Annotated in this window: 45 protein-coding genes; 17 read left to right on the plus strand and 28 right to left on the minus strand. The window is 73.3% G+C overall.

Annotation, left to right across the window (positions count from 1 at the left end):
• Positions 1 to 21: 21 nt before the first annotated feature.
• Complete coding sequence (locus tag E8D34_RS04200; protein ID WP_136593311.1) at positions 22 to 525, plus strand: PPOX class F420-dependent oxidoreductase; 504 nt, start codon at positions 22 to 24, stop codon at positions 523 to 525.
• Between the two features lie 16 nt (positions 526 to 541).
• The gene (locus E8D34_RS04205; RefSeq protein WP_136593312.1) at positions 542 to 1,528 is read left to right on the plus strand and encodes a DUF2332 domain-containing protein; all 987 of its coding nucleotides are present in this window, start codon (positions 542 to 544) and stop codon (positions 1,526 to 1,528) included.
• Positions 1,529 to 1,653: 125 nt separating this feature from the next.
• On the opposite strand, the gene E8D34_RS04210 is transcribed toward E8D34_RS04205, so the two are convergent.
• The 5 genes from E8D34_RS04210 to E8D34_RS04230 are packed head-to-tail and all read right to left on the minus strand — an operon-like array spanning position 1,654 to position 7,700.
• Entirely contained in the window at positions 1,654 to 3,141 is a 1,488-nt protein-coding gene (locus E8D34_RS04210) for a long-chain fatty acid--CoA ligase (RefSeq protein WP_136593313.1), read from the minus strand.
• Positions 3,142 to 3,168: 27 nt separating this feature from the next.
• The gene (locus E8D34_RS04215; protein WP_136593314.1) at positions 3,169 to 4,584 is read right to left on the minus strand and encodes an SRPBCC family protein; all 1,416 of its coding nucleotides are present in this window, start codon (positions 4,582 to 4,584) and stop codon (positions 3,169 to 3,171) included.
• 25 nt (positions 4,585 to 4,609) lie between these two features.
• Positions 4,610 to 5,650 (minus strand): transketolase C-terminal domain-containing protein, encoded by a 1,041-nt coding sequence (locus tag E8D34_RS04220; RefSeq protein ID WP_206056547.1) that lies wholly within the window; start codon positions 5,648 to 5,650, stop codon positions 4,610 to 4,612.
• Positions 5,647 to 6,705 carry a thiamine pyrophosphate-dependent dehydrogenase E1 component subunit alpha gene (locus E8D34_RS04225; RefSeq protein WP_206056548.1) on the minus strand — a complete coding sequence of 353 codons (1,059 nt, stop codon included), beginning with the start codon at positions 6,703 to 6,705 and terminating at the stop codon, positions 5,647 to 5,649. Before E8D34_RS04225 ends, E8D34_RS04220 begins: the two co-directional genes overlap by 4 nt.
• Positions 6,705 to 7,700, minus strand: a complete 996-nt coding sequence (locus E8D34_RS04230; RefSeq protein WP_136593315.1) for an NAD-dependent epimerase/dehydratase family protein — start codon at positions 7,698 to 7,700, stop codon at positions 6,705 to 6,707. The genes E8D34_RS04225 and E8D34_RS04230 overlap by 1 nt, the downstream gene beginning before the upstream one ends.
• Before the next feature lie 166 nt (positions 7,701 to 7,866).
• Between E8D34_RS04230 and E8D34_RS04235 the strand changes: the two genes are divergently transcribed.
• Positions 7,867 to 8,667 carry a helix-turn-helix domain-containing protein gene (locus E8D34_RS04235; RefSeq protein WP_136593316.1) on the plus strand — a complete coding sequence of 267 codons (801 nt, stop codon included), beginning with the start codon at positions 7,867 to 7,869 and terminating at the stop codon, positions 8,665 to 8,667.
• Between the two features lie 89 nt (positions 8,668 to 8,756).
• Here the strand turns inward: E8D34_RS04235 and E8D34_RS04240 are convergent, their stop codons facing one another.
• Both E8D34_RS04240 and E8D34_RS04245 read right to left on the minus strand, forming a co-directional pair.
• On the minus strand, positions 8,757 to 9,575 hold the full coding sequence (locus E8D34_RS04240) for a maleylpyruvate isomerase N-terminal domain-containing protein (protein ID WP_136593317.1): 819 nt from the start codon (positions 9,573 to 9,575) through the stop codon (positions 8,757 to 8,759).
• Positions 9,576 to 9,729: 154 nt separating this feature from the next.
• Positions 9,730 to 11,142: an FAD-binding oxidoreductase gene (locus E8D34_RS04245; RefSeq protein ID WP_136593318.1), complete on the minus strand. Its 1,413-nt coding sequence runs from the start codon at positions 11,140 to 11,142 to the stop codon at positions 9,730 to 9,732.
• A gap of 124 nt (positions 11,143 to 11,266) precedes the next feature.
• Here E8D34_RS04245 and E8D34_RS04250 point away from each other — a divergent pair, with 124 nt between their 5' ends.
• A complete protein-coding gene (locus tag E8D34_RS04250; protein WP_136593319.1) occupies positions 11,267 to 12,157 on the plus strand; it encodes a LysR substrate-binding domain-containing protein in 891 nt (296 codons plus the stop codon).
• Positions 12,158 to 12,235: 78 nt separating this feature from the next.
• Here E8D34_RS04250 and E8D34_RS04255 read toward each other — a convergent pair whose 3' ends face one another.
• Both E8D34_RS04255 and E8D34_RS04260 read right to left on the minus strand, forming a co-directional pair.
• Positions 12,236 to 13,759 carry a catalase gene (locus tag E8D34_RS04255; protein ID WP_136593320.1) on the minus strand — a complete coding sequence of 508 codons (1,524 nt, stop codon included), beginning with the start codon at positions 13,757 to 13,759 and terminating at the stop codon, positions 12,236 to 12,238.
• Positions 13,760 to 13,898: 139 nt separating this feature from the next.
• Positions 13,899 to 15,242, minus strand: coding sequence for an aspartate aminotransferase family protein (locus E8D34_RS04260; protein ID WP_136593321.1), 1,344 nt, complete (start codon positions 15,240 to 15,242; stop codon positions 13,899 to 13,901).
• A 199-nt stretch (positions 15,243 to 15,441) separates the two neighbouring features.
• Here E8D34_RS04260 and E8D34_RS04265 point away from each other — a divergent pair, with 199 nt between their 5' ends.
• From E8D34_RS04265 to E8D34_RS04275, 3 genes are all read left to right on the plus strand, one after another.
• On the plus strand, positions 15,442 to 16,455 hold the full coding sequence (locus E8D34_RS04265; RefSeq protein ID WP_136593322.1) for a phosphotransferase: 1,014 nt from the start codon (positions 15,442 to 15,444) through the stop codon (positions 16,453 to 16,455).
• Between the two features lie 35 nt (positions 16,456 to 16,490).
• Positions 16,491 to 17,276, plus strand: a complete 786-nt coding sequence (gene fabG, locus E8D34_RS04270) for a 3-oxoacyl-ACP reductase FabG (RefSeq protein WP_136593323.1) — start codon at positions 16,491 to 16,493, stop codon at positions 17,274 to 17,276.
• A 126-nt stretch (positions 17,277 to 17,402) separates the two neighbouring features.
• Positions 17,403 to 18,047 carry a fasciclin domain-containing protein gene (locus E8D34_RS04275; RefSeq protein ID WP_136593324.1) on the plus strand — a complete coding sequence of 215 codons (645 nt, stop codon included), beginning with the start codon at positions 17,403 to 17,405 and terminating at the stop codon, positions 18,045 to 18,047.
• 121 nt (positions 18,048 to 18,168) lie between these two features.
• Here E8D34_RS04275 and E8D34_RS04280 read toward each other — a convergent pair whose 3' ends face one another.
• From E8D34_RS04280 to E8D34_RS04300, 5 genes are all read right to left on the minus strand, one after another.
• The gene (locus E8D34_RS04280; RefSeq protein ID WP_136593325.1) at positions 18,169 to 20,928 is read right to left on the minus strand and encodes a branched-chain amino acid ABC transporter permease/ATP-binding protein; all 2,760 of its coding nucleotides are present in this window, start codon (positions 20,926 to 20,928) and stop codon (positions 18,169 to 18,171) included.
• Between the two features lie 2 nt (positions 20,929 to 20,930).
• Positions 20,931 to 22,910 (minus strand): ATP-binding cassette domain-containing protein, encoded by a 1,980-nt coding sequence (locus E8D34_RS04285; RefSeq protein ID WP_136593326.1) that lies wholly within the window; start codon positions 22,908 to 22,910, stop codon positions 20,931 to 20,933.
• Between the two features lies 1 nt (position 22,911).
• Positions 22,912 to 24,258 carry an ABC transporter substrate-binding protein gene (locus tag E8D34_RS04290; protein WP_136593327.1) on the minus strand — a complete coding sequence of 449 codons (1,347 nt, stop codon included), beginning with the start codon at positions 24,256 to 24,258 and terminating at the stop codon, positions 22,912 to 22,914.
• A 154-nt stretch (positions 24,259 to 24,412) separates the two neighbouring features.
• The gene (locus E8D34_RS04295; protein WP_136593328.1) at positions 24,413 to 24,961 is read right to left on the minus strand and encodes a hypothetical protein; all 549 of its coding nucleotides are present in this window, start codon (positions 24,959 to 24,961) and stop codon (positions 24,413 to 24,415) included.
• A 220-nt stretch (positions 24,962 to 25,181) separates the two neighbouring features.
• Entirely contained in the window at positions 25,182 to 25,958 is a 777-nt protein-coding gene (locus tag E8D34_RS04300; protein ID WP_136593329.1) for an IclR family transcriptional regulator, read from the minus strand.
• 179 nt (positions 25,959 to 26,137) lie between these two features.
• Here E8D34_RS04300 and E8D34_RS04305 point away from each other — a divergent pair, with 179 nt between their 5' ends.
• Positions 26,138 to 27,478: an aspartate aminotransferase family protein gene (locus tag E8D34_RS04305; protein WP_240771084.1), complete on the plus strand. Its 1,341-nt coding sequence runs from the start codon at positions 26,138 to 26,140 to the stop codon at positions 27,476 to 27,478.
• A gap of 28 nt (positions 27,479 to 27,506) precedes the next feature.
• Positions 27,507 to 28,274 (plus strand): SDR family NAD(P)-dependent oxidoreductase, encoded by a 768-nt coding sequence (locus E8D34_RS04310; RefSeq protein WP_240771085.1) that lies wholly within the window; start codon positions 27,507 to 27,509, stop codon positions 28,272 to 28,274.
• A 45-nt stretch (positions 28,275 to 28,319) separates the two neighbouring features.
• On the opposite strand, the gene E8D34_RS04315 is transcribed toward E8D34_RS04310, so the two are convergent.
• Together E8D34_RS04315 and E8D34_RS04320 are read right to left on the minus strand one after the other, a co-directional pair.
• A complete protein-coding gene (locus E8D34_RS04315; RefSeq protein ID WP_136593330.1) occupies positions 28,320 to 28,805 on the minus strand; it encodes a hypothetical protein in 486 nt (161 codons plus the stop codon).
• Positions 28,806 to 28,919: 114 nt separating this feature from the next.
• The gene (locus E8D34_RS04320) at positions 28,920 to 29,615 is read right to left on the minus strand and encodes a CPBP family intramembrane glutamic endopeptidase (protein WP_168929320.1); all 696 of its coding nucleotides are present in this window, start codon (positions 29,613 to 29,615) and stop codon (positions 28,920 to 28,922) included.
• A gap of 100 nt (positions 29,616 to 29,715) precedes the next feature.
• Between E8D34_RS04320 and E8D34_RS04325 the strand changes: the two genes are divergently transcribed.
• Entirely contained in the window at positions 29,716 to 32,169 is a 2,454-nt protein-coding gene (locus E8D34_RS04325) for a helix-turn-helix domain-containing protein (protein ID WP_168929321.1), read from the plus strand.
• Here the strand turns inward: E8D34_RS04325 and E8D34_RS04330 are convergent.
• The 4 genes from E8D34_RS04330 to E8D34_RS20675 all read right to left on the minus strand — a co-directional run bounded on the left by E8D34_RS04330 (position 32,147) and on the right by E8D34_RS20675 (position 34,965).
• Positions 32,147 to 32,812, minus strand: coding sequence for a hemerythrin domain-containing protein (locus E8D34_RS04330; protein WP_136593333.1), 666 nt, complete (start codon positions 32,810 to 32,812; stop codon positions 32,147 to 32,149). The genes E8D34_RS04325 and E8D34_RS04330 overlap by 23 nt on opposite strands.
• A 117-nt stretch (positions 32,813 to 32,929) precedes the next feature.
• Positions 32,930 to 33,865: a PfkB family carbohydrate kinase gene (locus E8D34_RS04335; RefSeq protein WP_136593334.1), complete on the minus strand. Its 936-nt coding sequence runs from the start codon at positions 33,863 to 33,865 to the stop codon at positions 32,930 to 32,932.
• Between the two features lie 164 nt (positions 33,866 to 34,029).
• On the minus strand, positions 34,030 to 34,659 hold the full coding sequence (locus tag E8D34_RS04340) for an SRPBCC family protein (RefSeq protein ID WP_136593335.1): 630 nt from the start codon (positions 34,657 to 34,659) through the stop codon (positions 34,030 to 34,032).
• A 144-nt stretch (positions 34,660 to 34,803) separates the two neighbouring features.
• Positions 34,804 to 34,965 (minus strand): hypothetical protein, encoded by a 162-nt coding sequence (locus E8D34_RS20675; protein WP_168929322.1) that lies wholly within the window; start codon positions 34,963 to 34,965, stop codon positions 34,804 to 34,806.
• A 252-nt stretch (positions 34,966 to 35,217) separates the two neighbouring features.
• Between E8D34_RS20675 and E8D34_RS04345 the strand changes: the two genes are divergently transcribed.
• On the plus strand, positions 35,218 to 35,421 hold the full coding sequence (locus E8D34_RS04345; protein ID WP_136593336.1) for a hypothetical protein: 204 nt from the start codon (positions 35,218 to 35,220) through the stop codon (positions 35,419 to 35,421).
• Positions 35,422 to 35,473: 52 nt separating this feature from the next.
• Complete coding sequence (locus E8D34_RS04350; protein WP_136593337.1) at positions 35,474 to 37,081, plus strand: AMP-binding protein; 1,608 nt, start codon at positions 35,474 to 35,476, stop codon at positions 37,079 to 37,081.
• A 38-nt stretch (positions 37,082 to 37,119) separates the two neighbouring features.
• Here the strand turns inward: E8D34_RS04350 and E8D34_RS04355 are convergent, their stop codons facing one another.
• The 7 genes from E8D34_RS04355 to E8D34_RS04385 form a co-directional block, all read right to left on the minus strand.
• Positions 37,120 to 37,443, minus strand: coding sequence for an AzlD domain-containing protein (locus E8D34_RS04355; protein ID WP_136593338.1), 324 nt, complete (start codon positions 37,441 to 37,443; stop codon positions 37,120 to 37,122).
• Positions 37,440 to 38,174 carry an AzlC family ABC transporter permease gene (locus E8D34_RS04360; protein ID WP_136593339.1) on the minus strand — a complete coding sequence of 245 codons (735 nt, stop codon included), beginning with the start codon at positions 38,172 to 38,174 and terminating at the stop codon, positions 37,440 to 37,442. Before E8D34_RS04360 ends, E8D34_RS04355 begins: the two co-directional genes overlap by 4 nt.
• A complete protein-coding gene (locus E8D34_RS04365) occupies positions 38,171 to 38,902 on the minus strand; it encodes a PIG-L family deacetylase (protein WP_136593340.1) in 732 nt (243 codons plus the stop codon). The genes E8D34_RS04360 and E8D34_RS04365 overlap by 4 nt, the downstream gene beginning before the upstream one ends.
• Before the next feature lie 32 nt (positions 38,903 to 38,934).
• Positions 38,935 to 39,528, minus strand: a complete 594-nt coding sequence (locus E8D34_RS04370) for an OsmC family protein (protein ID WP_136593341.1) — start codon at positions 39,526 to 39,528, stop codon at positions 38,935 to 38,937.
• A gap of 95 nt (positions 39,529 to 39,623) precedes the next feature.
• Positions 39,624 to 42,770 carry an AAA family ATPase gene (locus tag E8D34_RS04375; RefSeq protein WP_136593342.1) on the minus strand — a complete coding sequence of 1,049 codons (3,147 nt, stop codon included), beginning with the start codon at positions 42,768 to 42,770 and terminating at the stop codon, positions 39,624 to 39,626.
• A 6-nt stretch (positions 42,771 to 42,776) separates the two neighbouring features.
• On the minus strand, positions 42,777 to 43,022 hold the full coding sequence (locus tag E8D34_RS04380) for a DUF4242 domain-containing protein (protein ID WP_136593343.1): 246 nt from the start codon (positions 43,020 to 43,022) through the stop codon (positions 42,777 to 42,779).
• A 119-nt stretch (positions 43,023 to 43,141) separates the two neighbouring features.
• Entirely contained in the window at positions 43,142 to 43,978 is an 837-nt protein-coding gene (locus tag E8D34_RS04385) for a class I SAM-dependent methyltransferase (RefSeq protein ID WP_136593344.1), read from the minus strand.
• A gap of 170 nt (positions 43,979 to 44,148) precedes the next feature.
• Between E8D34_RS04385 and E8D34_RS04390 the strand changes: the two genes are divergently transcribed.
• The 3 genes from E8D34_RS04390 (at position 44,149) to E8D34_RS04400 (ending at position 46,738) form a co-directional block, all read left to right on the plus strand.
• On the plus strand, positions 44,149 to 44,718 hold the full coding sequence (locus tag E8D34_RS04390; protein WP_136593345.1) for an OsmC family protein: 570 nt from the start codon (positions 44,149 to 44,151) through the stop codon (positions 44,716 to 44,718).
• 68 nt (positions 44,719 to 44,786) lie between these two features.
• Positions 44,787 to 46,070, plus strand: coding sequence for an NAD(P)-binding domain-containing protein (locus tag E8D34_RS04395; RefSeq protein ID WP_136593346.1), 1,284 nt, complete (start codon positions 44,787 to 44,789; stop codon positions 46,068 to 46,070).
• 35 nt (positions 46,071 to 46,105) lie between these two features.
• Positions 46,106 to 46,738 (plus strand): HAD family hydrolase, encoded by a 633-nt coding sequence (locus E8D34_RS04400; RefSeq protein ID WP_136593347.1) that lies wholly within the window; start codon positions 46,106 to 46,108, stop codon positions 46,736 to 46,738.
• 180 nt (positions 46,739 to 46,918) lie between these two features.
• Here E8D34_RS04400 and E8D34_RS04405 read toward each other — a convergent pair whose 3' ends face one another.
• Complete coding sequence (locus E8D34_RS04405) at positions 46,919 to 47,161, minus strand: hypothetical protein (protein ID WP_136593348.1); 243 nt, start codon at positions 47,159 to 47,161, stop codon at positions 46,919 to 46,921.
• 279 nt (positions 47,162 to 47,440) lie between these two features.
• Between E8D34_RS04405 and E8D34_RS04410 the strand changes: the two genes are divergently transcribed.
• Both E8D34_RS04410 and E8D34_RS04415 read left to right on the plus strand, forming a co-directional pair.
• Positions 47,441 to 47,839 carry a VOC family protein gene (locus tag E8D34_RS04410; RefSeq protein ID WP_136593349.1) on the plus strand — a complete coding sequence of 133 codons (399 nt, stop codon included), beginning with the start codon at positions 47,441 to 47,443 and terminating at the stop codon, positions 47,837 to 47,839.
• Positions 47,840 to 48,294: 455 nt separating this feature from the next.
• Positions 48,295 to 49,641: a VCBS repeat-containing protein gene (locus E8D34_RS04415; RefSeq protein WP_136593350.1), complete on the plus strand. Its 1,347-nt coding sequence runs from the start codon at positions 48,295 to 48,297 to the stop codon at positions 49,639 to 49,641.
• The last annotated feature ends 235 nt before the right edge of the window (positions 49,642 to 49,876 follow it).

Below are 49,876 nucleotides of genomic sequence, written 5' to 3' on the forward strand. Positions count from 1 at the left end.
CGTGCGCTAGGTTCGGGCGCCATGGGCACCAACCAGCGCTCCCAGGTCGCGATGACTCCCGACGAGGTGACGGCGTTCGTCGCCGGCAAGCGCACCGCGACCCTGGTCACCGTCGGCCCCACCGGCCAGCCGCACGCGGTGGCGATGTGGTTCGCGCTGATCGACGGCGTGATCTGGTTCGAGACCAAGGCGAAGGCGCAGAAGGCGGTCAACCTGGGCCGGGACCCCCGAGCCACGGTGCTGCTGGAGGACGGCCTCACCTACGACACCCTGCGCGGGGTCTCCTTCGAGGGCACCTGCACCGTGGTCGACGACCCGGACGCCCTGTGGGCCGTCGGGGTCAGCGTGTGGGAGCGCTACACGGGCCCCTACACCGAGGAGGCGCGCCCGCTCGTGGAGATGATGCTGAACAAGCGCGTCGCCGTCCGGTTCGACGCCGAGCGGACCCGGTCGTGGGACCACCGCAAGCTCGGCCTGCCGCCGATGCCGCTGGGCGGCACCACGGCCCCCGCGAGCGAGGCCTGAGGCCGGGGCCCGACCCGTGGAGCCCTACCTCGAGGTCGCCGCCTCCTACCGGGACTTCGCCGCCTACGCGGGTGACTCACCCACCCTCCGGGCGTGGGCGCTGGCGGTGGCCGAGGACGAGGAGCTCATCGCCTGGATCGGCACGCTGCCCCCGATCAAGCAGCAGCCCAACCTGGTCTTCGCCGCCGCGCGGTGGCACGGCGTCCCCGCGCCGGGCCCGTACGACGGCCTGCGGGACGCGCTGCTCAACGACGACGGCCGCGTCCGCACGACGATCCTGACCCGGGCCACGCAGACCAACGAGGTCGGGCGGCTGGCCACCCTGCTCCCGGCCATCGCCGGCTTCCCGGGGCCGCTGGCGCTGGTCGAGGTCGGCGCCTCCGCGGGGCTGTGCCTCTACCCCGACCGGTGGGGCTACGCCTGGGAGCTCGCCGGGAGCGCCGCGGGGCGCACCGTCACGCTGGGCCCGGAGCCCCGCCTGCCGTGCCGGGTCTCGGGCCCGGCACCGTTGCCGACCGGGCTGCCCGAGGTCGCGTTCCGCGGCGGTATCGACCTCAATCCCCTCGACGTCACCGACCACGACGCGATGGCCTGGCTGACCACCCTGGTCTGGCCCGAGCAGGAGGAGCGGCGCCGACGGTTGCGGCACGGCATCGAGCTGGCCCGCGCCGACCCACCGGCGATCCGGGCGGGCAACCTGCTGACCGGACTGCCGGACCTGGTCGAGGAGGCGTCGGCGTACGGGACCGTGGTCGTCTTCCACAGCGCGGTGATCGCCTACCTGGAGCCGGAGGACCGCGTGCGGTTCGACGCGCTGATCCGCGGACTGGTCGCCGACGGGGCCTGCCACTGGGTGAGCAACGAGGGCAAGCAGGTGCTGCCGTCGGTGACCCTGACCGGCCCGCCGATCGCCTCGGACCACCCGACGTTCGTGCTCGGCGTGGACGGCCGGATGGTGGCCCGCACACACGGCCACGGGCGCAGCCTGACCTGGACCGCCTGACCCGCGGTACCGGCGGGCTGTCGGCGGCCGACGCGGCCGACGCGGCCGACGCTCGGGAAGACGAACGAGGGGGCACCTCACGGTGCCCCCTCGCTGCGCGGGTCCGGGATCGCTCCCGGCCGAGGTCAGTCCTCGATCTTGATCTCCCGCTTGAGGATCTTGCCGGTCGGGCCGAGCGGCAGAGCCTCGACGAAGCGGATGATCCGCGGGTACTTGTACGCCGCGACCTTGGTCTTGGCGTACTCGCGGATCTCGTCCTCGGTGACCTCGTGGCCCGGCTTGAGGGTGATCACCGCGGCGACCTCCTCGCCGTGGGTCTCGTGCGGCACGCCGACGACCGCGGCCGAGGCGACGGCCGGGTGCTCGTAGAGCACCTCCTCGATCTCGCGGGGGTACACGTTGTAACCGCCGCGGATGATCATGTCCTTGGCCCGGTCGACGATGTAGTAGTAGCCCTCGTCGTCGCGCTTGGCGAGGTCGCCGGTGCGGAACCAGCCGTCGTGGATCGAGTTCGCGGTGGCGTCGGGGTTGCCGAAGTAGCCCTTCATCACGTTCGGGCCCGAGATCGCGATCTCGCCGATCTCGCCCTCGGGGACCTCGTTCCACTCCGCGTCGATCAGCTTCATCGACACGCCGCTGATCGGCTGGCCGATCGAGCCGGCCTTGCGCTCGCGGTCGCCGTGGTTGAACGAGGCGACCGGGGAGGTCTCGGAGAGGCCGTAGCCCTCGAGGATCGGGGCGTCGTAGACGTCCTCGAACGCCTTGAGCACCTCGACCGGCAGCGCGGCACCGCCGGAGACGCAGCGGCGCAGGCTGGAGGTGTCGAAGTCGGCGTGGTTGGGCGCCTGGGCGAGCGCGACGTACATGGTCGGCACGCCGCCCATCACGGTGACCTTGTCGCGGGCGATGACCTCGAGCGCCTTGGTCGGGTCGAAGCGCGGCAGCAGGGTGAGGGTGGCACCGGTCAGGACCGCGACGTTCATCATGCAGGTCTGGCCGAAGACGTGGAACAGCGGCAGACCGCCGAAGACCACGTCGCCCACGGTGACGCCGATCAGGTCGTCGCGCGAGCAGACCTCGGCGTTGCTGATCATGTTGTGGTGGGTCAGCTCGGCGCCCTTGGGCGAGCCGGTGGTGCCCGAGGTGTAGAGGATCACCGCGGTGTCGTCGGGCTGGCGGCTGACCAGCTCGATCGCCTCGTGGCCCAGCAGCTGCTCGGTGAAGGTGGCCGGGTCGACCTCGACGTACGTCGCGCCCGCCTCGGCGGCACCCTTGCTGGCCTCCTCGCCGACGCCGTTCCAGGCGAAGATCGCCTTGGCGCCGCTGTCGCGCAGCACGTGCGCGAACTCGCGGGACTTGTAGAGCGGGTTGGTCGGCACGACGACGCCGCCGGCCATGAGGATGCCGTAGTAGATGATCGGCATGTGCGGGATGTTCGGCAGCGACACGGCCACCCGGTCGCCCGGCTCCACGCCCAGCTCGCGGACCCACCCGGCGGCCTTGGCGGCCACGCCGGCCAGCTGTGCGTAGGTCAGCTCGACGTCGTCCAGCTTGACGGCGACCACGTCGGGGTGCTTCGCCGCGGTGGCGGTGAGGTTCTCTGCGATGTTCATGCTTGTCTTCCTTGAGTCCGGTTGCCGTCAGTGCTGGGGGCGCTCGGCCGCGCGGGCGAGCGAGTCGGTGAGCTTGCGGAGCATCGCGCCGGTGATCGGCACCGACCCCGGGAGGAGGCTGCGGTACTGCGCCTCCCAGGTGATGGTGCTGCCGCCGGCAGCTCCGGGCTCGACCGTGACGAACCCGTGATACCGGTTCTGGCCCGGCACACCCTTCGCACGGTACTCCAAGCGGTACGGCGCCTCGACGGTGACCACCGTCTCAGTGAGCGCCATGCCCGCCGGTCCGCCGCTGAGGCGGCGGACGACGCCCACGCCACGCTGGTCGCCCGCGTCCAGGATCGACACCTTCTTGAACGGTGCCCAGTCCGCCATGCCCTCGTGGTCGGCGAGCACCGCCCACACCTGCTCGGGAGTCGCCGTGGAGGTGGCGACGGCCTGCGCCCGCTTCACCGGCGGCCTCTTCGCGGTGAAACCGAGCTCCAGGAGGCCGAGCGGGTCGACCGGCCGGCGCTTGCCCTTGCTGCCGTGGAAGAGCAGCTCGATGGAGAAGCCCATCGGGTCGTTGACGTAGGAGGCGTACCACCACTTGGAGACGATGGTCTCCTTGGTCGAGTTCGGGGTGATCCCGAAGTCGCGGCCCTTCTCCACCAGGGCGTCGAGCTCCTCGCGGGTGTCGGTGCCCAGCGCGATGTTGAGGATGCCGATGTCGCTGATGTGGTAGCCCTCGGGCCACGGCTTCCCGGCCGGGTCGAGGTACTGCACGACCTCGATCAACGCGTCGCCGGCGCGGACCACGAACGAGTCGCGCTTGGCGTCCTCCAGGCCCCACAGGGCCTCGTGCTCGGGCTCGTGGATCGGGTCCGCCACCTCGGGCAGGCCCATGACCTCGACCCAGGTCTGGCGGGCGAGCGCCAGGTCCGGGACCGACAGGGTGACGAACCGGGCGACGGCGGGCGTGGCGGGACGCCGCGCCATGCCGGGGCGCACGAGGTCGGCCTCGAGCAGCTCGAGCAGCACGCCGTTGGGGTCCTTCACGCAGACGCGCCGGGCACCGGGCTCACCCACCGGGGCGGTGAGCAGCGGGGTGTGGCGGCGGGCGAGGCGCTCCAGCGTGGCGTCGAAGTCCGCGACGTGGAAGCCGACCGTGGTGTAGCCGATGTCGGCCGGGGTCCAGTCCTCGGGGACCGGCTTCGGCTCGGGCTTGGAGAACTCGAAGAACTCCATCTGGAAGCCCGGCTTGCCGTCCAGCATCCACCAGCAGATGCTGGTGGCGCCGGGGACGCCCTGGACGTCCTCGGAGCCCAGCAGCGGGATGAAGGCGTGGGTACCGCCGGACTCGGTCAGCCCGAACACGTCGGCGTACCAACGCTGGGTGTGCTGGACGTCGTGGACGCTCAGCGCGATCTGGACCAGCGGGTGGCTGGTGTCGGTGGTGGTCATGTCAGTGCTCCACTTCGTGAGCGGTTCAGGAGAGGGACTTGGCCGCAGCGGCGATGCGCTCGGCGTTGGGCAGGGCGGCGTACTCCAGGTGCGGGGCGAACGGGATCGTCTGCTCCACGGCGACCCGGGCGTAACGGGCCTGGGTGTCGGACTCCAACAGCAGCGCGGCGATCTCGCCGGTCAGGCCGCCGCGGACGTAGTCCTCGTCGGCGACGACGACGCGGCCGGTGCGCGCCACGTGCTCGACGATCGCCTCCTTGTCGAGCGGGGCGAGGGTGCGCAGGTCGAGGACGGAGGCCTCGATGCCGTCCGCGGCGAGCCTGTCGGCCGCCTCGAGGCAGCGGTGCACGCCGGTGCCGACCGACACCAGGGTGACGTCGCCGCCGTCGCGGCGCAGCGCGGCCTGGCCGAACGGGATCGGCTCGACCCGGGTGGGGACCTCGCCACGGACGCCGGCGGCCGGCTGGACGTGGCTCAGGTCGAGCGTGTCGCGCTGGTCGCCGGCCAGGTAGTCCAGGATCTGCTGGTCGAGCAGCTTGGGCGTGAGGAAGACGGTGAACTCGTCGCTCTGGACGGCGCTCAGCATCAGGCCGGCGGCGTCGGCCGGGGTCGAGGGGACGACCACCTCGACCGAGGGGTACGACGCCAGCGAGCCCCAGAGGGTCTGCGCGTGCTCGCCGCCGTCGGAGTACCAGCCGCCGACGCCGGCGCGGAGCACCATCGGCACCTTCCACTCACCGGCGGAGAAGTCCTTGAACTTCGAGCCGGCGTTGAGGATCGCGGACCAGCCGACGGTCGCGAAGTCGATCATGTAGAGCTCGACGACCGGGCGCAGGCCCGCCATCGCGGCGCCGACACCGGCGTACATGAAGGCCGACTCCGAGATCGGGGTGTCCTTGACCCGGTCGCCGCCGAAGCGGCTGTGCAGGACCCGACGCAGGATCTGGACGTCCTCGCCGTAGGTGACCACGGTCGGGTCCTCGGCCATGGCCTGGCCGAGCGCGTGGTCGACGGCCTCGTCGTAGCGCATGGCGGTGGTGGCGATGTTGTTCACGAGGGTGCTCATCGGGTTCCTCCCTTGACGCCGAACCCGACGCGCTGGCCGACGCGCTCCCGCGCCTCGTCCATCGCGGCCTGGATCTCGGCTCGCTCCTGGTCTTCGATCTTGGTGGCGACGCTGGCGCTGACCAGCGAGCGCGCGCGGCGCACCGGGTCCTTGCGCAGGGTCAGCGCGACGTCGCGGGTGTAGCGGCCGGCACGGACGCCGACCCCCGCCATCGCCTTGGCCTTGTCGGCGACGCTGCCGCCCTCGGCGGCCAGGCCGCCCTGGAGCTCGGGCACCCACACGCTGAGCTGCTTCTTCGGGTTGCGCAGCAGCCCGACCAGGGGGTCACCCTCGAAGTGGCCGTTGGGCCGGTGGCAGGTCAGGTAGAGGAAGCCCGGCCCCTTGCCGGCCCGGGCGCGCTCGACGAGGCGGCCGGCGGCGGCGTACACGTCCTGGACCTTGTGGCCGGCCGCGGTCTCCACGTGCAGGCCGAAGCCCTTGGCGCGCGAGATCGGGTCACCGCCGGTGACGTCCTTGGAGTAGGTGGTGATCCCCCACTTGTTGTCCTTGCAGACGAAGATGACCGGGAGGTTCCAGGCCACCGCCATGTTGTAGGACTCCATCAGCAGGCCCTGGTTCATGGTCGCCTCACCGTGGAAGGTGATCGCGACGCTGCCGGGGTGCAGCCGGGTGTGGGCGTAGGCCTGACCGACGGCGAGCGGGCCGCCGGAGCCGACGATGCCGTCCGCGCCCGCCTTCACCGACTTGTCGAAGATGTGCATGTGGCCGGACATGCCGCGGTTGATGCCCTCGTCCGAGCCGAGCACCTCCAGCAGCAGCGCCTTGGGGTCGGTGCCGCGCATGATGAACGGGCCGGTGTTGCGGTGGTCCAGCGCCATCGTGTCGTGCTCGGTCAGGTGGGCGATGATGCCGGCGTTGATGCCCTCCTCGCCGATCGCGGCGTGGTACTCGCCGGGCACCAGGCCCTCGGCCCACGCCTCGACGATGGCGTCCTCGACCAGGCGGCTGCGCACCATCATCCGGTACACGCGCGCGGCGTCCATCTTCTTGCCCATCAGATCAGTCCCTCGTTCAGCGCCCACTGCTTGGAGCGGGCGATTCCGTCCTCGTACGAGACGACCGGCGTGAAGCCGAGCACCTCGCGAGCCTTCGCGTTGGAGACCAGCGCGCGGCGGTTGAGCATGTGCATCAGCGCGGGGCCGAGCTCGCTCTTCATGCCGAGGGTGCGCTGGACCTTGCCGACCACCGCGAGCGCGGGGGCGACGATCTTGATCGGGACGGTCTTGACCTTGCCGCCCTTCCAGGAGGCGAGCTCGCCGAAGTACTCACCGGTGGTGATCTTCAGCTCCTCGCCGAAGTTGTAGGTCTGGCCGGCGAACGCCTCGCGGTCGGCGGCGAGCAGCAGCACCATCGCGTCGACGAAGTTGTCGATGTAGATCACGTCGAACGTGCCGCGACCGCCGTCGGGCAGGATCATCTGGTTCGCCTCGATCATCGCCAGCGGCTCACGGACCCAGACCGAGCCGGGGCCGTAGACGTCGGCCGGCCGCACGATGGCGATGTCCATGCCGCGGTGCCCGTTGGCGTGGGCGACCAGCTCGGAGTTGGTCTTCGTGTCGACGTACGTGCTCAGCCCGCCGGTGACCCGGGTCGGGTAGTCCTCGGTGACGTACTCGGGGTAGACCCAGCCGTACGCCGCGATCGAGCTGAGGTGCACGAAGCGCTGCACGCCGGCCTCGACCGCCGCGTCGATGACCTTCTTGGTGCCGAGCACGTTGACGTCCCACGCGGCCTCGGTCGGGGCGACGGTGCTCACGATGGCTGCCGTGTGCACGACCGCCTCGACGCCCTCCAGGGCGTGCGCCCAGGTCGAGGGGTCAGTGGTGGTGCCCTGGACGATCCCGTTCTCGGGGTCGGCCACCAGGTCGACGCCGGTCACGGTCGCGCCGAGCTCGCGGAGACGGGCGGCGAGGGTGCGGCCGATGAAGCCGCCGGCGCCGGTGATGAAGACCGACTTCGGGACGGCCGGTGCGGGACGTGTGGTGGTCATTGCGGATTCCTCCAGAGAAAGGGACCGGGTGGGGGTCGGCCACCGCGTAGTGAAGATCACCAGTGGCCTCGCTCACTAGTGACAGTAGTCACTGTCATGTGACATCGTCAAGTGGCGAATGCAGTGCACGTCACACTTTTTCTGCTTCAACTGATTGGATAGCCCCATGAGCACCAGCGCGGAGCCCGCCGCCGCAGCGGGCCAGGACCTGACCCTCGCCGAGCTCGAGCGCGCCACCGGCGTCGCCGCCCGGACGATCCGCTACTACCAGTCCGAGGGACTGCTCCCCCGGCCCACGCGGCGCGGCGGCAAGGCGATGTACGGCGACCGGCACCTCGAGCGGCTGCGCACCATCGCCTCGCTGCAGTCGCAGGGCCTGCGCCTGCAGACCATCCGGCAGGTGCTGGGCGAGTCCGGGGAGCCCGCCAGCGAGGTGGTCGACCTGCTCGGCCCGGCGCTGACCGGGACCGCGTGGCTGGCGACCTCCGCGCAGACCCTCGACGAGGGCGAGCTGGCGGACCTGCTCGGCGACTGCTACCCCGAGCAGGTCCCGGCGCTGGTGAGCACCGGGTACCTCGAGCGCCGCACCCAGCCCGACGGCAGGAAGGTCTGGTACGCGCCCAGCGTCCCGCAGCTGCGCGGCGCGCTGGAGATGTTCTCGCTCGGCACGGACTTCGCCCTGAGCCGCTGGTCGGCGGACCAGATGCGGGCGCGCCTGCGCGAGCTCTCCGAGCTCTTCGTGGCGCGCTGGATCGCCGAGTCCGGTGCGCTCTACGAGGGCGAGGGCAGCACCGCGGACTTCACCCGCCACCTCGAGCAGTTCCGGGCCGTCGCCTGGCAGTCCGCCGCTCACGTGATGGCCGAGGAGATCGGTGCGGCGATGGGCCGGGCCGACGAGATCCGCGCCCGCCTGGAGGCCGGCGCGATCAGCGACGAGGACCTCGGGCGCGCGCCCGCCCAGGACTGACGCCGGCCTCGGGCGCCCTCAGGTGCCCGGAACGCCCGAGGCCGGCGTCAGCACGGTGCTGACGCCGGCCTCGGCAGGGAGCGGTCCGCTCAGAGGTTGATCGCGTCGAGCACGACGGCGGCGCGCTCGAGGTCGCCACCGACCACCACGTCCCCGTCGCGCCAGTGCTCCCGGCGGGTGCCCCAGACCGGGAAGTCGAGGGCGGCCCCCTCCACGGTCGCGACGGCCCCGGCGGTGGTGCCCTCGGTCACCGTGCCGTCCGGGTCGACGCGCCACGCGCCGCCGCCGGGGCCCTCGAGCACGAAGGCGATCGGGCGGTCGAAGCCGGCCACCGGACGCAGGCCCTGCTCGTTGCCGAGCGTCGCGAACATCCAGGTCAGCACCACCCTCATCCGCAGGTCGTCGGTCCCCGGCACCGGGCGCCCGAGCGCGGGCGCCAGGTCGTGACGCAGGTGGATGTGGTGGTCGAACGTCAACGCCCCGCCGACCAGCAGTCGACCGGGGTACTTCCCGTGCTCGGCGAGCCGCATCGGGACGTTCGCGAGCGGCCGGTGCTGGGTCAGCCCCGAGAGCCACGCCGCCCGAGCACTCCAGGTCTCGTACTCGGCCGCGACCCGCCAGTACGACCAGCCACGCCGCCGGTCGACGAGCTCGTCGTTGGTGCGCTCGATCTTCGCGCTGTTCAGCAGCTTGAAGGAGGTCGGCGTGAAGAGCGCGTGGACACTGGCGCCCAGGTGGGCCACGACGTCCTGGACCCGCCACCCCTCGGCCGCACTGGGAGCCTTCCAGTCGGCGGCGTCGAGTCCACCGAGGAAGCTCAGCATCTCCGCCCGCTCGCGCCGCAGCGCCTCGGTCGGATCGATCGGGGTCGCGGTGCGCGCGACCGGCGCCGTGGCGGTCAGGGTCATGTCGGCCTCCGGGTGACGGGTGTGACCCGGGCGGAGCACCTCGGATCACATGTGACAGTAATCACTGGTATTTCCAGCGTCAAGTGTCTTATGACCGGGGTGGTGGGGGTGGCATCCGGTCGACGCCACCCCACCGCCCCACCGGCCCCGACTCTCACGCCTCGAGCGCGTGCCCGAGCCGGAACACGTTGCGCGGGTCGAGCGATCGCTTCATCGCGAGCAACCGGTGGTGCACGTCCGGACGCCAGGCGGCGGCGACCTCCGCCGCGCTGGCGCTCGCTCCCAGCCAGTTGAGCAGCGCCGTGCCGGTCGCCCACGGCCGCAGGGCCGCGACCACGGCGTCGCACGCGACCGGGACCGCCTCCTCGATGCCCGGCGCGAGCACGCCGAGCGCGAGCAGCGAGTACGCGCCCTCGCGGCCGGCCACGGCGTTCGGGACGCGCGGCGACCGGCCGATCGCACCGCCCATCAGCCGCAGCTCGACCATCGCCAGGGCGGGGTGGCGCCCGGGGCCCGCCACCGCGAGCAGAGCGTCCACCGCCTCGGCGCTCAGCTCGCGCAGCAGGGCGCCCTTCTCCCACACCGGGGCGGGTTCGGTCGGGTCCTGGTGGATCGCGTCGGACTGGGTGTACGGCAGCGCGCCGACCCCCGAGAGCAGCACCTCCCCCGCCTCCAGCATCGGCGCCAGCAGCTCGGCGCCCTCCACGTCGCCGCCGTGGTGGGCGAAGCGCAGCATCACCACGTGCTGGCCCCGCAGGGCCTCCGGCAGCTCCGGCGCCGGCGGCAGGTTGAGCAGCGCCACCGAGGTGCTGGTGCGGTCGGGCAGGGTCGGCGCCCAGGTGCGGAACGAGTGCAGCACGTCGCGCGCGGAGCCGCCCGCGAAGAAGACGGCGCCCGCGTAGATCGTCGCCACCGGGACCAGGCCGATCTCGATCTCGGTGACCACGCCGAAGTTGCCCTTCCCGCCCCGGATCGCCCAGAACAGCTCGGGCTCGGTGTGCTCGTCGACGCGGCGGACCCGGCCATCGGCGGTGACCAGCTCGACGGCCAGCACCTGGTCCGCCCCGAACCCGTACTCCCGGCTCAGCGGACCCAGCCCGCCACCCAGGCTGTAGCCGACCACGCCCACCGAGGACGAGGAGCCGCTGACGCCGGCCAGGCCGTGGCGGGCGGCCGCCTCGTTGACCTGCGCCCACCGGACGCCGGCGCCGACGCGGGCCCGGCGACGTACCGGGTCGATGTGGACATGATCCATCCGCGACGTCGTGACCAGCACGGCGTCGCGGACCGCTCGCACCGGCCCGTGTCCCGTGGCCTGGACCGCGACGGGCAGGCCGTTGGCCACCGCCCAGGTCACCGCGGCGGCCACGTCGGCCGGGCCGGTCGCGCCGACGGTCACCACCGGCTCGTGGGTCACGGCGAGGTTGAAGGTGGCCACCTCGGCGGCGGCCCCGGGGTCGCCGGGGGTCAGGACCGGGCCGTCCACCCGGCGGGCGAGGTCGGCGATCGGTGGGTCGAAGTCACGGGCTCCGCCGCGGGCGGCGTCGGCGACGATGGTGCTGGTCATCTGCGGGTCCTCCTGCTGGGGTGCCCGGCGGTTCCGGGCCTCGCAGCAACGGTGATCCGCGGAGCCGGCGCGATCCACGACTTTGTCCCTCGCGGCCGGGAGGCGGCGCCTACCATCGCAGGTCATGGAGCTGCGCCAGCTGCGCTACTTCGTCGCGGTGGCCGAGGAGCTGCACTTCGGGCGGGCCGCGGCGCGGCTGCTGATCGCCTCGCCGTCGCTGAGCCAGCAGATCAAGGCCCTGGAGCGGAGCCTCGCGGTGACGCTCTTCGAGCGCTCCAGCACCGGGGTCGCGCTGACCCCGGCCGGCGCCCAGCTGCTGCCGCTCGCGCGGTCGGCGCTGGCCGCGGCCGAGGAGGTCCGCAGCACCGCGCAGCGGATCAGCCAGGAACGCGCGGAGGTGCTCCGCCTCGGGTTCCTCCCCTTCTCGCTGACGGGCGCCTCCCGCCGGTTGCTGACGGAGTTCGGCCGCGCCGCGCCGACCGTCACCGTCCAGCTGCGCCAGTACGAGTGGGACGACCCGTCCGCGGGCCTGCTCGCCGGCGACACCGACGCCGCGCTGGTCCGGCCGCCGTTCACGGGCGCCGAGCGGCTCACGCTGCTGGAGCTGGCCACCGACCCGCTGCTCGCCATCGTCGCCGAGGACCACCCGCTGGCGGCCGAGGGCTCGGTGACGCGGACCCGGCTGGCCGCCGAGCCATGGCTGGAGGCGGCCGGCGTGACCGATCCCGTCTTCGCCGCCTTCTGGTACTTCCGCGACGTACGCCGCCACGGCCCCGCCGTCCGCAGCGAGGCCGCGACGCTCGAGGAGTGGCTCTCCGAGATCGCCTTCGGGCGCGGGGTGAACGTGGTGCCGGCCAGCCTCGCGGAGGAGTACCGGCGCCCCGGGCTGGCGTTCGTGCCGCTCGCCGACACGCCCCGCTCCCCGCTCGCACTGGCCTGGCCGCGGGACCGGCCGACGCCGGCGGTGCAGGCACTGGCCCGGGCCGCCGCCGGCGCCGGGCGCCCCGGTGGTTGAGGGGCGAGCGAAGCGAGCCTCGACACCACCGCACCAGAGTGGTCTCGAGGCTCGCTGTCCGCGGCGGGCCGTGGAGGGTCAGGCCTTCTGCTGCGCCGAGGACCGGGCGGGGTTGCCCTGGTCGGCCGCCTTCGGGTCCGTCTCGTCCTGCTTGGCCCGCACACCCGACTCGATCCGGTCGCCGAGGTCCTTGTCGACGTTGCGCCAGTAGTCGAAGGCCCGCGCCAGGATCGGCTCGCTCACCCCGTTGAGCAGGTGCCCCACGATGTTGTCGACCAGCCGGCCGCGGGCGTCGTCGTCGAGCACCTCGCGGACCAGCGTGCCCGCCTGGCTCCAGTCGTCGTCGTCCTCGCGGAGCGTGTACGCCGTGCGGACCATCTGCCCGTCGGCGTACCAGCGTCCGCCGTCGTCGGTGCGCTCCGGGTCGGCCACGGGTCCGCCGTAGGAGTTCGGGGCGTAGACCGGGTCCGAGACGGGCTTGACCCGCATCGCGCCGTCCTTGGAGTAGGAGAAGACCGGGCACTTCGGCTCGTTGACGGGGATCTGCTGGTAGTTGACGCCCAGCCGCGCGCGGTGGGCGTCGGCATAGCTGAAGCCGCGGGCCAGCAGCATCTTGTCCGGGGAGAGGCCGGTGCCGGCGACGAGGTTGTTCGGCTGGAACGCGGCCTGCTCCATCTGCGCGTGGTAGTCGGTGACGTTGCGGTTGAGCGTGAGTCGGCCGACCTCGTGCAGCGGGTAGTCCGAGTGCGGCCAGACCTTGGTCAGGTCGAACGGGTTGTAGCGGTAGGTCTTCGCGTCCTCGAACGGCATCACCTGGACCTGCAGCGTCCAGCTCGGGAACTCCTCGGCCTCGATGTGCTCGAAGAGGTCGCGCTGGTGGTAGTCGGTGTCGATCGAGGCCATCTGGTCGGCCTCGTCCTGGGTGAAGCACTCGATGCCCTGGTCGGTCTTGAAGTGGTACTTCACCCAGAACATCTCGCCGTCGGCGTTGATCCAGGAGTAGGTGTGGCTGGAGTAGCCGTTCATGTGCCGCCACGTGCGCGGGATGCCGCGGTCCCCCATCAGCCAGGTGACCTGGTGGGCCGACTCCGGCGACAGCGTCCAGAAGTCCCACTGCATGTCGTGGTCGCGCAGGTTGTTGGCGGCGCGGCGCTTCTGCGAGCGGATGAAGTGCTGGAACTTCATCGGGTCCCGGATGAAGAAGACGGGGGTGTTGTTGCCGACCAGGTCGAAGTTGCCCTCGTCGGTGTAGAACTTCAGCGCGAAGCCGCGCGGGTCGCGCCAGGTGTCCGGGCTGCCCCGCTCGCCGGCCACGGTGGAGAACCGGGCCAGCACCTCGGTCTTCCGGCCGGGCTGGAACAGGCCGGCTCGCGTCCACTGGCTGACGTCCTGGGTGACCTCGAACTCGCCGAACGCGCCGCCGCCCTTGGCGTGCGGCTGGCGCTCGGGGATCCGCTCCCGGTTGAACTGCGCCATCTGCTCGATCAGGTAGTGGTCCTGCAGCAGCAGCGGCCCGTCGGGGCCGACGGAGAGCGAGTGCTCGTCGCTCGCGACCGGTACGCCGGCGTCCGTGGTGGTCGGGTGGCTGTTCTCGGCGTTCATCGTGCTCCCCTCCGGCCCGGTCGCGGAGCGCCGCCGGGCCGTTATCTGGATCCGTTCCGATGTAGGGCTCCTATCCAGCACGGGAGCACGCAAACGCGATCCGCGGCTCGGGCTTCCCTTTCTCCCGGCTCGGCGGAGGTCAGAGGACCCGGGCCAGCGTCTCCGCGAAGCGGTCCGCATCGGCGTGGCTGAAGACCAGCGGCGGGCGGACCTTGAGGGTGGAGCCGAACGGGCCGCACACCGAGCACAGCACGCCCTCGCGGCGCAGCGCGTTGACCACGTCCCGGGCCAGCGCCGTGCCCGGCTCGGTCGAGCCCGCCTCGGCGACCAGCTCGATGCCGAGGTAGAGGCCGTCGCCGCGCACGTCGGCGATCTCCGGGCGCTCCGTGGCCAGCTCGCGGACGTGCGACCGCAGCCGCGCTCCGACCTCGGCGGCATGGCGCTGCAGACCCTCCTCCGCGATCACCTCCAGCACCGCCCGCGCCGCCGCGATCGAGACCTGGTTGCCCCCGAAGGTGTTGAAGTAGGGCACCGAGCCCGCGAACGGTCCGATCACGCCGGCCGCGCCGACCACCGCGGCGATCGGCATCCCGTTGCCCATCGGCTTGCCGAGCGTGGCCAGCTCCGGCACCAGGCCGTGTCGCTCGAACCCCCAGAACGCCGACCCCGTGCGGGCGAAGCCGGGCTGCACCTCGTCGGCGATCAGCACCCCGCCGGCCGCGCGGACCTCGGCCACCGCCGGCGCCAGGAGGCCCGACGGGCCGGCCGGCGAGGGATGCACGCCGTCGGAGGAGAGCACGGTGTCGACCAGCAGCGCCGCCGGGCGCACACCGACCGCCGCCATCTCGGCCAGCACCCGTCGCACCCCTGCCGCGAGGGTCTCCCCCGGGTCGGCGTCGGGGCGCCGCAGCGGGTCGGGCGCGGCCACCGTCCACACGTCCGGCCCGAGGCCCACGCCGGGCCCCAGCGCCGGCGACATCCCCGTCACCAGGTCGGTGTTGCCGTGGTAGGCCTCCGCGGTCACGATCACGCCGGTGCCGCCGGTGGCGCGGCGGGCCACCCGGACCGCGAGGTCGTTGGCCTCCGAGCCGGTGCAGGCGAACATCACCTGCCAGCCGTCGGGGTCCGCCGTGCCCGGGAACGTGGTGAGCAGCTCCTCGGCGTAGCCGACCAGCTCCTCGTCCAGGTAGCGGGTGTGCGTGGTGAGGGTCGCCGCCTGCGCCGCCACGGCCGCCGCCACCCGCGGGTGGGCATGCCCCACGCAGGCCACGTTGTTGTAGGCGTCCAGGTAGGCACGGCCGTCGGCGTCGTACAGCGTGGTCCCGCTGCCCCGCACGAGCCGTACCGGCTCGTCGTAGAAGAGCCGGTACGCCGGCCCCAGCACCCGCCGCCGGCGCTCGACCAGCCCGTCGACCCGACGGTCGCTCCGGTCGGCATCGGGCGTGTAGGCGTTGGCGTCCAGGATCGTGGACCTGCCAGTCATCGCTCCCTCTCCGCGGCTGGCGCCGCAGGCTCGGCTGGTGCTCGCCGAGCATCCCGTAACGGCCGCATGTCGCCGTCGTCCCCGCGTAACGAGCCTGTGAACAATCACCGGGGACGGGCTGTCGCACCCGCGTCGGGCTGTGTACTGGGCACTCCCCCATGGCGGCGACGCCGCCCCTCTCCCAGGAGGCCGCAGCCCCATGCTCACCGAGCGCGCAGCGACCGCCGCCGCGCGCCAGGCGCTGCAGCACTACGGCATCGACAACCACGCCGACCTCCGGCTGATCAGCCTGTCCGAGAACGGCACCTACCTGGTCCGCCGCTTCGACGGCGCCGAACCGCGCCGGTTGATCCTCCGCGTCCACCGCCCCGGCTACCAGACCCTCGACTCGATCCACTCCGAGCTGACCTGGATGGACCGTCTGCGCGAGGACGCCGGGATCCCCACCCCGCGCGTCGTCTCGACCGCGGCCGGCGCCCGCGTCGCCGATCTCGGCGAGCACCACCGGGCCCGCTTCGTGGTCGCCTTCACGGTCGTCGACGGCGTGACCGGCGAGGAGGCGACCGACCGGGTCTCGATGGCCGAGCTGGGCGCGATCACCGCCGGCATGCACCGGCACGCGACCGCCTGGGCCCGGCCGCCCGGCTTCGAGCGGTTCGCCTGGGACGTCGAGGCGTGCCTGGGCCCGCAGGCCCGATGGGGCAGCGTGTCCGGCTCTCCCGGTGTCCGTGCCGTGGACCTCACCCTGCTCGGCGGCGCCGCCGACGTGGTGCGGGGGCGACTCGCGGCCTACGGCCGCGGCCCGGATCGCTACGGCCTGATCCACGCCGACCTGCGGCTGGCGAACCTGATGCTCGATCCCACCGCCCCGGAGTCGACGCTGACCGTGATCGACTTCGACGACTGCGGCTTCGGCTGGTTCCTCTACGACCTGGCCGCCGCGATCTCCTGGCTCGAGCACGAACCGGCCACCCCCGACGCGATCGCGGAGTGGCTGGCCGGCTACCAGGAGGTGCGGCCGCTCTCCGATGCCGATCTGTCGATGATCCCCACCCTCGTGATGCTGCGCCGGCTGATGCTCACCGCGTGGCTGGGCTCCCACCCCGACTCCCCACCCGCCCAGGAATGGGGCGACAAGTACGCCGCCGGGACCGTCGACCTGGCTCGTCGCTACCTGATGGACCGCACCTGGCTGCGGTTCGCACCCGCCTGAGACCCGTCCCCAGATCACCGTCCCGAAGGAGCACCATGTTCGACCTCGCCGACGTCCGCGTCCTGGTCACCGGCGGCTCGCGCGGCATCGGCCTGGGCATCGCCCGGGTCTTCGCCCGCGCGGGCGCCTCGATCGCCATCACCGCCCGCACCGCCGAGCCCCTGGAGAAGGCCGCCCGGACGCTGGAGGAGCTCGGCGCCTGGAAGGTGTCGATCGTCGCCGGGGAGATCGCCGACCGGACCAGCGCGCACGCCGTGGTCGAGGAGGCGGCGGCCGCGCTCGGCGGCCTGGACGTGCTCTGCGCCAACGCCGGGATCTTCCCCGAGGCGCGGCTGGCGATGATGACCGACGAGGAGCTGGACACCGTGCTCGGCGTCAACGTCAAGGGCACCGTCTACGCGGTCCAGGCGGCGCTGCCGTTCCTGGAGGCCTCCGGCCGCGGCCGGGTGGTGCTCACCTCCTCGATCACCGGCCCGCACACCGGCTTCCCCGGCTGGTCCCACTACGGCGCCTCGAAGGCGGCGCAGCTGGGCTTCATGCGGACCGCGGCGATCGAGCTCGCCCCGTCGGGGATCACCGTCAACGCGGTCCTGCCGGGCAACGTGCTCACCGAGGGCCTGGCCGACCTCGGCGAGGAGTACCTCGCCACGATGTCGGCATCGATCCCGCTCGGCGAGCTCGGCACGCCCGAGGACATCGGCCACGCGGTCGCCTTCCTCGCCTCGCGCGAGGCCCGGTACATCACCGGCCACGCCCTGGTCGTGGACGGCGGGCAGATCCTGCCGGAGTCGGCGGAGGCCGTGGCGCCCAGCACGACCTAGCGTCGACGGTGGGGCTCGGGACGGGCGCGCAGATCCGTCGGGAAAAAGACCCAACCGCCGGGGCATCGGCGACGAACCACCCCCAACGGGGCGGCATCGGGCGGCCCCCGAGGCGAGGACAGATCGATGAAGACTCGAAGCATTCTCACCACCGGCGCGGCGCTCGCGCTCACGGCGACCCTGGGCCTGGCCCCGGGCGCGGCGGAGGCCAGCACCCCCAAGGGCACCACCAGCCTGGCCGAGGTACTCACCTCCGACGGCAACCGGTTCGACAGGAACAGCCGTGACTACGACATCGTCACCGAGGCCGTGCTGGCGGTGGTGGGTGCGAAGACCGACAGCCCGGTGGGCCTGCTGGCCGACGGCACGGTCCCGCTCACCGCGTTCATCCCGAACGACGTCTCGTTCCGCCGGCTCGCCTACGACCTCACCGGCCAGTGGATCCGGTCCGAGCGCCGGATCTTCAACACGCTGGTCGACGCCGTCGGCGTGGACGCGATCGAGCAGGTGCTGCTCTACCACGTCGTCCCGGGCGCGACGATCACCTCGTCGCAGGCGCTCAAGGCTGACGGCGTCGACCTGACCACCGCCCAGGGCGCGACCTTCGAGGTCGACGTTGTCTTCAAGCGGCTGGGCGTCGTTCGGCTGCGGGACCAGGACAAGGACGACGTCGACCCGTTCCTGAACCCCTGGGCCCTCGACATCAACCGGGGCAACCAGCAGATCGCCCACGGCATCGTCTTCGTGCTGCGCCCGATCGACCTGCCCTGACCCCCTGGTCACCGCCCCGGGCGGCCCCCGTCGCGCGCGCAGCTCGACGGTCGCGGCCGCCGGCGGTCCGGCTCCGATGGCGCCGGCGGACGATGAGAGCCGCCGGCGCCACCGGTCGTGATCAGCCGACCGCGGACCCCGCGGCGTCGACCTCGCCGAGGTAGGCGCGCAGGACGTCGGCGTGCGCCAGCACCTCCTGCGGGTCGCCGGCGGCGATCACCGCGCCCTGGTCCATCGCCACCAGCCGGTCGCAGACCGCGCGCAGCAGGCCCAGGTCGTGGTCGATCACGACCACGGTCAGCCCCAGCTCGTCTCGCAGCCCGCGCAGCACGCCGGCGAGCCGCTCCCGCTCGGCGTGGCTCACACCGGCGCCGGGCTCGTCGAGCAGCAGCACCTGCGGGTGGGTGGCGAGTGCCGCGGCGAGCTCCACCATCCGCCGGTTCCCGGTGGTCAGGGAGTCGACGTGCGCCTCGGCGAGGTCGGCGATGCCGACCAGCGAGAGCAGCTCGTCGGCACCCGCCGTCGCGTCGCGGTCGCGCAGTGCGAGGTCCACGACCTCGCGCACGGTCATGCTCGGGAACAGCAGGGCGTTCTGGAACGACCGGACCAGGCCGCGCCGGCACCGGGCCTCCGGCGTACGACGGGTGACGTCCTCCCCGAGGAGCCGCACCGAGCCCGCGTCCGGGACGACGAAGCCGGTGACGATCTCGAACAGGGTGGTCTTGCCGGCCCCGTTGGCGCCGACGATGCCGACCAGCTCGCCGTCGAGCACTCGCAGGTCCACGCCGTTCACGGCCCGCACCCCGCCGAACGAGCGGGACACGCCGTCGACCTCGAGCACCACCCGACCCGGCTCGGGCGTCCTCATCCGAGGGGCGCCACCGGACGTGGCGATCACCGGGACCACCGGTGCCCCGCCGTCGGCTCCGATCGGGTCCGCGGGCTTCCCCGCGGACGCCTCCTGCGCGGGCTCCTGCCACCCGGGCCGGATCCCCCGCAGCCGGCCCAGCTCCTCGACGACCCAGTCCCGCACCGGGACGAGCACGCCGGCCAGGCCCGCCGGCTGGAGCACGATCAGCACCAGCACGAGCAGCGTGAGGCCGGAGATCGCGAGGGAGCCGAGGCCGCCGATCAGCGGCACGCCCTGGACCAGCGTCGCGCCGGCGATCGGGCCACCGATGGTGCCCAGACCACCGGCGACGGTGGAGGTGACCACGGTGATGCTCGCGCCGGGGTCGAAGTCGGCCGCGCTCAGGTAGCTGCGGGAGTGCGCCAGCACCGCCCCGCCCAGGCCCGCGATCGCGCCCGCGGCCAGGAAGCACAGGGCCCGCAGCCGCCGGACGCGCACGCCGAGCGCACGCGCCGCCGGCTCGTTGTCCCGCGCCGCGCGCAGCTCACGGCCGAAACGGGAGGTCCAGACCCAGCGCAGGCCCAGCCCGACCGCGAGCAGCACCACCAGCACCACGTAGAGGTAGGACTTCGGACCGTCGAGCGCCAGCGTGCCGATCATCGGCTGGTCCGGGACCACCCCGATGCCGAAGGCCCACTCCTGCCGGAAGAGCCACGACGCGGAGCAGACCGCGAACGCGAGGCTGGAGATCTCCAGCGCCATCGGTCGGTTGCGCAACGCGGGAAGGCCGAGCACCAGCCCGACCACCGCGCCGGCGGCGGCGCCGCACAGGATGCCGAGCAGGACGTTGCCGCCGGCGGCGCTGGCGACCCGCACGGAGACCACCGCCCCCACGCCGGCGACCGCGACCTGCCCCAGCGACAGCACCCCGGCCATGCCGGTCAGCAGCGCCACCGAGCAGACCACGATGGCCAGCGCCATGGTGGTCAGCACCGCGAAGTTGAACGCGTTGCTGCGCCACAGCGGGAGCGTGGCGACCGTGACCGTGACCAGCAGGCCGACCAGGACCGGGAGGTGCCGGACCTCGGGCAGGTGGCGGTAGCGGGCGTCGACCGCGGGCAGCCGCGTCGCCGACCACGTCGTCTCCACCTGCGTCGAGCGGGCGGGCGGCCGCAGCAGCAGCAGCCAGACCAGGACCACCACGGCGAGCACGATGTCGGCCAGGCCGGCCCGGCTCGGGTCGGTGCGCGCGACCGTGTCCAGCAGGCCGATCACCACACCCGCCACGAAGGCCACGCCGACGTGGGTGAAGCGGGCGATCACCGCGGCCGCCAGGCCGCGCAGCAGCAGCGAGGGCCCCAGCGTGGCGATGCCGGCGATGCCCTGGGTCGGCCACAGCAGGGTGGCGGAGAAGGCGGCGACGGCGCCGGCCAGCGCCCAGGTGGCGGTCGCCGTCGCGCTCGGGGAGACGCCCGAGGTCCACGTCGCGTCGGGGTTGGTCGCCGTCGCGCGGATCGCCAGGCCGAGCGGGGTGCGGGTGAGCACCACCCACACCGCCAGCGCGACCAGCGGACCGAGCACCAGCAGCGCCGTGTACGCCGGGCTCGCGACCACCCCACCGACCTCCATCGACGGCAGGCCCGGCGGCAGCGGGAACGTCGGGCCCGCAGTGGCCTTCGTGTTGATGGTGAACGACAGGGCCAGCAGGAACTGCGCCAGCGCCAGCGTCACCACGACGCCGACCACGTGCGGCGCCGAGGCCACCCGCCGTACGACGAGCACCTGGGCCATGGCGCCCGCCAGCGCCGCGGCGCCGATGCCGAGGGCGAAGGCCAGCCAGTACGGGAGGTGGTAGACGACCACGAGGGTGCCGACCACGGAGGCCCCGAAGACGCCCAGCGCCCCTTGCGCGAAGTTCACGAACCTGCTCACCCGGTAGACCAGGGTGAGGCCGATGGCCAGGAGCCCGATCGGGATCCCGCTGAGCACGCCCAGGAAGAGCGTGGTTCCGGAGAGGTCGAAGCCGGCCATGGTCAGGCTCCCGTCGTGGCGTGGGCGTGCATCAGGACATCGGTGACCGGGCTCGGGTCGGACCGCAGCCCGGCGCAGTCGGCCGACAGGGCGATCCGACCGCGGTCGAGCACGTAGGCGCGGTGCGCCAGGTCGAGTGCGACCGGCACCGACTGCTCGACCACGAGGACCGCGGTGCCTCGGGCGTTGATGGTGCGCACCATCGCCGCCAGCTGATCGACCACCGACGGCGCCAGGCCGAGCGAGAACTCGTCGATCATCAGGACCTCGGGGTCCCCGATCAGCCCCTGGGCGACGGCGAGCATCTGGTGCTGGCCGCCGGACAGGGTGGCGGCGACCTGGCGCCGCCGCTGGGCGATCCACGGGAACTCGGCGTAGATCTCCTCCAGCGCCGCCTCGGCGGCAGCATGCTCGCCGGCGATCCGTCGGGCGAACATCCGCAGGTTCTCCTCGACCGTCATCGCCCCGAACACCGCGTGCCCGCCGACGACCAGGCTGACGCCCAGCCGGGCACGGGCCGCGGCGCTGGCCCGGCTGACCTCGACGCCGTGGAAGTCGATGCGCCCGCGGGCGGGCTGCTGGAGGCCCGCGAGCGTGCGGAGCAGGGTGGTCTTGCCGGCGCCGTTGTTGCCGATCAGTGCCACCACCTCGGCGCGCCGGATCTCCAGGTCGACGTCGGTCAGCACGCCGATGCCGCCGAGCGTCACGCTGGCCCGCCGGGCGGCGAGGATCACGTCGCCGCTGGCGCCCGCCGTCGTGGACGCGAGCTCCTCGCGCACCCGCCCGACCTCGTAGGCGTCCGCGGCCACGACGGCGCGCACGTCCGCGGGGAAGGTGATCGTCGGGGCCGGACGGCTCCGCCGCAGCTTCAGCGCGATCGCCACGTGCACCGCGATCAGCACCAGCGACACGGCGAGCAGGATGGTGTGCGCCGGCTCGACGTCGAACGCGAGCTGGCTGAGCAGGTAGGTGAACAGCAGGGCGTAGGAGATGTAGCCGTTGACGGTGCGCAGGTTCCAGCGCGGGTTGGGGAAGCCGAAGATGGAGAACGAGTACACCGCGTGGCAGATCAGCGCCGCGGTCGAGATCCCCTGGACCAGGACGTCGGCCGTGCCGACCCACGTCTCCGCCGTGCCGGTGGTGTGGTCGTGCCACCAGCCGAGCGCGTACGAGCCGGGGAAGACGATCGCCAACGTCACCCCGAGGTAACGGTTCCACCGGGTCGAGCGCCGCTTGCGCTCGGCCCGCTCGTTGTCGTCGCGGCCGCCGGCCGGTCCGAGCAGCGCGGGACCGCCGGCGTGCTGGCGGGCGCCGCGCTTGCGGGCCGCCTTGCGCTCCTCCTCCACCCGGAGCGACTGGAGTCCGGTGAGGACGATGCCGGCCAGCAGCAGGAGCTCACCGGTGTTGCTGAGCACCGGGTTGCTGGCCCAGAAGGCGGCGATCACGAACATCGCGACGGCGCCGAGGAACATCCAGTGGCTGCGACCGTAGCGGGCGATCGCCCCGCCCAGCAGCAGCAGGCAGACGACGGTGACGATCTCCTTGATCGGCGCGCCGCCGGCACTGGTGTGGCCGTAGGAGAGCAGCCCGTTCTTGTACACCGGCGCCAGGTGCAGCTTCACAACGTCGTCGAGCACGCCGAGCATGATCGCGATGTAGACCACGAAGCCCCACCCGGTCGCCGCCTCGCGGCGGCTGAACCGGGCGATCCCGAACCGGGAGGCGCAGGTGAAGGCGAACATCACCAGCAGTGGCGTGCCGAGCGCGTGCCCGGCGTACCGGGGCATGCTGAGGACGTGCAGCACGTCGCCCTCGCCGATGGTCCTGCCGAGTGCCAGGATCGCGTTGTCGTAGACGAGCGCCGCCGTGACCAGGACGGGGATCGCCCAGTCCCAGGAACGGGTACGGCGCAGCGTGCGCAGCGCGATGACGAAGAGCCCCAGCTGGCAGATCGCGACCAGGGCGAGGGCGACGGCCGTCACGTCAGGAACCCGCGGTGAAGGCGAGCTCGTCGTCGCCGTAGACGAACGAGCTGGACTTCGGGTCCCAGGTGAGCACGTGGTAGACGCTCGCCGGGGCGTAGACGTCGCCGCTCAGGTCCGTACCGAGCGACATGGCGGCCTGCCAGTCGGAGTCGGCGGCGTTCTCGGCGACGTTCGCCGCGTTGAGGACGTCACCGTCCTCGCCACCCGCGGCCTGGAGCAGGGTGAGCGCGTCGCAGTACTGGAACGCGGTCGCCGAGCTCGCACGGTCGGTCAGGTCCACGCCGCCCTCGGCGAGGGCGTCCACGCAGGTCTGCTCGGCGTCGTTGGCCGGGAAGTCGTCGTTGCGGACGTCCTTGGGCGGAAGGAAGCCGATGCCGGAGACGTAGTCCATCGATCCCGGCGGGAAGATCTGCGCGTTGTCGGAGAAGAACCCGGGCAGGTCGAACGAGTTCAGCGCGTACGCCGGCGCGAAGCCGGTCTGGCCGCCGAAGAACATGAACTGCGCCGCGGTGTCGGGGTTGCCGAGCACCAGGACCTTCTCGACCTTGTCGCGCTGCATGGTGCCGATCGCGGACTGGATGGAGGCGCCGGTGGCGTCGGTCGGGTCGAAGGTGGCGACGGTGACGGCGTCGATGCCGCCCGCCTCCAGGGCCGGGACCACCCGGTCCTCGACGACCGCGGCCGCGGCGTCGGTCATCTTCTGCGCGATGCCGACCTTGTCACCCGGGGCCAGCCAGCCGCTGGCGACCAGGCCCTCGACCTGGCCCGCCATGGCGGTGCCCCACTCCGGAAGGCTCGGGGTCCACAGGTACGGCGCGCTCTCCTCCAGGTCCGCCGCGGTGACCGGGGCCAGCGTCTGGTCGATCATCATCGTGTCGGCGCCGGCGTAACAGGCACGGGCGGTGCCCTGGTACTGGCCGCGCATGACCACCGCGAAGACCTCGTCGTCACGGGTGAAGGCCTGGCACAGCGCCTCCTCGGTCTGCGGGGAGTCGGTCGAGGTGTCGAACTCCCGGATCACGGGCTCGACGGTGCGGCCGGCGATCCCGCCGTTGGCGTTGACCCAGTCCACGAGGGCGTTGATGGTCTCCTCGGCCGGCGGCTCCTCGGGGGTGACGAAGCCGGAGTTGCCGGCCGTGTCGTCCTTGAGCGCGATGAACCCGATCTTGACGGTGTCGTCGGAGACGCCGGGGCCGGGCTCGCCGGCGTCGACGGCGCTGGGCTCGGAGTCGGAGGCGGTCGAGGAGCAGGCGGCGAGGGTGGAGCCGGCGACCACGAGGGCCGCGGCGGCCAGGCCGCGTCGTACGACGGCGGACCGGGCAGGCAGGAGCGAGCTGCGAATCATCTGAGGTTCCTTTGCTGAGGAGATCGGCCCCCGCGGGCGCTCCGAGCGACCGGACGGCGCGGCGCACAGGTGGCGCACGGGCACGGCGGGTCGGCCGGACGGCGGGGATGGCTACGCGTTGCGGCGCAGCCGACGGCCCACGGGTCGCGGGGCGTCAGCAGGGCAGGGCGCAGCGGGGCGGGGATCTCATTCCGCAGTGATGGGCGATCTCGGTCGGGACGCGGAGCACGTCCACCAGGGAGATCAGGAGCCGGGCAGGCGTCTCCACCACCGGGCTCGGGGTGACCATCCGGACGATGGCGCGGGCGCACCGGCCCGTCACCCGCGCGCCGACCGCGACCATCGCGACGACGGCGGCGAGGGCGAGGGCGAGGGCGTGCTGGAGGAGGAGCCGGCCGAGGTCGGGGGCGCCTGCGCTGCCGCCGGCGCGGTTGACCCACTCGACGCCGATGCCGCTGTAGAGCTCCTGGGCGGCGAAGAGCACCGCGGTGCTGGCCCCGACCGCCCGGAGCGGGTCGCCGGAGGCGCACCAGCCGGCGCCCAGGACTCGGGCGACGACCACCAGCACCGGCACGGCGGCGAGGGAGAGCACGAGCATCCCGGACACGTCGTGGCCGGCCAGCGGGCCTTGGAGCGCGAGCAGCAGGGCGAACATCGCGAGCCCACGGCGCCGCCCACCAGGGTGGCGTAGCGACTGGCTCATCGAGCACTCCCAACGGGGGACGGCGAAGCGATGAACTGGAAAATATATGCTAGACGATCAGTCGTCCAGTGTTTCCCGACGATTCATCGTCAGCCGTGACCGCGCAACCCGCCAGCACGCACCAGCGCCGCGCTCGGAGACCCGACGCAGGCCCCGCTCACGCGGCCCCACCCGGGCGCCGCGTGAGGGCCGTCGCCGATCGACGCTCTCGCCGAGCGGGTCAGCTGGAGCCCTCGTCCTCGATCGTACGGATCGCTCGGGCCGCGTCCTGCAGTGCGGGCAGGACGGCCCGGGCGCGCTCCTCGGACATCCGCATCGCCGGCGCCTGGACCGCGAGGAACAGGTTCGACCGACCCGGGTGCGGGATCGGGACCGCGGCGCAGACCAGGCCCTCCTGGTACTCCTCGAGGTCCAGCGCCCAGCCGCGCTCGCGGGTGGCCAGGAGCTCCTCCTCCAGCGCGTCGAGGTCGGTGATCGTGCGGGGCGTCGAGGCGGCGAGGCGGGCCGGTTCGAGCAGCCGGCGACGCTGGCCCGGGGACATCTGGGACAGGCCCATCTTCCCGCTCGCCGTGCAGTGGATCGGCGCCCGCGCGCCGGCGTCGAGGACGAAGCGGAGCGGGTACGGGCTGTCGACGACGTCGACGTAGAGCACCTCGTTGCCGGAGATCGTGGAGACCGCGCAGGTCTCCCCCAGGTCCTCGACCAGGTCGCGCAGGACCGCGTGCCGGGCGCCGTGCTGGGTGGCGTTGAGCAGCAGCGACTCGGCGAACCTGCGCAACCGGGGCCCCGTGCCGTAGTGCCGCCCGTCGCCCTGGCGGATCAGCAGCCCGGCCCCCTCGAGCTGCTGCAGCATCCGGTGGAGGGTCGGCTTGGGGATCTGGGTCTCGGCCGTGAGGCTCTGCAGCGAGACGAAGGCGTCCTTGGCGACGATCAGCTCCATCAGTGCGAACAGTCGGATCGCCGGACTATCCTCGCCGACCGGGCCACTCTCGCTCATGTTCCGAAGAATAGACGTTTCCGTTCTGTTAATTGAGACGAGCCGCGTTGACGACGCGTCGAGGGCACCCCTAGCGTTCGCCATATTCCGCTCTTTTGATCTTTCCGTCTCAAGAAGTCGAATACTGCGCGCCTTCGGGACGCGACCCCGATCCCTCCAGCATCACGAGGAGCAGCCCCGTGCCCATCCCCCACGACCCCGCCGGCCGCGCCACCTACGAGCTCGACCGTGCCCACGTCTTCCACTCCTGGTCCGCGCAGAAGCACCTGGACCCGATGGTCGTCACCGGCGCGGAGGGGTCCTACCTCTGGGACGCCGACGGCACCCGCTTCCTCGACTTCTCCGGCCAGCTGATCTATACCAACGTCGGCCACCAGCACCCCCGCGTGGTCGAGGCGATCCAGCGGCAGGCCGCGACGCTGTGCACCATCGCGCCGGCGCACGCCAACGACCAGCGCGCCCGGGCCGCGCAGCTGATCGCCGAGCGTGCTCCCGAGGGGATGAACAAGGTCTTCTTCACCAACGGCGGCGCCGACGCGGTCGAGCACGCGGTCCGGATGGCGCGCCTGCACACCGGCCGACGCAAGGTGCTCTCCCAGTTCCGCGGCTACCACGGCGGCACCTACCTGACCATGAACATGTCCGGCGACCACCGCCGCTGGCGCAACGACGACGGAGCCGCCGGCACCGTCCGGTTCTGGGGCCCGTTCCTCTACCGCTCCGCGTTCAACGCCACCACGCCCGAGGAGGAGTGCGAGCGCGCGCTGGCCCACCTCGAGGAGCTGATCCGGTTCGAGGGCCCCGACGCCTTCGCCGCCCTCGTCCTGGAGTCCGTCGTCGGCACCGCCGGCGTGATCCCGCCGCCGCCGGGCTACCTGGCCGGCGTGCGCGAGATCTGCGACCGCTACGGCATCGTCTACATCGCCGACGAGGTGATGGTCGGCTTCGGCCGCACCGGCTCCTGGTTCGCCTTCGAGCAGCACGGCGTCGCCCCCGACCTGATCACCTTCGCCAAGGGCGTCAACTCCGGCTACGTGCCGCTGGGCGGCGTCGTGATCAGCGACCGGGTCGCGGCCACCTTCGACGACGTCGCCTACCCCGGTGGCCTCACCTACTCCGGCCACCCGCTGGCCTGCGCCGCCGCGGTGGCCACCATCGAGGCGATGACCGAGGAGGGCATGGTCGAGAACGCCGCCGCGCTGGGCGGCCTGCTCGGTCCGGCCCTGCGCGAGCTCGCCGAGCGCCACCCCTCGGTCGGCGACGTGCGCGGCGTCGGCGCGTTCTGGGGCCTGGACCTCGTCGTCGACCGCACCACGAAGGAGCCGCTGGCGCCGTACGGCGGCAGCAGCCCGGCGATGCAGGCGACCCTGGCCGAGGCCACCCGCCGCGGCCTGCTCGCCTTCGCCAACTACAACCGGATCCACCTGGCGCCGCCGCTCAACGCGACGGAGGCTGAGATCAAGGAGGGCGTGGCGGCACTCGACCACGCGCTCGCCGTCGCCGACTCCCACACCCGCTGACCACCGCACGAGACCCGAGGACCCCACCGTGACCAGCACCTACCGCCTGCCCACCAGCCCGGACCAGCGCGTCGCCGTCGTCACCGGCGCCAGCAGCGGCATCGGCGAGGCGACCGCCCGCGCGCTCGCCGCCGCCGGCTACCGCGTCGTGCTCGGCGCCCGCCGCGTCGACCTGCTGGAGAGGATCGCCGCCGAGATCGGCGGCGTCGCGCTGGCCCTCGACGTCACCGACGACGCCTCGGTGGCCGCGTTCGCCGACCAGGTCAGCCGCTGCGACCTGCTGGTCAACAACGCCGGCGGCGCGCTCGGCGCCGACTCGGTGGCCGACGCGAACCTCGACGACTGGCAGTGGATGTACGACGTCAACGTGCTCGGCACCGTGCGGATGATCCGCGCGCTGCTGCCCATCCTCGAGGCCTCCGACGATGCGCAGGTGATCAACATCGGCTCGGTCGCGGCGCGCGAGCCCTACCGCGGCGGGGCCGGCTACAACGCCGCCAAGCACGCCGTCGCCGCGCTGACCCGGGTGCTCCGCATCGAGCTCCTCGGCAAGCCGGTTCGGGTCTGCGAGATCGACCCCGGCATGGTGCAGACCGACTTCAGCCTGGTCCGGTTCAAGGGCGACCAGGACAGGGCCGACGCCGTCTACGCCGGCGTCGACCCGTTGCGCGCCGAGGACGTCGCCGACGCCGTCACCTGGGTGGCCACCCGGCCGGCACGGGTCAACATCGACCAGATCCTGATGCTGGCCCGCGACCAGAGCTCCGCCCAGGTGATCCACCGCAGGGAGGCCTGACGCACCGCGCCCTGCGTGAGCCACACGGCCACGCAGGGCGCGGTGCTACGCGTCCAGGGCCGGGCCGGCGGCGATCCCGACCCCTCGCAGCCGCAGCACCGAGAGGTGGCCCGCGATCATCAGCAGCCCGACGTACACGTCGTTCTCGATCCAGCCGAACGTCGTCTGCTGCTCCGGGCCGAACATCGAGGGGTAGACCAGGATCGAGATCGCCAGCAGCACGCCCAGGAACGCGAGCACCACCGCCTGCGCCCACCGGGCCTCCCGGCGGGCCAGCCAGGCGACGCCGAAGGCGGCGGCGTAGAACGCCCAGACGCCCGGGTCGCTGACCTCGAAGCCGGGATCGGCGATCCCCGCGGCCGAGGAGTAGATCGTGTGCGCGACGGAGAGCACGAACGCCGCGGCCAGCACCATCGACACCTGGCGGGCGTAGGTGGTGCGACGGAGGACGGCCACGGGTCGGCGCGGTGCGGTGCGGGCGGACTGGGTGCGTGCGGACTGGGTGCGTGCGGACTGGGCGCGTGCGGACATGGCGGCCTCCTCGGGCGTGGACGGCGGACGCTCCGCCGGCTCGCATCCAGGCTCACGCCGCGCGTCGGGCCGTCCCACCCACAGCGGGACCACACCTGGCCCACAGTGGCGCGCTCACCACAGACCGCCGACCGGCCCGACCAGGAAGAACGCGACGAAGCCGATCGTGTTGTCGAAGCCGTGGGCCAGCACCGGAGCCCAGACGGTCCCCTTCCACCAGCGCAGCCCGCCGAGGACGGCACCGTCGAATCCGGCCGTCACCACGCCGACCGCGCCCTGCTCGGTGTGGATCGCCGCGAAGAGCACCGCGGTGGCCAGGATCGCCGCGGGCATCGCCCATCGAGCGCCGCCGAGGGCCTCGACCGTCCGGGTCAGGAGGTAGCCGCGGAACGCCGCCTCCTCGGCGAAGGCGGCCAGGGTCCAGCTCAGCACCAGGAGCACGGCGAGCAGCGCCAGGTTGCCCTGGAGCTCCGCGAAGCCGCTGGTGTCCTGACGCTCGCCGGTGACGTGCTCGAGCGCGGGGATCACCAGCCCGACGTCGACCAGGGCGAGCACGGCGGCGGCCACCAGCATCTCTCCGGCCAGGCGCCATGGCCGCCCGGGTCGGACCAGCCCCAGTGACGCCGGGCCGGTGCGCCGCAGCGCCAACGACAGCCCGGCCATCGCCAGCAGCACCAGCGACGGGACGAGAAGGTCCAGCAGCACCAGGACTGCCGCGACGCCGACCTCGATGCCGGCCACCGCCCGCGCCGCCCGATGCGGTCGGGCGCCCCTCGGCCGCCGCGTCTGCTGCACGGGTCCCGCGCTCACGTCCCCAGCGTCCGGCATCGCGGCCGTCGCTCCCAGGGCGGATCGCCCCGCGGGTCCGGGACTTCGGACACGACCCCGCCGGCCCGGCTATCGTCGGCGGGTGGACGACAGGCGGGTCGGCGAGCCGTTCGCCGCCGTGCTGCGCCGCTTCCGCGAGGCCCGGTCGCTGACCCAGGAGGAGCTGGCCGAACGGGCCGGCATCACCGTGAAGGCGGTCGGCGCCCTGGAGCGCGGCGAGCGGCGCCGGCCCTACCCGCACACCGTCCGGTCGTTGGCGGACGCACTGGACCTCGGCGACGACGAGCGGGCCGCGCTGGTCGGGTCACTGCCGGCGCGGCCGGACGCCGCCGCTCCGGCACCACCGGCCGAGCGGCACCCCGCCGGGGTCGACGGACCGCGGCCGTCCGGCACGCCGCTCCTCGGCCGGGAGGACGCGGTGGACGGCCTGGTGGCGGTGCTGACCGGCGGCGGCGCCCGGCTGGTCACGCTGACCGGCCCCGGCGGGGTCGGCAAGACCCGGTTGGCGGCCGAGGTGCTGGCTCGGGCCGCGGAGCAGTTCCCCGGTGGCGCCGCCTTCGTCGACCTGGCGCCGGTCCGGGAGCCCGCCCTGGTGATGCCGCGCGTCGCCGAGGCCCTGGGGGTGACCGAGGGCGTCGCCGGCGTCTCGGCCGCAGGCCTGGCCGCGCACCTGTCGGGGCGGCGCGTGCTGGTGGTCCTGGACAACCTCGAGCAGGTGCTGGGCGCCGCCGTGCCGATCGCCGAGCTGGTCGACCGCACCCCCGGCCTGGCGGTGCTCGCCACGAGCAGGGCCCCGTTGCGGGTGCGCGCCGAGCGGGAGGAGCCGGTGCCTCCGCTGGCGCTGCCCCCGGGCGACGCCCTCGACGACCCCGGCGCCGTCGCCGCCTCGCCCGCGGTGGCGATGTTCCTGGACCGCGCCGCGGCGGCGGGTGCCGCGCTGGAGGTCACCGCGGAGAACGCAGCGGCGCTCGGCGCGATCGCGTCCCGGCTCGAAGGGATCCCGCTGGCCCTGGAGCTGGCGGCCGCCCGCGCGCGGCTGCTGCCGCCCGAGGCCCTGCTCGCGCGGCTTGACTCCCGCGGACTCGAGGCCGGGCCCGGGCCGCGGGACCTGCCGGACCGCCAGCGCACGATGACCGCGGTGCTGGACTGGAGCGCCGACCTGCTGGGGCCCGGCGAGGCGGGGCTGCTGGCGCGGCTCGCGGTCTTCTCCGGCGGTTTCTCCCTCGACGCCGTCGAGGCCCTCGACCCGCCCGGCTCGCCCGGTTCCCACGGCGATCCGTTCGCCGCGCTCGCGACGCTGGTCGAGCAGTCCCTGGTGACGCCGGTGCCACCGCCGGACGGGCAGCCACGGTTCCGGCTGCTGGAACCGGTCCGGCAGTACGCCGCGGCCCGCTTGCACGCCTCCGGCGCCGCGGTGGCCACCGCCGACGCGCACGCCGTGTGGCAGCGGGAGGCCGCGATCACGGCCGGCATCCGGCTCCAGCAGCCCCGGATCGGGTCCGTCCTGGACCGGCTCGAGGGAGACCACGCCAACCTGCGCTCGGCGTACCTGCGACTTCTCGAGCTCGACCGTCCCGGGGACGCGGCCGAGATCGCCGGATCGGTCTGGCTGTACCTCGCGCTGCGCGGCCGGGCACGAGAGGGACTGGCCTGGCTCGACCGCGCCAGCGGCCCGATGTCGGACGTCGCCCGGTGCCGCGCCGCCGTGGGCCGGATGGGGCTGCTGCTGGTGGTCGGGGACGTCGCCGAGATCAGGCGCGTGGCCGACGGCCTGCCGCCGACCGTGGCCCGGGCCGGCGGGCCGCTGCTGGAGCTGGAGTACCGGATGCTCGCCGGGCTCGCCTCGGTCTTCGTGGGCGACCTCGCCGAGGCCCGCCGCCTGCTCGACCTCGTGCTGGGGGCAGATCCCGGCGTGGACGCCGCGTGGGTGGCCGCGCACGCGCTGCTCGGCCACGGCCAGCTGGCGCTGGTGGCCGGCGACCTCGACCTCGCCGAGGCCACGCTGGCCGAGGCCGTGGGTGCGGCGCGCACGCTGGGCAACGAGTTCACGCTGGCCACGGCGCTGAACACGGCGGTGTCGGTGCACGAGGTGCGCGGCGGCGCCGACGACGAGGTGGCCGCGGCCGCCCTGCTCGGTGAGGCGCTCGATCTGTCCCTGCGGCTCCGGATGAGCTGGACGCTGGGCTACGCCGTCCCGGCGATCGCCGGGCTCGCCGCGCGCGCCGGCGATCCCGGGTCGGCCGCCACCCTGTACGGCGCCACCGCCCGGCTGGACGCGTCCGACGCGGTCAACCCGCACTTCCCGCCGTCGCGGGCCACCGCCGCCTCGGGGTTGGTGGCGGCGCGGGACGCCCTCGGCGAGGCGGAGTTCCTGGCCGGGTGGGAGCGCGGCCGCGCGGCGACGCCCCAGGACGTCGCCGCGCTGGCCCGGCGGGTGGTGGCGGAGGTCGGGGGCGGGGCCGGCGGGGCCGGCGGGGCCGGCGGGGCCGGCGGGGCCGGCGGGGCTCGCGGGGTCAGCGGCCGCGCAGCGCCGTGACGTAGCGGCGGTACTGCCAGGCGCCGATGGTGCGCAGGAAGAGTCGCACCGGGGCCGGCAGGTGGCTGACCATCAGCCGCCGCTCGGCGGCGTCGCACTCCTCCAGCACCGCGCCGAAGAGCAGCGGCAGCTGCCGCTTGGTCATCTTCTCGACGCCGTGGTCGCCCATGCTCGCCCACTCCGCGGCCGTCACGTGGTGCAGGCACAGCGGCAGGATCTCCCGTTCCTCCAGGTCCAGGTGCTCCACGAGCGCGGCGGTGAAGCGCTCGATCAGCGCGGCGAGCTCCTCCCCGGCCTCGACCGTCGGCCCCCGCTCCCAGGCCGCCAGCAGCGGGCCGACCTGGTCGGCGTACCCGTCGACGGCGTGGTGCTGCGCCTGCATGGTCTCCACCAGCCCGGTGGACGGCGCGGCGCGTTCCAGCAGGAGCGGCCAGAGCACGACGTCCTCGCCGGTGTGGTGCATCTCCAGGCCGCCCATCACCAGCCGGAGGTGGTCGGCGACCAGCGCGGCGCGAGCGGTGTCGCCAGGCGCGACCTCGCGGACGTAGGCCGGCGAGGCGCCGAACTCGCGCCGGAAGGCTCGGTGGACGACGACCATCTCCCGGATGTCGGGGCGCTCGGCGGTGGGGGTGGTGGCGGTCATGGTCTGCTCCTCGGCGGTCGGTGATGGATGCCTCCACCGTCGGCCGCCGCGACGGGACAGCCCACCCACACCGGCCCCACACCGGGCCCACGCTCGGTGAGGGACGGCGGACGCGAGTCAGCCGGGCGGCCGTACCGCCGCGGCGAGCTCCCGCGCGAGGGCGGCGACCTCGTCGCGGTCCGGGAGGGCGAGGCCGACCCGGCTCACCGACAGCGAGGAGGCCGCATTGGCGAACCGCGCCGCCTCGTCCCAGTCGCCACCCTCCAGCCGGCGGACCGCGAGCGCGGCCATGAAGACGTCGCCCGCGCCGGTCTCGTCGACCGCCTCGACCCGGGCCGTCGGGACCTCGCGCAGGCCGTCGTCGTCGAGCAGGAGCGCCCCGTCCTCGGAGGCCTTGAGCAGCACCCGGCGGGCCCCGGCGGCGCGCAGCTCGGCGGCGGCCGACCGTGTCCACAGCCGCGAGCTGTGGATGCGGCCGGTGAGCTGCGCGGCCTCGTCGAGGTCGGGGGTGATCACGTCGGCCGCGAGCAGGTGGTCGCGGCGGACCCGGTCCGGCGGTGTCGGGTCCAGGTAGAGCGGCACGCCGCGCGCGGCCGTCGCGGCCGCCAGCGCCGACAGCGTCTCCGGCGGCACCTCGGCCTGGGCGACGACGACGTCGGCCACCGTCAGGCCGGCGACGTGAGGGGCGACGTCCGCCCAGGTGAGGAGCTCGTTGGCGCCCGGGGAGAAGACCAGGGAGCGGTGCTTGCCGCGCTCGAGCTCGATCGCCACGAAGCCGGTGTGCTCGTCGGCGGTGGTGGTCACCCCGGAGACGTCGATCCCGTCCCCGGCCGAGGCCTCGAGGCAGTGCTGGCCGAAGTCGTCGTCGCCGACCCGCGCCACCAGCGTGACCTCGGCCCCCAGTCGGGCCGCGGCCCGCGCCACGTTGCCCGCCTTGCCGCCGGGCTGCGCCAGGTGCCCCTCCGCCACCAGCGGCGCCTGCCCGCCGGACTCGCGCAGGCCGAACAGGTGGATGTCCATGTTCAGCCCGCCGACCACGACCAGTCGACCCACGTCGTACTCCTCTGTGCACGGTCCTGCCCGCCCCACCTCGTGGGTAGCACGGCGCGCGGGCGCCGGCCAGGGCCGAGGGTCCCTGCCGCGGCGTGCCCGCTCACCTGCCGGTGTTCGTCGGCGACAGCGGTGGCCAGGCCGAGATCAGGTGTCATCCGTCCACGTCAGCGGGGGCGACTGCTCGCCAGCCTCTCGGCCCTCGCGCCAATCTCCTTGAGCATCCTGCGCTCCATCACCAAGGAGCCCGGTTCCATGGGGACCATGCCGCACCGATCGATCCACCGGGGCAACCGGAAGCGGTTGCGGCTGATCAGCCGGGTACGGCCCGCGCCGTCGTCGCGGATCGCGAAGGCCCACGACCAGTTCCCGTCCGAGGATCGCCACGCGATGGCATGGGGCGGATCGACCAGCTCGAGGACCATCCGGTTGCCACCGAACTCGATCACCTCTCCCGGCTCCGGCTGTTGGTACTGCTCGAGGATGTGGTCGACGCTGTGCATGCCCAACCCGAACAGGTTCTCGATCCAGTCGTAGGTGTAGGCGCCGCCGCGAGGCGACGGCCCCATCTGGGCGAGCCAGGGGAAGACGTCCGACGGTCGTGCGGCCACGCTGACCGCCCGCGTGGTCTGGCCGTCGGGGTCGACGACGAGGTCGTCCCCGGGAAGCCGCGCGCCGACCTCGTCGGGTCTCGCGCCCCAGCTCAGGACCCTCTGTCGCAGGAACACGCGGTAGCAGAGGGCCGCGCCGACGACGGACAGGGCGACCGCACCCGAGACCGATCGACCGATGCGCACACACCCATGGTCTCCGCCTCGCCCCGCCCATGCCACGGACGGAGGACCGCCCCGGAAGGGACGTGAGTCACCCGTGGGGACCACGCGTGCCTCCGGCTGCGCGCAACCGGACGGCGCGTGGTCGGCCTCCACCCGGGAGGCGGCCTACCGACCGGGCCCCCAGCCGCCGCCACCCCAGCCGCCGCCCCGCTCCCGGTACCTGCGCGAGAGCCTGCCGTCGGGGCCGTGGTCCGGACGACCTGCGCTCCACCAGATCAGGGCCAGCAGCACGCCGACCGCGAGCACCACCACGATCAGCCTGATCATGCGTCCCCCATCCTGAACGTGTGCCGCGCGCGACGCGCCGACGGGCCGACCCGCGACACGGCGCCGAGCCCCGTGGCCCGACGGCGTTCGCAGTCTGCCGGAACCGGCGCCAGCGCGTCCTGAGGACGCGCCAGATCCTCGACGGCGACGACGACCGTCACGAGCGGCAGCCCGGCCGCGTCGTGCCACCGCACGGGGCTGTTCGCAGGGGCTGTTCGCACGGGCTGATCGCACGGGCCTACCCTTGCCGCGATGAACGAGTCGGACCCTGAGAACCGTTACGGCAGCCCGAGCGTCGCGGCGAAGGCCCTCGGCGCGCTGGTCGCGCTGACCATGATCGTCCTCGGCGGCCTGTGGGCCTTCGCGGGCTCGGGTGCGGCCCAGACGATCGGTCCGATCCTGGCGGGCCTGGGCGTCGCACTGGGCTACGTCGTGCTGATCCAGAAGCGCCACTGACACACCCGCGGCGGCCATTGACAGCCACCACCGGGCGGCAGAGTGTTCGGGAATGGAGTCCTACGCCGCCGGAGACACCCACCCGCCGCTGCTCGAGGAGACCATCGGCGCCAACCTCGAGCGCACCGTCGCCGCCCATCCCGACCGCGAGGCGCTGGTCGAGGTCGCGACCGGACGACGTTGGACGTGGGCCGAGCTGGACCGGGCGGTCGACGGCCTGGCGATCGGCCTGATCCGGGCCGGGATCACCCAGGGCGACCGGGTCGGGATCTGGTCCCCGAACTGCGCCGAGTGGACGATCACCCAGTACGCGACCGCGAAGATCGGCGCGATCCTGGTCACCATCAACCCCGCCTACCGGACCCACGAGCTGGCCTATGCGCTCACCCAGTCGGGCACCCGGCTGCTCATCTCGGCCACGGAGTTCAAGACCAGCGACTACCGGGCGATGGTCGAGGAGGTCGTCGACGACACCCCGGTCGAACGGGTGCTCTACCTCGGCTCCCCCGAGTGGGCCGACCACAACGTCTCCGACCCCGGCGTGACCCTGGCGGACGTGATGACCTGGTCCCTGGCGCCGGAGGACCCGATCAACATCCAGTACACCTCGGGCACCACCGGCTACCCCAAGGGCGCCACGCTCAGCCACCGCAACATCCTCAACAACGGCTACGTCACCACCGAGCTGATCGGCTTCACCGAGCAGGACAGGCTCTGCATCCCGGTGCCCTTCTACCACTGCTTCGGGATGGTGATGGGCAACCTCGGCTGCACCACCCACGGCGCCACGATGGTGATCCCGGCGCCCGGCTTCGACCCCGAGACCACGCTGCGCACCATCGCCGCCGAGCGGTGCACCGCCGTGTACGGCGTACCGACGATGTTCATCGCGATGCAGAGCCACCCGACCTTCGCCGAGCACGACCTGTCCAGCCTGCGCACCGGGATCATGGCCGGCTCGATCTGCCCGGTGGAGGTGATGAAGCGCTGCATCGACGACATGCACCTGGCCGAGGTCGCCATCGCCTACGGGATGACCGAGACCTCGCCGGTCTCCTGCCAGACCCGCGTCGACGACGACCTGGAGCGGCGCACCGCGACCATCGGCCGCGTCCACCCGCACGTGGAGATCAAGGTCGTCGACCCGGTGACCGGCGAGGCCGTCGAGCGCGGCGAGACCGGCGAGTTCTGCACCCGCGGGTACTCGGTGATGCTCGGCTACTGGAACGACCCGGAGAAGACGGCCGAGGCGATCGACGCCGACGGCTGGATGCACACCGGCGACCTCGCGGTGATGCGGGAGGACGGCTACTGCACCATCGTCGGCCGGATCAAGGACATGGTGATCCGCGGCGGGGAGAACATCTACCCCCGCGAGATCGAGGAGTTCCTCTACGCCCACCCCGACGTCGAGGACGTCCAGGTGATCGGCGTCCCCGACGAGAAGTACGGCGAGGAGCTGTGCGCCTGGATCCGGATGCGGGCCGGGGCCGAGCCGTTGGACGCCGACGCGGTCCGCGCCTACGCCAGCGGGCGGCTCGCGCACTACAAGATCCCCCGCTACGTGCTGGTGGTCGAGGAGTTCCCGATGACGGTCACCGGCAAGGTCCGCAAGGTGCAGATGCGCGAGGAGTCGGCGCGGACCCTCGGGCTGACCTGAGGCCGGATCGACCGGGCTGAGCCCCGTCGGGAAGGGGCTCAGGCGAGCCCGACGAACAGGGCCAGCCCGTTGACGGCCAGGCCGGCGACGAGGCCGATGCCGACGTTCCTCGTGCGTCGTACGACGGCGAAGGCGACCGCCACGGCGACCACCGCGCCCACCGGGGGCAGCGTCGGCTCGCCGTGCACCAGGACGACGCCGGAGGCGATCATCGCGGCCAGCACGGCCGGGGTGACCAGCGAGGTGAGCTCGAGGAAACGCTCGGACTCGACCAGCCGACCGCCGGCGACGGTCATCCAGACCCGCAACAGGTAGGTGACGAGCGCGGCGAGGGCGAAGGTCACCAGGACCGTCGTGGTCATCGCGCCCACCCCTTCCCGGCTCGGGCCGCGACGGCGACCCCGAGCCCGACGGCGACCGGCAGCGTGGCCGCCCCCAGCCAGCCGGAGCCGGCCAGGATGCCGGCCCCGGCGACCACCGCGGCGATCCGCGCCGGCGCCTTGTCGAGGTTGTTGGCGAGCATGCCGGCGAAGACCAGCGGCGCGGCCAGGTGCAGCCCGAGCTCCTCCGGCAGCCGCGCACCCGCCGCGTAGGCGACCAGCTGGCTGCCGAGGAAGATCGCGGCGAGCATCGCGGTGGCGGTCAGGTAGTACCGCTGCCGCCAGCCCAGCGCGACGCCGGGACCGAAGCGCTGCTGGCCGAGCAGGAACGTCTGGTCGACCAGGGGGAAGACCAGCAGCATCCGGCGCAGCAGCGGCGCCTCGGAGAACCAGCGGGCGGCGCCCGCGCCGTAGTAGACGAAGCGGAGGTTGACCAGCGCGGTCACCAGGACCACCCCGGCGATGCCGTCGCCACGGCCGAAGGACTCGACGACCGCCAGCTGGGCGGCGCCGGCCAGCAGCACCACCGCGCCGAACATCGCCTCGGCGACCGACAGCCCGGCGGCCATGCTGGCCGTGCCGAGCGCCAGTCCGAACGGCACCAGCGCCGCGGCGAACGGCCAGGTGTCCTTCACCGCCTGACGCACCGGGCTCGCCGGCGGCGCCAGGTCAGCCGGTACGGCGGCGGGCGCCGCGACCGCGGAGGTGGTCATGACGCACCGACCAGGGCGGCGCGCCGGAACGCCTCCTGCGCGATCCAGCGGCGGTAGACCGGCTCCCCCATCGCCGCGGCGACCACGTCGCTCTGGCTGGCGTGACCGCCCAGCGCGGCGCGCTTGCGGTTGAGCTCGGCGGGGGTCAGGTCGAGCACGGCGGCGATCTCGTCCTCCGGTACGCCGGTGGGCTCCTCGGTCATCCAGATGCCGAGCTCGTCGTGCAGGACGCGCCACTCGTCCAGCCAGGCGTCGGTCTTGGCCGCCTGCCAGAGCTCGCCGTGCCCCCAGGCGCGCCACGCGTCGGCGGCCAGCCGACCGGCGGTGACGTGGTCGTCGTGGCCGGTGATCCCGTCGGGCCCGAAGGTGACGACCACGTCGGGCCGCACCTCCCGGGCGATCTCGACGAGGCGGTCGACCACCCCGGCGGCCGGCACCTCGGAGAGGCTGCCGTCGGGGTGGCCGAGGAAGCGGATGTCGGTGACGCCGATGGCCGCCATCGCCGTTCCGAGCTCGGCGCGCCGCAGCGCGCGGCGCTCCGCGAGGGTGCGGGGGTCGTCGTCCCCGAACCCCGCCTCGCCGTCCGTGAGCGCCACGACGGTCACCCGACCGCCGGCCTGCAGCGTGCGCTGCATCAGGCCGGCCGACAGGTAGGACTCGTCGTCGGGGTGCGCCCACAGGCCGAGGAGGCTGCGCGGCGGGTGCGCGGAGTGGTGGTGGCGGGTCATCGGTTCGCTCCTTGTGTGAGTGTGGACCCGGCTCAGGCCTCGACGCGACCGACGACCACCTGGGTCGGGCCGGTGAGCATGTCGAAGACGGCGGAGTACTTGGTCGCCGACGCGATGAGGGCGTCGATCTGGTCCTGGTCGGCGTCCGCCTGGACGTCGAAGGCGACCTCGATGCGGCTGAAGCCCTTGCGCACGTCGGGGTCGACGCCGAGCACGCCGCGCACGTCGATCTCGCCCGTGACGGTGGAGGTCACGCTGTGCAGCGCGATGCCGCGGGCGGCGGCGCCGGTGGCGACGCCGGCCGTGATGCAGGAGGCCAGCGCGTGCAGCACGTACTCCTGCGGGGTCGGGCCGTAGCCGTGGCCCAGGGTCGGGTGGTCGCTGGTGAACCGGAACTCCTCGACGTGCTGCTGGTCGGCGCCGATGCCGTACCACTCGTGGATGCTCGAGGTGCTCGCGGTGCCGTCGACCCACGCGTTGCGGGCCGTGAACCGGAACGCCGCGAGGTCGCCGTTGTCGGTGAACTTGGCGATCGCGCCGAACATCTTCGCGGTCGGGACGCCGTTGGTCTCCCCCTCGCGCTGCGGTCGGGCGCTGGTGATCTCGGTGCTCTGGATGGCGGTCATGGTGGTCTCCCTGTGTCGGTGGCGCCCCGGGCGGGATGCCGATGACCACCACACTCCCGAAGCCGGGACGACCAGCCTTGGAGACGATCTGCAGATCAGGTGGAGGGCCCCTGGAGGAGCTCTTCACGCGCCACCCGGGTCAGCCGGGCCAGGCCGGACGCCTCCGCCTCCAGGGCGACCACCCGGAGCATCGCGTCGGCCTCGGCGTCGTGCCCCTGGGCGCGGCGCACCCGGGAGAGCCAGAACCGGCTGTCGTTCGCGAAGAGCACCGACCCGCCGTCGGCGTCGCCCTCGAGCGCGGCACCGAGCTGCTGCTCGGCGGCCTTCAGGTCGCCGAGGGTGAGGGACAGCATGCCGAGGTAGCGGTCGGCGCGGCCGAAGCAGACCTGCCCCGACCCGGTGGTGATGTTGCTGCCCGCCAGCGGGCCCAGGCGCTCCCGCAGCACGCGGCAGGCCTCCCGGTCACCGATGCGGACCACGGCCTCGACCAGGAAGACCATCACCGTGGACCACATGGCGTCGCGGGGCAGGTCGAAGCCGGTCTCGCGCAGCTCCGCGAGCACGATGGCCGCGTCCTCGGTGGCCCCGGTCTCCGCGAGCAACCAGGCCAGCCCGGGCGTCCAGAGCGAGTCGCCCCGGGTGCGGGCCAGCACGGTGCGGATCATCGGCATCAGGATCGCCAGCCGGTCCTGCTCGCGCCGGATCAGGAACATCCGCAGCCCGTAGGTGCCGGTGCCGTCCTCGTCCGGGAGCCGGTCCGCCAGCGTCAGGCAGCGCTCGGTGAGCCGTTCGCTCGCCTCCAAGTCGCCGGCGTAGAACGCCTCCATCGCCTCCTGGTTGGCGCGGACCAGCTCCCAGAAGGTGGACCGGTACCGGCGCTGCAGCTCGGCCATGGTGCCGACCAGCCGGCGCACCGCGGCGAAGTCGCCGCTCAGCGTGCCGAACATGATCCGGTCGTGCAGCGCGTGCAGCGCGATGTCGCCGTCCTCGATGTCGCGCTCCAGCTCGGCCAGGCGCTCGATCATCGGCCGCGCCTCCTCCAGGTCCCGGTGCAGCACCACGTGACCGAGGTAGACCCCGAGCACGTTCGCCTCCAGGGTGGGCGAGCCCATCTCGGTGGCGAGCCGCAGCGCTCCTGCGAACGCGGCCTCGGCCTCCTCCGGGCGGCCCGACATCGCCAGGGCGCGGAGCCGCCCCACGGCCAGCCGCGCCCGCAGGTCCGGCTCGGTGGGGACCTCCTCCCCCGCCGCGACCGCCTCGTCGAGCAGGGCTGCCGCCTCCTCCAGGTACTCCAGCGAGCGCTCGCCGGCCAGCCCGGGGCGCCAGCGGGCATCCTCGTACCGCAGGGCGGCCTCGACCTTCGTGGTCACGTCGTCGGTGTCGCGGGCCAGCACGATGGCCTCCCCGAAGATCCGGGCGGCGGGCATGTTCCGGCCGGCCCGGTGCTCGGCGTTCCCGGCGGCCAGCGCCAGCACCGCCTGGCTGCCCGCGTCCGCGTCGCCGGCCAGCTGCCGCGCCTCGTGGAGCAGGTCGGCGGCCTCACGGAAGGAGAGCCGGTCGCAGGCGACCTCGGCCGCCCGCATCAGCCGTTCGACCGCCACCGGTCGCAGCGACCGGTCGACCCGCGCGGCCTCGGCCGTGTGGTAGGCCAGCTCGGGCAGCCGCAGCGGATCGGCGCCGAACACCTCGGCCAGCGCCTCGGCCATCCGCCGGTGCATCCGCGCCCGGCGGGCCGAGCTGAGCTGGTCGCGCAGGCTGGAGCGGACCAGCGCGTGGGTGAACCGGAACCTCTCGACGCCGATGTCCTCCAGGAGCCGCGCGGCGCAGGCCGCCTCGAGCTCGTCGAGCAGGTCCAGCTCGTCACGCCCGTGCGCCGCGGCGGCCACCGAGAGCTCGAACTCCAGCCCCAGCACCGACATCATCCGCAGGGTGTCCTGAACCTCGGGGGGCAGGGTGTTCAGGCGCCGCCGTACCGCGCCCTCGATCTGCGCCTCGCCCGAGACCGGGTCGACGGCGTGCAGGAACAGCGGGTTCCCGGCGGTCTGGCGCATCACCTCGGCCATGTCGAGCCCCTCGGCGGCGACCAGCCGGGCGGCGTCCTCCTCGTCGAGCCCGGCGAGCGCCAGGACCGCGGTCCGGGGCCGGCCCTGGGCCGTCGCCATCAGGTCCGCGACGCGGTCGCTGGCGTCCGGGGCGGTGTCGCGGGCGGTGAGGACCAGGGTCACCCGGGCGTGGCCGGGGCGCTGCTGCAGGTGGGCGAGCAGCTGCAGCGTCGACGGCGCGGCCCAGTGGACGTCGTCGATCACGATCACCACCGGGCGCACCTCGGCGCAGCGCGTCAGCCAACCCGCGAGCGCCTCGAACAGCTGGAAGCGCCGCCCCTCGTCGTCGACCTTCGCGGTGCCCGCCCCCGGCCCGTGCTGCGCTCCGCCGGCCGAGACGGGCAGCAGGTGCGCCAGCGCGTCGGGGAGGGAGGGCAGCGCCGGGTCGCCGACGAGCTGGGTGAGCACCTCGACGAAGGGCTGGTAGGGCACGCGCAGGTCCTCGCTGTTGCGCCCGAAGGCGATGCGGTGCCCGCGTGCGTGGGCGCCGGCCGCCAGCTCGGCGGCGAGCCGGCTCTTGCCCATCCCGGGCTCCCCGAGGATCCACACCCACCCGATCGGGGCGTCGGGCTCGGGAGCGTCGATGATCGACGCCCCGCGGCGCAGCTCCTCGACGCGACCGCAGAACGGCCGACGCGCATCCATCCGCAGCTCGTCCGGCAGGGCGGTCACGGACCTGTCGCCGTCCGGCGCCGCGGCGCGCCTCGTCGCGGCGGCCACCTCGGTGTCGGCGGTGTCGGCGGTGCCGGCGGTGTCGGTCGCGTCGCCGGGCTCGGGCGCGTCCGGCGCGGTCGCGGCCGGCTCGGACACCGGTGCCGCCGGGTCGGGCCCCACCTCGACCGGGGCCACGAACCGGTAGCCGCGACCGTGCACGGTCTTGATCGCCCACTGCCGTACGCCGTCGTCGTCGACCGCGCGCCGCGCCTGCTTGATCCGCGTGGTCAGCGCCGACTCGGAGACGAACCTGTTGCCCCAGACGTTCTCCAGCAGCTCGTCCTTGGTGACCAGCCGGTCGCCCTGCTGGACCAGGTACTGGAGCACGCCGAAGACCTGCGGCTCGACCTCACGGACCCCGTCGGGTCCGGTCACCTCGACGGTGTCGGAGTCGAGGACGAACGCACCGAACCCGTACCGCGGCACGGCTGCTCAGCGAACGAACTCGTCGACCTGGATGATCGTGTCGGCAGGAAGCCCGAGGTCGGCGGCGTGACGCCGCAGCACCTCGACGTTGTCGGCCTCGTAGAGGCAGTACGTCTTCTTCTTGTCCGCCGACAGGAACGAGGTCAACCACTTGATCTCGCGCTCGAGGTTGTACTCCTCGATCAGGCGCACGGTCTCGTTGTCGAGATCGAGCTCATCGGCGAACTCGCGCTCGACCATGAAAATCGGCATATCAGCCTCCTGGGTCGCTGCGCCCCACCACAACCCCCCTAGTGTGACACAGGCGACATGTCAACGGCACTGAGTTACGACAGCTGTACGACGGCACCGCGGCGTGGCCGCGGCCCGGCTCACGTGGGCTTCTGCGCGACGACGTACTCCTGGTCGTTGCAGAATCGGTAGATCCCCGAGTCGTCGACCAGCCCATCGAGGACCGCCATCACCTGCGGCCGCAGCGCCTCGGGACCGACGTTGCGCAGCGCGGGCTGCGCCGGCCCGAGGGTGGCGATCGCCCGCCAGGCGGTGTCGGCGTCCGGCCACTCCACCATGGACAGGCGCGAGCCGCGCTCGAGCACCTCGAAGCCGGCGGAGGCCAGCATCGCCTCGGCGACGCCGTCGCGGGCGATGTTGTTGGTGCGCCGCATCCCCTGCTGGTGGGACTCCGGCGAGTTCGCGGCGAAGACCTTGAAGACCGGACGCAGGTCCAGGCGGCCGCGGCCCCAGAAGCTGATCGCGATCCGACCACCGGGCCGGAGCACGCGGTAGGCCTCGGCCAGCGCCGCCTCGCAGTCGCCCCAGATGCCGTTGACCGAGGTGACCGCGTCGAAGCTGGCGTCGGCCCAGGGCAGGGCGAACATGTCGCCGTGGCGCACGTCCGAGCGCGGCGAGCGCGCCTGGGCGACCCTGACCAGGGACTCCGCGGCGTCGATCCCGGCCGTCTCGGCGCCCGCCGCCTCGGCGAACCGGATCCCCAGGCCCGAGCCGCAGGCGATGTCGAGCAGCCGGGTGCCCTCGCCGACGTGGAGCCGGTCCATGGTGACGAGGAGGACGTTGACGGCGTAGTGCTCGAAGAGGCAGGCCCAGTCGACGGCGCCGCTGCCCCAGGCCTCACCGGCCTCGCGCCAGTCGTGGCCCTCGGGGCTGGCCGGGTGGCTGGCCGGGTGCGTGGTGTGGGTCGTGGTGGACATGGCTCCACGGTGCGCCGACCCGGGCGCGCAGGTCTTGGAGGAGAGGTGGAGATCGGGCTCCACGGCTTCTCCACGTCTCCTCCAAGTTCGCGGGGTGCGCCCCGGGCCACGGTGGTGTCACCGATCGGGCCGCCACACGAGGCGGCCCACCACACAGGAAGAGAAGTCACATGACCGCCACCCAGGACCCCACCAAGCCCGTCGACAACGGCGTGAACGTCGACGCCCTGCTCGGGGCCCGCGACGTCCTCACCAACGCTCGCGAGGCCGCCGCCTTCACCTTCACCGCCACCAACCAGTGGATCAACGGCACCCACAGCCGCTCGAGCGTCAAGGAGTTCTTCGGCCTGGGCGCCCAGCAGAGCCACCGCGCCGAGTACTCGGTCGACATCGACCACCCCGAGGTCTTCGCCTCGCCCGACAACGGTGCCACGCCGGCCGAGCTGGTGCTGATGGCGCTGGCCGGCTGCCTCACCGCGGGTGTCGCCTCCGTCGCCCAGAACCGCGGCCTCCAGCTGCGGTCGGTGAAGGCGATCGTGCAGGGCCAGATGGACCTTGCCGGCATCCTCGGCATCGACCCGGACGTGCGCAACGGCTACAGCAACATCACCGTGCGCTACGAGATCGACGCCGACGCCTCCCGCGAGGAGCTGCAGGCCGTCCTCGCCCAGTCGCAGAAGCGGTCCGCCGTCTTCGACGTCATCACCAACCCGACGGCCGTCTCGGTCGAGCTCGCCTGAACCGGCCGGCCGATCCGGGCGACCAGCAGACCGAGCACCCCACCCTTCCGAGAAGAGGAGCGAGTCCCATGGCACACGCAGGAGCACGCAGCACGCGCAGGACCGACGTGGTGGTGATCGGCGGCGGCCAGGCGGGCCTGGCGATGAGCCGCTGCCTGACCGACGCCGGCGTCGACCACGTCGTCCTGGAGCGCGGGCAGACCGCGAACTCCTGGCGCACCGAGCGGTGGGACTCGCTCCGCCTGCTGTCCCCGAACTGGATGACCCGGCTGCCCGGCTTCGACTACGCCGGCGCCGACCCCGACGGCTACATGACCGCCGCCGAGGTGGTCGCCCACCTCGACGCGTACCGGGCCTCGTTCGACGCCCCGGTCCAACCGGGCACCACGGTCGAGCGGGTCACCCGGTCCGGGTCGGCGTACCTCGTCGACACCGACCGGGGCTCCTGGCGGGCGCGCGCGGTGGTGATCGCCAGCGGTGCCTGCAGCGACCCGCACCGCCCGGCCTTCGCCGACAGCCTCCCCGACCACCTCCAGCAGCTGACCCCGAACGCCTACCGCAACCCCGGCCAGGTCGCCGGCGGCGGTGCGGTGCTGGTCGTCGGCGGCTCGGCCTCGGGCCTCCAGATCGCCGACGAGCTGGCCCGCGCCGGCCGCGAGGTCACGCTGGCCACCGGCGAGCACGTCCGCGTGCCGCGGACCTACCGCGGGATGGACATCCACTGGTGGATGGACACCCTCGGCACCCTCGACGAGCGCTACGACGAGGTCGAGGACCTCGCCCGCGCCCGCCGGCTCCCCTCCCTGCAGCTGGTCGGCTCCCCCGAGCGCCGCGCGCTCGACCTCAACACCCTGACCTCCCGCGGCGTCTCCGTCGTGGGCCGACTGGCCGGCGTGGCCGGCCACCGGGCCCAGTTCTCCGGTTCGCTGGCCAACGTGTGCATGCTGGCCGACCTCAAGCAGCGCCGCTACCTGGACCTGATCGACGAGTTCGCCACCGCGCACGGCCTCGACGCCGAGCTCGGTGCCCCCACCCGACCGGCGCCGACCGCCATCGACGGCACCCGCCTCGACGCCGACCTGCGCGGCTTCTCGCACGTGATCTGGGCGACCGGCTACCGGCCCCGCTACCCCTGGCTCGACCCCGAGCTGCTGGACCGCACGGGACGGCTCCCCCACGACGGCGGCGTGCACCCCTCCGCGGGTCTCTACGCCCTCGGGCTGCCGTTCCTGCGCCGCCGCAAGTCCAGCTTCCTGGACGGGGTCGGTCCCGACGCCGTCGAGCTGGCGACGCACCTGGTCGGCCACCTCAACGGGGTCGCCGCCTCCGGGGTCGGCGCCGAGGCCCAGTAGCCCTGTCGTCGGCGCCGGCTCCTAGGCTGGCGCCCATGGCAGAGCAGGGCGCCGGCGGGCTGGTGGTCGGTTTCGACCTCGACATGACGCTGATCGACACCGCACCCGGGTTCCGCGACGTGCTCGTCGCGCTCGGCACCGAGCTGGGCGTGGAGTTCCCGGTCGCGGAGATGACCGCGAAGCTCGGCCCGCCGCTGGACCTGCTGCTGGAGCCCTACCTGGCGCCCGAGGCGATCGCCGCCGCCGGGGACCGCTTCCGGGCGCTCTACCCCGACCACGCGATCACCGGCACCCCGGCCTTCGGCGGCGCCCACGAGGCCCTCGCCGCCGTACGCCGCCACGCCGGCCGCGTGCTCGTGGTCACCGGCAAGTACGCCCCCAACGCCCGCCTGCACCTGGACCACCTCGGGCTCGACCACGACCACCTCGAGGGCTGGGTGTGGGGCGTCGGCAAGGCCGACGTGCTGCGCCGGGAGGGCGCCAGCGTCTACGTCGGCGACCACGTCCACGATGTCGAGGGCGCGCTCGCGGCCGGCGTCACCAGCGTCTCGGTGCTCACCGGCGGCTGCAGCCGCGAGGAGCTCGAGGCCGCCGGGACGCACGTGGTGCTGGAGAGCCTGCACGACTTCCCGGCGTGGCTCGACGGGCACATGAGCGGCACCGCGTAGCGCCCGCCTGGGCGCGTCCTACCGCCCAGTCTGCTGCGGCGCGGGCGGCGCGACGTCACATGGATTCTGGCCCCTCATTCGGCCAATTCAGGGCCAGAATCCATGTGACGACGGGCGCCAGTCGTGATCGGCCCGCGTCCGACCGCCGCGTTCGCCGCTGCGTCGCGTGGACAGTTGGGGTCAGTTGCCGAAGCGCTGTTGAGCGGCCTGTCGGGTGGTATCCGGAGCGGCTCCGATGACGCTCCACGAATCGCCCGCTTCGCGCGCGGCACGGACTGCGTCACGCAACTCCTGCTCGGCGGCCGCCACACTGTCGCGGGCGGCAAGAATGCGGCGGAAATGCGCGGCGTCGCGCGCTGGGTGCGCGGCGGGATCGAGCTGGTCGAGTCCGGTGTCGACGTGGTCGGACTTGATCTTGGTCATGATCGGTCACCTCATCTCAGGTAGTCGTAGGACTTCGGCCGCAGGCGGTCTGCATGGATGATCCGGGCGGGAGCGTCGTCCGCCGCAATGCCGTGTCAACCTTTGGTGACTGCTCCGGGTGCCGCATCGACCCACGCGGCCATCCCGCATTGGTCACGCTCCGCGTCACGATCGATCAGCCGCACGAAGCGCGCGAGCTCCTGGCGGCGACCCGGCGTTCGGCCCGTCGCCGTCCTGCAGGGCCTCGCGCTAGATCGGGGAGCCCTGCAGACTGTGCCCATGACCGAAGTGCGCGAGTTCCGCATCACCCTGACGGTCGACGACTTCGAGGCCGCGCTCGCCCACTACCGCGACGCGCTCGGCCTCCCGCAACTCGCGGACTGGACCACCGATGGCGGACGCGTTGTCCTGCTCGATGCCGGCCGGGCCACCCTGGAACTCTTCGACGAGTCCCAGGCTGCGATGGTCGACGACCTCGAGGTCGGTCGGCGGGTGTCGGGGAAGGTCCGGTTCGCCCTGCACGTCGACGACGCCGACGCAACGGCCGACCGCTTGGTCGGGGCGGGCGCCGAACGGGTCGCCGATCCCGTCGACACTCCTTGGGGAGACCGTAACGCGCGGATCGCCGCACCGGACGGAATGCAGCTGACGCTGTTCACTCCCGGCGCCGAGGCGTGACCGTCGGCCCAGTCAACAGGGCTACCCGCAGGGCGCTTGGCCGCGACCTCCTCGGTCCGTGCGACCAGTACGCGCTCCCACACCTCCGCCACCCCCTCTGCGGAGGCAAGGTCGGCTCGGACCGGGAACTCCTGGCGCCCGGGCAGCTTCGCGGGCAGGTCCTCGACTCGGCTGCAGCCGCGAGGAGCTCGAGTCGGCCGGGACGCACGTGGTGCTGGAGACCTTGCGGGACGTCCCCGCCTGGCTCGACGGGCACGTGCGGGGCGTGGCCTGACGCCACCGGAAGCGTGCCCGGCGCTCCCTCCTCGGGGTGCCGACGAGGCGCCACGCGCGGTGAGCGCTGGTCCCCGCTGACCGGGACCTCCGACCGTGGTGGCGCGCGCCGGTGCGGCGCGACGCTGGGAGTGGCGGCCTCCGGCCACACGAGGCCGTCGACGGCAGCGAGGAGGAGACCGATGAAGCTGCAGCTGGCGGTACCGGACTTCGGGCAGGACGCCGGCTGGCGCGTGGACAAGCACCCCCGCCTCTGCGCCGACCTCACCGGTGACGGCACCGCGGACATCGTCGGCTTCGGCGACGCCGGCGTGCGGGTCGCCCTCAACAACGGCGACGGCACCTTCGGATCCCCCCGGCTCGCGGTACCGGACTTCGGCCACGACCAGGGCTGGCGCGTGGACAAGCACCCCCGCCTCTGCGCCGACCTCACCGGTGACGGCACCGCGGACATCGTCGGCTTCGGCGACGCCGGCGTGCGGGTCGCCCTCAACAACGGCGACGGCACCTTCGGATCCCCCCGGCTCGCGGTACCGGACTTCGGCCACGACCAGGGCTGGCGCGTGGACAAGCACCCCCGCCTCTGCGCCGACCTCACCGGTGACGGCACCGCGGACATCGTCGGCTTCGGCGACGCCGGCGTGCGGGTCGCCCTCAACAACGGCGACGGCACCTTCGGATCCCCCCGGCTCGTGCTGCCGGACTTCGGCCACGACCGGGGCTGGCGCGTGGACAAGCACCCCCGGCAGCTCGCCGACCTCACCGCCGACGGCACCGCGGACATCGTCGGCTTCGGCGACGCCGGCGCGTGGGTCGCCCTCAACAACGGCGACGGCACCTTCCGGTCCCCCCGGCTCGCCGTGTCCGACTTCGGCCACCACCAGGGCTGGCGCGTGGACGAGCACCCTCGCTTCCTGGTCAGGATCAAGGACTCGATCGTCACCCGATTCACCGACCAGGAGGCCGTCGACGTCGTCGGCTTCGGCGACGCCGGGGTGCGGGTCGCCCTCAACAACGGCGACGGCACCTTCGACGACCCCCAGACGATCGAGCCGTTCTTCGGCTACCCGGAGGGCTGGCGCCCGGACAAGCATCCCCGCGTGATGTGCGACATCAACGGCGACGGCCGGGCCGACATCGTGGGCTTCGGGAACTCCGGCGTGTGGGTCGCCAGGAACACCCTCGCCGGCAACGGGACCTTCGAGAGGCCCCGACTGGTGGTGGACAACCTCGGCTACGACGACGGATGGCGCGTGGACCGGCACCCCCGCCTGCTGGCCAAGCTCACCTGGGGCGCTCCCGCCCTCGACATCGTCGGCTTCGGGAACTCGGGCGTGTGGGTCGCCGCCCACACCGACGTCGAGACGTACGAGGCCCCACGGCTGATCGTGACGGACTTCGGCTACGACAACGGCTGGCGGGTGGACCAGCATCCGCGCTTCTGCACCGACGTCACCGGGAACGGCCTCGACGACATCGTCGGCTTCGGGGACGCCGGCGTGTGGGTCGCGTCCGACCTCGAGGTGTGACGGTCCCCGACCCGGCCGCAGGCGACCGGCCCGCTCGGGCCGACGCGCTCGCCATCCCTCGACCCTGCGGCTAGCCTGACAGGCGCCCGATCCCCGGCCGCGCCGGCCGCGCGGTCACCACCGGAGGTGAGCGGCGATGAGGCGCCTGGAGACCGACTACCTGGTCGTCGGGGCCGGCATGGCCGGGATGGGGTTCGTCGACGAGCTCCTCGAGGTGTCCGACGCGGACGTGCTG

It is taken from the genome of Nocardioides sp. GY 10113 (assembly GCF_004919105.1).
Lineage (GTDB): Bacteria > Actinomycetota > Actinomycetes > Propionibacteriales > Nocardioidaceae > Nocardioides.

Coding starts and splice junctions, on each gene's coding strand:
- E8D34_RS04395 (WP_136593346.1), top strand. CDS start 44,787: ATGGCACACGCAGGAGCACGCAGCACGCGCAGGACCGACGTGGTGGTG.
- E8D34_RS04360 (WP_136593339.1), bottom strand. CDS start 38,174: ATGACCACCTCCGCGGTCGCGGCGCCCGCCGCCGTACCGGCTGACCTG.
- E8D34_RS04295 (WP_136593328.1), bottom strand. CDS start 24,961: ATGAGCCAGTCGCTACGCCACCCTGGTGGGCGGCGCCGTGGGCTCGCG.
- E8D34_RS04230 (WP_136593315.1), bottom strand. CDS start 7,700: ATGACCACCACACGTCCCGCACCGGCCGTCCCGAAGTCGGTCTTCATC.
- E8D34_RS04275 (WP_136593324.1), top strand. CDS start 17,403: ATGAAGACTCGAAGCATTCTCACCACCGGCGCGGCGCTCGCGCTCACG.
- E8D34_RS04355 (WP_136593338.1), bottom strand. CDS start 37,443: ATGACCACGACGGTCCTGGTGACCTTCGCCCTCGCCGCGCTCGTCACC.
- E8D34_RS04250 (WP_136593319.1), top strand. CDS start 11,267: ATGGAGCTGCGCCAGCTGCGCTACTTCGTCGCGGTGGCCGAGGAGCTG.
- E8D34_RS04265 (WP_136593322.1), top strand. CDS start 15,442: ATGCTCACCGAGCGCGCAGCGACCGCCGCCGCGCGCCAGGCGCTGCAG.
- E8D34_RS04290 (WP_136593327.1), bottom strand. CDS start 24,258: ATGATTCGCAGCTCGCTCCTGCCTGCCCGGTCCGCCGTCGTACGACGC.
- E8D34_RS04410 (WP_136593349.1), top strand. CDS start 47,441: ATGACCGAAGTGCGCGAGTTCCGCATCACCCTGACGGTCGACGACTTC.
- E8D34_RS04240 (WP_136593317.1), bottom strand. CDS start 9,575: ATGACCCTGACCGCCACGGCGCCGGTCGCGCGCACCGCGACCCCGATC.
- E8D34_RS04280 (WP_136593325.1), bottom strand. CDS start 20,928: ATGGCCGGCTTCGACCTCTCCGGAACCACGCTCTTCCTGGGCGTGCTC.
- E8D34_RS04380 (WP_136593343.1), bottom strand. CDS start 43,022: ATGCCGATTTTCATGGTCGAGCGCGAGTTCGCCGATGAGCTCGATCTC.
- E8D34_RS04385 (WP_136593344.1), bottom strand. CDS start 43,978: ATGTCCACCACGACCCACACCACGCACCCGGCCAGCCACCCGGCCAGC.
- E8D34_RS04330 (WP_136593333.1), bottom strand. CDS start 32,812: ATGACCGCCACCACCCCCACCGCCGAGCGCCCCGACATCCGGGAGATG.
- E8D34_RS04255 (WP_136593320.1), bottom strand. CDS start 13,759: ATGAACGCCGAGAACAGCCACCCGACCACCACGGACGCCGGCGTACCG.
- E8D34_RS04370 (WP_136593341.1), bottom strand. CDS start 39,528: ATGACCGCCATCCAGAGCACCGAGATCACCAGCGCCCGACCGCAGCGC.
- E8D34_RS04225 (WP_206056548.1), bottom strand. CDS start 6,705: ATGGGCAAGAAGATGGACGCCGCGCGCGTGTACCGGATGATGGTGCGC.
- E8D34_RS04405 (WP_136593348.1), bottom strand. CDS start 47,161: ATGACCAAGATCAAGTCCGACCACGTCGACACCGGACTCGACCAGCTC.
- fabG (WP_136593323.1), top strand. CDS start 16,491: ATGTTCGACCTCGCCGACGTCCGCGTCCTGGTCACCGGCGGCTCGCGC.
- E8D34_RS20675 (WP_168929322.1), bottom strand. CDS start 34,965: ATGATCAGGCTGATCGTGGTGGTGCTCGCGGTCGGCGTGCTGCTGGCC.
- E8D34_RS04315 (WP_136593330.1), bottom strand. CDS start 28,805: ATGTCCGCACGCGCCCAGTCCGCACGCACCCAGTCCGCACGCACCCAG.
- E8D34_RS04300 (WP_136593329.1), bottom strand. CDS start 25,958: ATGAGCGAGAGTGGCCCGGTCGGCGAGGATAGTCCGGCGATCCGACTG.
- E8D34_RS04220 (WP_206056547.1), bottom strand. CDS start 5,650: ATGAGCACCCTCGTGAACAACATCGCCACCACCGCCATGCGCTACGAC.
- E8D34_RS04365 (WP_136593340.1), bottom strand. CDS start 38,902: ATGACCCGCCACCACCACTCCGCGCACCCGCCGCGCAGCCTCCTCGGC.
- E8D34_RS04245 (WP_136593318.1), bottom strand. CDS start 11,142: ATGACCAGCACCATCGTCGCCGACGCCGCCCGCGGCGGAGCCCGTGAC.
- E8D34_RS04210 (WP_136593313.1), bottom strand. CDS start 3,141: ATGAACATCGCAGAGAACCTCACCGCCACCGCGGCGAAGCACCCCGAC.
- E8D34_RS04400 (WP_136593347.1), top strand. CDS start 46,106: ATGGCAGAGCAGGGCGCCGGCGGGCTGGTGGTCGGTTTCGACCTCGAC.
- E8D34_RS04260 (WP_136593321.1), bottom strand. CDS start 15,242: ATGACTGGCAGGTCCACGATCCTGGACGCCAACGCCTACACGCCCGAT.
- E8D34_RS04350 (WP_136593337.1), top strand. CDS start 35,474: ATGGAGTCCTACGCCGCCGGAGACACCCACCCGCCGCTGCTCGAGGAG.
- E8D34_RS04235 (WP_136593316.1), top strand. CDS start 7,867: ATGAGCACCAGCGCGGAGCCCGCCGCCGCAGCGGGCCAGGACCTGACC.
- E8D34_RS04215 (WP_136593314.1), bottom strand. CDS start 4,584: ATGACCACCACCGACACCAGCCACCCGCTGGTCCAGATCGCGCTGAGC.
- E8D34_RS04390 (WP_136593345.1), top strand. CDS start 44,149: ATGACCGCCACCCAGGACCCCACCAAGCCCGTCGACAACGGCGTGAAC.
- E8D34_RS04200 (WP_136593311.1), top strand. CDS start 22: ATGGGCACCAACCAGCGCTCCCAGGTCGCGATGACTCCCGACGAGGTG.
- E8D34_RS04345 (WP_136593336.1), top strand. CDS start 35,218: ATGAACGAGTCGGACCCTGAGAACCGTTACGGCAGCCCGAGCGTCGCG.
- E8D34_RS04415 (WP_136593350.1), top strand. CDS start 48,295: ATGAAGCTGCAGCTGGCGGTACCGGACTTCGGGCAGGACGCCGGCTGG.